The 57,671-nt window shown below is 39.6% G+C and carries 44 protein-coding genes (2 of these 44 running past the window's edge); 21 read left to right on the top strand and 23 right to left on the bottom strand.

The window, feature by feature from the left end; all coding sequences use genetic code 11:
* Together GD597_RS08240 and GD597_RS08235 are read left to right on the top strand one after the other, a co-directional pair.
* A protein-coding gene (locus GD597_RS08240; protein WP_171607358.1) for a M1 family metallopeptidase crosses the window boundary here: on the top strand, positions 1–416 show its 3' portion. It extends 1,252 nt beyond the left edge of the window; only the last 416 of its 1,668 coding nucleotides appear in the window; its start codon lies off the left edge, out of view; it ends in the stop codon at positions 414–416.
* Positions 416–2,059 (top strand): M1 family metallopeptidase, encoded by a 1,644-nt coding sequence (locus tag GD597_RS08235; RefSeq protein ID WP_171607357.1) that lies wholly within the window; start codon positions 416–418, stop codon positions 2,057–2,059. Before GD597_RS08240 ends, GD597_RS08235 begins: the two co-directional genes overlap by 1 nt.
* 161 nt (positions 2,060–2,220) lie before the next feature.
* Here the strand turns inward: GD597_RS08235 and GD597_RS08230 are convergent, their stop codons facing one another.
* From GD597_RS08230 to GD597_RS08220, 3 genes are all read right to left on the bottom strand, one after another.
* The gene (locus GD597_RS08230; RefSeq protein WP_171607356.1) at positions 2,221–2,616 is read right to left on the bottom strand and encodes a hypothetical protein; all 396 of its coding nucleotides are present in this window, start codon (positions 2,614–2,616) and stop codon (positions 2,221–2,223) included.
* Positions 2,617–2,886: 270 nt separating this feature from the next.
* Complete coding sequence (cysS, locus tag GD597_RS08225; protein ID WP_171607355.1) at positions 2,887–4,392, bottom strand: cysteine--tRNA ligase; 1,506 nt, start codon at positions 4,390–4,392, stop codon at positions 2,887–2,889.
* 119 nt (positions 4,393–4,511) lie between these two features.
* Entirely contained in the window at positions 4,512–5,642 is a 1,131-nt protein-coding gene (locus GD597_RS08220; RefSeq protein WP_171607354.1) for an endonuclease/exonuclease/phosphatase family protein, read from the bottom strand.
* Between the two features lie 312 nt (positions 5,643–5,954).
* Here GD597_RS08220 and recA point away from each other — a divergent pair, with 312 nt between their 5' ends.
* The 6 genes from recA (at position 5,955) to GD597_RS08190 (ending at position 12,627) form a co-directional block, all read left to right on the top strand.
* Entirely contained in the window at positions 5,955–6,965 is a 1,011-nt protein-coding gene (recA, locus tag GD597_RS08215) for a recombinase RecA (protein WP_171607353.1), read from the top strand.
* 306 nt (positions 6,966–7,271) lie between these two features.
* The gene (locus GD597_RS08210) at positions 7,272–7,907 is read left to right on the top strand and encodes a murein L,D-transpeptidase catalytic domain-containing protein (protein WP_171607352.1); all 636 of its coding nucleotides are present in this window, start codon (positions 7,272–7,274) and stop codon (positions 7,905–7,907) included.
* Between the two features lie 138 nt (positions 7,908–8,045).
* On the top strand, positions 8,046–9,740 hold the full coding sequence (locus GD597_RS08205) for a DUF4836 family protein (protein WP_171607351.1): 1,695 nt from the start codon (positions 8,046–8,048) through the stop codon (positions 9,738–9,740).
* A gap of 220 nt (positions 9,741–9,960) precedes the next feature.
* Positions 9,961–10,608 (top strand): ATP-binding cassette domain-containing protein, encoded by a 648-nt coding sequence (locus tag GD597_RS08200; protein WP_171607350.1) that lies wholly within the window; start codon positions 9,961–9,963, stop codon positions 10,606–10,608.
* Positions 10,609–10,718: 110 nt separating this feature from the next.
* The gene (locus GD597_RS08195; RefSeq protein ID WP_171607349.1) at positions 10,719–11,903 is read left to right on the top strand and encodes an FtsX-like permease family protein; all 1,185 of its coding nucleotides are present in this window, start codon (positions 10,719–10,721) and stop codon (positions 11,901–11,903) included.
* Positions 11,904–12,048: 145 nt separating this feature from the next.
* Entirely contained in the window at positions 12,049–12,627 is a 579-nt protein-coding gene (locus GD597_RS08190; protein WP_171607348.1) for a YdeI/OmpD-associated family protein, read from the top strand.
* Positions 12,628–12,840: 213 nt separating this feature from the next.
* Here the strand turns inward: GD597_RS08190 and hemL are convergent, their stop codons facing one another.
* From hemL to GD597_RS08150, 8 genes are all read right to left on the bottom strand, one after another.
* Positions 12,841–14,130, bottom strand: coding sequence for a glutamate-1-semialdehyde 2,1-aminomutase (gene hemL / locus GD597_RS08185; protein WP_171607347.1), 1,290 nt, complete (start codon positions 14,128–14,130; stop codon positions 12,841–12,843).
* Positions 14,130–14,429: a YciI family protein gene (locus GD597_RS08180; RefSeq protein WP_171607346.1), complete on the bottom strand. Its 300-nt coding sequence runs from the start codon at positions 14,427–14,429 to the stop codon at positions 14,130–14,132. Before GD597_RS08180 ends, hemL begins: the two co-directional genes overlap by 1 nt.
* A gap of 218 nt (positions 14,430–14,647) precedes the next feature.
* Positions 14,648–15,625 (bottom strand): porphobilinogen synthase, encoded by a 978-nt coding sequence (gene hemB, locus GD597_RS08175; protein WP_171607345.1) that lies wholly within the window; start codon positions 15,623–15,625, stop codon positions 14,648–14,650.
* A 300-nt stretch (positions 15,626–15,925) separates the two neighbouring features.
* Positions 15,926–16,576, bottom strand: a complete 651-nt coding sequence (locus tag GD597_RS08170) for a DUF1361 domain-containing protein (RefSeq protein ID WP_171607344.1) — start codon at positions 16,574–16,576, stop codon at positions 15,926–15,928.
* Positions 16,573–16,938, bottom strand: a complete 366-nt coding sequence (locus GD597_RS08165; protein WP_171607343.1) for a diacylglycerol kinase family protein — start codon at positions 16,936–16,938, stop codon at positions 16,573–16,575. Before GD597_RS08165 ends, GD597_RS08170 begins: the two co-directional genes overlap by 4 nt.
* Before the next feature lie 444 nt (positions 16,939–17,382).
* Entirely contained in the window at positions 17,383–19,200 is a 1,818-nt protein-coding gene (gene creD, locus GD597_RS08160) for a cell envelope integrity protein CreD (RefSeq protein WP_171607342.1), read from the bottom strand.
* Positions 19,201–19,240: 40 nt separating this feature from the next.
* Positions 19,241–19,555 carry a winged helix-turn-helix domain-containing protein gene (locus GD597_RS08155; protein ID WP_235954223.1) on the bottom strand — a complete coding sequence of 105 codons (315 nt, stop codon included), beginning with the start codon at positions 19,553–19,555 and terminating at the stop codon, positions 19,241–19,243.
* Positions 19,556–19,612: 57 nt separating this feature from the next.
* Positions 19,613–20,266 carry a hypothetical protein gene (locus GD597_RS08150; protein ID WP_171607341.1) on the bottom strand — a complete coding sequence of 218 codons (654 nt, stop codon included), beginning with the start codon at positions 20,264–20,266 and terminating at the stop codon, positions 19,613–19,615.
* A gap of 256 nt (positions 20,267–20,522) precedes the next feature.
* On the opposite strand from GD597_RS08150, the gene GD597_RS08145 reads away from it, so the two are divergent.
* From GD597_RS08145 to GD597_RS08130, 4 genes are all read left to right on the top strand, one after another.
* A complete protein-coding gene (locus tag GD597_RS08145; protein ID WP_171607340.1) occupies positions 20,523–21,845 on the top strand; it encodes a DEAD/DEAH box helicase in 1,323 nt (440 codons plus the stop codon).
* 142 nt (positions 21,846–21,987) lie between these two features.
* A complete protein-coding gene (locus tag GD597_RS08140) occupies positions 21,988–23,388 on the top strand; it encodes a DNA recombination protein RmuC (protein WP_171607339.1) in 1,401 nt (466 codons plus the stop codon).
* A gap of 83 nt (positions 23,389–23,471) precedes the next feature.
* Complete coding sequence (locus GD597_RS08135; RefSeq protein ID WP_171607338.1) at positions 23,472–25,772, top strand: aminotransferase class III-fold pyridoxal phosphate-dependent enzyme; 2,301 nt, start codon at positions 23,472–23,474, stop codon at positions 25,770–25,772.
* A gap of 45 nt (positions 25,773–25,817) precedes the next feature.
* Positions 25,818–27,062, top strand: coding sequence for a PQQ-dependent sugar dehydrogenase (locus tag GD597_RS08130; RefSeq protein WP_171607337.1), 1,245 nt, complete (start codon positions 25,818–25,820; stop codon positions 27,060–27,062).
* Between the two features lie 336 nt (positions 27,063–27,398).
* Here GD597_RS08130 and GD597_RS08125 read toward each other — a convergent pair whose 3' ends face one another.
* The 4 genes from GD597_RS08125 to lptB form a co-directional block, all read right to left on the bottom strand.
* Entirely contained in the window at positions 27,399–29,606 is a 2,208-nt protein-coding gene (locus GD597_RS08125; RefSeq protein ID WP_171607336.1) for a TonB-dependent receptor plug domain-containing protein, read from the bottom strand.
* A 336-nt stretch (positions 29,607–29,942) separates the two neighbouring features.
* Positions 29,943–30,461, bottom strand: a complete 519-nt coding sequence (locus GD597_RS08120) for a hypothetical protein (RefSeq protein ID WP_171607335.1) — start codon at positions 30,459–30,461, stop codon at positions 29,943–29,945.
* A 53-nt stretch (positions 30,462–30,514) separates the two neighbouring features.
* The gene (locus GD597_RS08115) at positions 30,515–32,035 is read right to left on the bottom strand and encodes a GH3 auxin-responsive promoter family protein (RefSeq protein WP_171607334.1); all 1,521 of its coding nucleotides are present in this window, start codon (positions 32,033–32,035) and stop codon (positions 30,515–30,517) included.
* Positions 32,036–32,274: 239 nt separating this feature from the next.
* Positions 32,275–33,090 (bottom strand): LPS export ABC transporter ATP-binding protein, encoded by an 816-nt coding sequence (gene lptB, locus GD597_RS08110; RefSeq protein WP_171607333.1) that lies wholly within the window; start codon positions 33,088–33,090, stop codon positions 32,275–32,277.
* A 165-nt stretch (positions 33,091–33,255) separates the two neighbouring features.
* On the opposite strand from lptB, the gene GD597_RS08105 reads away from it, so the two are divergent.
* On the top strand, positions 33,256–34,302 hold the full coding sequence (locus GD597_RS08105; protein WP_235954222.1) for a methylenetetrahydrofolate reductase: 1,047 nt from the start codon (positions 33,256–33,258) through the stop codon (positions 34,300–34,302).
* A gap of 384 nt (positions 34,303–34,686) precedes the next feature.
* Entirely contained in the window at positions 34,687–36,480 is a 1,794-nt protein-coding gene (locus GD597_RS08100) for an acyl-CoA dehydrogenase family protein (RefSeq protein ID WP_171607332.1), read from the top strand.
* 328 nt (positions 36,481–36,808) lie between these two features.
* Here the strand turns inward: GD597_RS08100 and typA are convergent, their stop codons facing one another.
* Positions 36,809–38,620, bottom strand: coding sequence for a translational GTPase TypA (typA, locus tag GD597_RS08095; RefSeq protein WP_216368540.1), 1,812 nt, complete (start codon positions 38,618–38,620; stop codon positions 36,809–36,811).
* 365 nt (positions 38,621–38,985) lie between these two features.
* Between typA and GD597_RS08090 the strand changes: the two genes are divergently transcribed.
* From GD597_RS08090 to GD597_RS08070, 5 genes are all read left to right on the top strand, one after another.
* Positions 38,986–39,822 (top strand): chromate resistance protein ChrB domain-containing protein, encoded by an 837-nt coding sequence (locus GD597_RS08090; protein ID WP_171607331.1) that lies wholly within the window; start codon positions 38,986–38,988, stop codon positions 39,820–39,822.
* Between the two features lie 83 nt (positions 39,823–39,905).
* Complete coding sequence (locus GD597_RS08085; RefSeq protein WP_171607330.1) at positions 39,906–40,205, top strand: rhodanese-like domain-containing protein; 300 nt, start codon at positions 39,906–39,908, stop codon at positions 40,203–40,205.
* Between the two features lie 113 nt (positions 40,206–40,318).
* Complete coding sequence (locus GD597_RS08080; RefSeq protein ID WP_171607329.1) at positions 40,319–41,500, top strand: chromate transporter; 1,182 nt, start codon at positions 40,319–40,321, stop codon at positions 41,498–41,500.
* Positions 41,501–41,804: 304 nt separating this feature from the next.
* Positions 41,805–44,159, top strand: coding sequence for a S9 family peptidase (locus GD597_RS08075; RefSeq protein WP_171607328.1), 2,355 nt, complete (start codon positions 41,805–41,807; stop codon positions 44,157–44,159).
* Positions 44,160–44,361: 202 nt separating this feature from the next.
* Positions 44,362–44,799, top strand: a complete 438-nt coding sequence (locus GD597_RS08070; RefSeq protein WP_171607327.1) for a DUF3592 domain-containing protein — start codon at positions 44,362–44,364, stop codon at positions 44,797–44,799.
* Here the strand turns inward: GD597_RS08070 and GD597_RS08065 are convergent.
* From GD597_RS08065 to GD597_RS08035, 7 genes are all read right to left on the bottom strand, one after another.
* Entirely contained in the window at positions 44,728–45,423 is a 696-nt protein-coding gene (locus GD597_RS08065; protein WP_171607326.1) for a hypothetical protein, read from the bottom strand. The two genes, GD597_RS08070 and GD597_RS08065, sit on opposite strands and share 72 nt — an antisense overlap.
* A 165-nt stretch (positions 45,424–45,588) precedes the next feature.
* Positions 45,589–47,388: a peptidoglycan DD-metalloendopeptidase family protein gene (locus GD597_RS08060; RefSeq protein WP_171607325.1), complete on the bottom strand. Its 1,800-nt coding sequence runs from the start codon at positions 47,386–47,388 to the stop codon at positions 45,589–45,591.
* A gap of 121 nt (positions 47,389–47,509) precedes the next feature.
* Positions 47,510–49,303, bottom strand: a complete 1,794-nt coding sequence (locus tag GD597_RS08055; RefSeq protein ID WP_171607324.1) for a peptidoglycan DD-metalloendopeptidase family protein — start codon at positions 49,301–49,303, stop codon at positions 47,510–47,512.
* 140 nt (positions 49,304–49,443) lie between these two features.
* Positions 49,444–51,093, bottom strand: a complete 1,650-nt coding sequence (locus GD597_RS08050; RefSeq protein WP_171607323.1) for an autotransporter outer membrane beta-barrel domain-containing protein — start codon at positions 51,091–51,093, stop codon at positions 49,444–49,446.
* A 278-nt stretch (positions 51,094–51,371) separates the two neighbouring features.
* Entirely contained in the window at positions 51,372–54,344 is a 2,973-nt protein-coding gene (locus GD597_RS08045; RefSeq protein WP_171607322.1) for a sensor histidine kinase, read from the bottom strand.
* Between the two features lie 267 nt (positions 54,345–54,611).
* Positions 54,612–55,253 carry a response regulator transcription factor gene (locus GD597_RS08040; protein ID WP_171607321.1) on the bottom strand — a complete coding sequence of 214 codons (642 nt, stop codon included), beginning with the start codon at positions 55,251–55,253 and terminating at the stop codon, positions 54,612–54,614.
* A 107-nt stretch (positions 55,254–55,360) separates the two neighbouring features.
* Entirely contained in the window at positions 55,361–56,272 is a 912-nt protein-coding gene (locus GD597_RS08035; RefSeq protein ID WP_171607320.1) for a peptidase associated/transthyretin-like domain-containing protein, read from the bottom strand.
* Between the two features lie 526 nt (positions 56,273–56,798).
* On the opposite strand from GD597_RS08035, the gene GD597_RS08030 reads away from it, so the two are divergent.
* Complete coding sequence (locus tag GD597_RS08030) at positions 56,799–57,353, top strand: RNA polymerase sigma factor (protein WP_171607319.1); 555 nt, start codon at positions 56,799–56,801, stop codon at positions 57,351–57,353.
* On the top strand, positions 57,319–57,671 hold the 5' portion of the coding sequence (locus tag GD597_RS08025; RefSeq protein ID WP_171607318.1) for a hypothetical protein. 367 nt of this gene lie beyond the right edge of the window; the window shows 353 of its 720 coding nt (coding positions 1–353); its start codon is at positions 57,319–57,321; its stop codon lies off the right edge, out of view. The genes GD597_RS08030 and GD597_RS08025 overlap by 35 nt, the downstream gene beginning before the upstream one ends.

The raw sequence follows: 57,671 nt of genomic DNA, 5'->3' as shown, positions 1-57,671 counted from the left end.
ATATTTATGGTAAAGGGTCTTTTTTTATGCATAGTTTACGTTATGTTATTGGTGATGATATCTTTTTTCCCACTTTAAAAAAACTGGCAACAGATCCTAAGTACACCTATGATAATTTTGTTACAACCGATGATGTAGAAAAATTATTCAGTAATGCCTCCGGTAAAAACCTGAAACCATTTTTCGACTTTTATTTAAGAACTACCGATGTAATGGAAGTGAACATAAAGGAACTTGGCTTTCATAAATACCAAATCAAGATCAATAATTTCTTTATGCCTTTGCCATTCAACATTACTGCAAATGATCAAACAAGCAGAGTAATCATTCCTCTCGAAGGCATTACGGTAAATAGCGTATTGCCACCGCAAGTGGATGCTAAAGGGTTTTATTTGAAAAAAGTAACCTTACAATAATGAGCAATATTAAATCCAATTTTTTAGCGGCTGTACTACTATTATTGCCGGTGTTTGTTTGGGCAGACAATTACCCTGTCAATAAAAATATTGACATAAAACATTATTCATTTGAGATAAGTTTATCTGATACTGCAGATGTGATTTATGGTAATGCACAAATCACTGTATTGTTTAAGAAGGCAGGGATGCAGCATTTTCGATTAGATCTTATAAACGCAACTGCAGAGAGGCAAGGTAAAGGAATGGTGATTGATGCGATAAAAGTGGCCAATATGCCCGTTACCTATACACATCAAAATGATGAGGTAATCTTAAGCTTACCTACCCCTTCAGCTGAGAACACAGAAATAATTTTTACCATATCTTATCATGGAATTCCTTTTGATGGATTGGTAATAGGACCCACTAAGTTTGGCGTAAGAAGTTTTTTTAGTGAAAACTGGCCCAATAAAACAAGGCAATGGTTGCCAACACTGGACCATCCATCCGATAAAGCCACCTCAGAATTTATTGTAAAAGCACCATCTCATTATAAGGTTATTTCCAATGGATTATTATTAGAAGAATCAGACTTAGGCAACAATACCAGGTTAACCCATTGGAAACAATCGGTACCTGTATCCTGTTGGTTGTTTGTGTTGGGCGTTGCAGATTTTGCTGTTAAATATGTAGATCAATTTAATGGCAAATCAATTCAGTCCTGGGTATATCCGCAAAACAGGGAAGCAGGTTTTTACGATTTTGACGAACCCACCAAAAAAGTATTGGAATTTTTCAGTAGTTATATTGGTCCCTTTGCTTATGAAAAACTGGCCAATATACAATCGGTAAATTCAGGTGGAGGTATGGAAACTTCCTCTGCTATTTTTTATAGTGAAAAATTAATTAATGGTAAGCGAGACGAACGAACAAGGGATGTAGTCATTCACGAAATTGCGCATCAATGGTTTGGTAATGCCGTTACTGAAACCACCTGGGATGATGCCTGGCTTAGTGAGGGTTTTGCCACTTTTTTCACCCTGTTGTTTATTGAAAACGAATACGGAAAGGAAGCTTATACAAATGGTATTAGTAAAGCCAAAAAATCTGTATTCGACATGGCAGTAAAAATGCCCGACTTTAGTATTGTAAGTCCAAGGTCTGCCGAAAAAGAGCCCGTTACCAGCGGCATTACCTATCAAAAAGGGGCATGGGTATTACATATGCTCAGGAATCTGGTGGGCGATGCAAATTTTCAAAAAGGTATCCGATCATATTATGCAAAGTTCTATAATGCCAATGCCACCACAGATGATTTTAGAATTGCCATGGAAAAAGCGTCTGGTAAAGATTTAAAAATATTTTTTAAGCAATGGTTGTATCAACCAATTAATCCAATCATTAATTGCACCTGGCAATACGATGCCGCAAATAAAAAAATAACCATACAATTAGAACAAACTCAACAGGGAGACATTGTATTTAACCTTCCTGTTGAAATTGGTTTTTATAAGTTGGGCAGCGCCACTCCCACCATTTTAAAAATGAATCTTACTAAAAAGCAACAGGTGCAAACCTTCACTGTTTCCGGTGCACCAGATAAACTGGAATTGGATCCGAATAATATTTTACTCAGTACCAACACCATTTCAAAAAAATAATAAGAAATCAATTTTCAATACTGCAAAGAAGAAAAGGGCCAATACATTTTTGAATCCGGCTGTAGAAAATCTATGAAGCTTCTCTTGCGTCGCACTCTTGTACTGTAGCATTTATTTCAGCTTTAAACAGCCAATACCAATAATGGCAAAAATTCAATCAATCAGTTTTGCGATTCCGGTTTTTCTTTCAGGGTAGCCTGGTAGTAAGGTTGTAGATCCTTGTAAATTTCCCTAGCTTTTTCATCGCCTTTTTCTGCAAGCGCTTTTATATGAAAATAGTAAGACTGGCTTTTTACATCAAGTGAATGATTTAAAACCAAAGACATATCCTGAAATGCGGTTAACAGCGCAGGCATTTGTTTACTAAGTTTTTCCAACATTTCATTTTCTGCTTCGGTTCTATCAGGCTTTGCAAGTAGATTTTTAATCTCCACTTCTAAAAAGGCAAGATTTTCGGTAATCAATTGTTTATCCTCTGCACTTAATTGCCTTATGTTTTGCAACCTATCCGCGTTCTTCTTTTCAAAATTCCGCGCCTCTTCGTTATCGTAATGCATAACTGAAATGGTTTTTATAAAGTTAAAAAAAATTTGCGTCAAAATATCTTCAGATTGATGCTACTGTTGGCGTCCCCGCCAACGGAATCGCTGTGCGGACATCAAGAGCAGGAGGAAGAAACTTCCACGCCCCTGTTGGTCGCTGACCAACAGGCATTAGATTCAATCTACACTCTGAAAATAGCCCAATCTCCAATCCAACCGCACAAGAGTGCGACGCAAGCGGTGCTTAATTATTGGACTGTAGCCGGGTACATAATTGCTATTTTCTTAGGCAAGGGTATAGCTAATGCTGCCGTCTTTTTCGTCTTTTAGTTGTATACCTAACCCGGCTAATTCGTTGCGTATTTTATCGCTGGTTACATAGTCTTTACGTAGCTTGGCTTGCTTGCGGATATCAATCAGCAATTGTATTACACCATCTACCTTATCGTTATTTTGCTGTTGTAGTGGTTGCAGTCCAAACACCTCTTCTACAAAAATTTTCATTTTGGTTTGCAGTAAGGTTAAGGTACTACTGCTAATGGCGTTGGGGGCTATATGCTTGTCTTTAATACCATTAATAATAGTAACCAGCTCAAACATATTGGCCAATACTTTAGCGGTATTAAAATCATCGTTCATAAAAGTGTCAAAGTCTGCTACCAATTGCAGCACATTGGTATTAAGTGCTTCGTCGGTGGCAATATCACTGGTTATAGAAAGATGCTGCAGATTTTCGTAGGCCTCCCATAAACGCCTGAGGCCTTTTTCGGCACCTTTTAAAGCTTCATTACCAAAATCGAGTGTAGAGCGGTAATGCGTTTGCAATATAAAAAAGCGAATTACCATGGGGTGGTAGGCCTGTTCCAGTGCAGGGTGGGTGCCTGTAAACAATTCGCTAAGCTTAATTACATTGTTATAGCTTTTACCCATTTTTTTACCGTTAATGGTGATCATGTTATTGTGTAACCAGTAACGGGCGGGTATTTTATGGTTGCATACGGCACTTTGGGCTATTTCACATTCATGGTGCGGAAACTGAAGATCCATACCGCCGCCATGTATATCAAATTCTTTACCCAGGTATTTGGTGCTCATGGCCGAGCATTCTATATGCCAGCCGGGGAAACCTTCGCCCCAGGGGCTAACCCAACGCATAATATGTTCGGGTGGTGCTTTTTTCCAAAGGGCAAAATCGGCCTTGTTTCTTTTTTCTTCCTGGTTGTCCAGTTCTCTGGTGCTGTCAATTTGTTCGTCAAGCACCCGGCCGCTTAAAATACCATAAGGCATACCCTTTGCAGAAAAATCAGTATTGTATTTTTCCACATCAAAATAAACTGATCCATTGGCCACATAGGCATAACCATCTGCAATAATTTTTTCAATCATTACAATCTGCTCTACAATATGGCCGGTAGCGGTGGGTTCAATACTGGGGTCCAGGTTATTAAAGGCACGCATGGCCCAATGGTATAAATTGGTGTATTTCTGCACCAGCTCCATGGGTTCCAGCTTTTCCAAAATGGCTTTGGTACTTATTTTATCTTCTGCAGCGCGGCCTTCTTCTTCAAAATGACCGGCATCGGTAATATTTCTAACATACCTTACTTTATAGCCCAGGTATTGCAGGTATCGAAATACAATATCAAAAGTGATAAAAGGCCTTGCATGGCCTAAATGGCTTTCGCCACTAACGGTTGGTCCGCAAACATATAAACCAACATGGCCGGGGGTGATAGATGTAAAAACTTCTTTCTTGCGTGTTAACGAGTTATGAACCTTTAATGCAGACATACTATGATTAATTGAGAAATAGACTGTTGTAAAATGAAATGAAAATAGGGCGTACGGCAATTAGCAGCAGCAGCAACAGCAATATGTATTAAAAACTATCATGTGGTGGCGAAGATATTTTATTTTTTTAAACTTACATCAGTTACCAGCATGTGATGGTCGCTAAGGCCTTCATCTACCATATCAAATTGCAGAATATTAAAATGGTTATCGGGTAAAATATAATCAATCCTAAGCGTAGGCGCCAGGGCATCAAAGCTGGTACCAATACCAAAATAGCCTGCTAAAAATGCATCCTGCCGGGGGCCGCGAATGGTAAAATAGGTGTTAGAATTGGGTACATCATTAAAATCGCCGCAAACAATAGAAGGGTAAGGCGATTGTTTAATAGCTGCCTTAACTATGGCGGATTGTTGTGCCCTTTGCTGAAAAGCCAGTTTCATTTTACTGTAAATATTCTCCGAGGCGCTGGACAACACATCTGCATCATTGCTTTTTATTTTCTCAATATCTGCATAATCATTGCTGTTAAATTTATACGATTGCAGGTGCGTGGTAAAGCTTCTGATAGTATCCCGTCCAATGGCAATATCCGCATATAACAAACTTTCAGAACTATTGCCGGGGAATTTTATTTTATCGCTAAACACAATGGGGTGCTTCGAAAAAATGATGGACCCTGCAGCACTTGTTTTAGATGCCGAAACATAATCTTTAGAAAAATAATGGTAGGGAAACACTTCACTAAACAATTGCAGGTTTAAGGCAGTGGGTCTTTTTTGGTTATACGAGGTATTAAATTCCTGCAAACAAACAATATCTGGGTTCAGGTCCCGTATGGTGGCAAAAATCTGTAGCCGGTCACGCTGCTGTTTATAGGGGTTGGTAGAAATGCCATACATACCCCTAACATTCCAGGTAATTAATCTAATGGTGCTATCCGTTTTGGGAGCAGCTGTAAACGTGGCACCTGCATGCCAGGCCACAATTACGGCCAGTTGTTTCCAACCCAGTAACAGGGTTATAAAAGGCAATAAACTAAGTACAGGTTTTACTATCAGCCAAAAAATAATAGAAAACAAAAGCGCCACTACCAGATAGGGGACCAGTAAAGCCAAAAAACCAATTATGGGCCAATTTTCTGGATTAATATAGGGCGAAAGGCAGGCTATTAAAAAAACAAGGCAACCCATACTATTCAGTATTACGAAAAAGCCCTTGGTAAACTTTCTTATAAAACTTATTGCCATGCCGTAAAAATATGCATTAATCAATACCCGATGAGTGCTTTAGTAAATCATTACAGGTTACAGGTAATAATAAATGTAAAATTCAAAGTCAATTTTTTGGGCCAGGCAATGCCAGCTCCTGTCAGCACCGCTTGCGTCGCACTCTTGTACGGCACCAAGTATGGGCAGCTAAAAGCTGGAATAGCTATAAAAATTCATAAAAGAAAAAACATAATACCAAATAGTTTATCAAAAAAATACTAAAATAATTAGTGTGTATAATTAATTTCCCTTACTTTTATTGCCTGATTAATTTTGATAAAAATTTCAATTATGAGTAACGCAGAGAAATTAAAAGCCCTAAAACTTACCATTGATAAGATTGATAAAGACTACGGCAAAGGCAGTGTAATGATGATGGGTGATAAAGTAGAAGCACCAATGGAAGTAATTTCTACCGGCTCAATAGGTTTAGATGCAGCTTTAGGGGTGGGTGGTGTACCAAAAGGCAGGGTAATTGAAATTTATGGTCCGGAATCGAGTGGTAAAACAACCATTGCAACGCATATAATTGCCGAAGCCCAGAAAAAAGGCGGCATTTGTGCATTTATAGATGCAGAACATGCTTTTGATAGTGCCTATGCCCAAAAACTGGGTGTAGATGTAGACAACCTGCTTATTTCTCAGCCAGATTATGGCGAGCAAGCCCTGGAAATTGCTGACAGGCTTATACTTTCAGGCGCATTGGATGTGGTAGTAATAGACTCCGTTGCCGCATTGGTACCTAAAAGCGAACTTGAAGGTGAAATGGGCGATAGCAAAATGGGTTTACAGGCACGTTTAATGAGCCAGGCTTTAAGAAAACTAACTGCTACCATTAATAAAACCAATACAGTTTGTATTTTCATAAACCAGTTAAGGGAAAAAATAGGTGTTATGTTTGGTAACCCCGAAACTACTACTGGTGGTAATGCCCTTAAGTTTTATGCATCTGTTCGTTTAGATATCAGACGAATTGCACAAATAAAAGATGGCGATGAAGCTGTAGGTAATCGTGCCAAGGTTAAAGTGGTAAAAAATAAAGTATCTCCACCCTTCCGCAGTGCAGAGTTTGATATTATTTTTGGCGAAGGCATTAGCAAAGTAGGCGAGATAATTGATATGGGCGTAGAGCTGGGTATAGTGCAAAAAAGCGGTAGCTGGTTTAGTTACGATACCAATAAACTGGGTCAGGGCCGCGATACAGTAAAAGAACTGCTGCGAGATAACCCTGAACTGGCCGCAGAAATTGAAGGAAAAATAAGAGCCAAATTAAAAGAAGCACAAACGGGCGTTTCTGCATAAACATATTTACTGAGGGGTTAGTAAGTAAAGCTATTACACATGGTGTAGTAGCTTTTTTCATGTATACCTGTTTGCATCTGCTACCATACGCCAAGACTGTGTTTTGCTGAACAGAATTACCAAGGTACAAGAGTGCGACGCAAGTAAAGTTGCCAATTGCTTGCTTGTTGGGTACAAAAAAATAAGTAATTGTGTTTGGGCTGTATAGGCTATGCTGTACAACCTGCACAATAGTATTTTTTATTTGCCGTTAAAAACAGGGTGTTGCTTTATGGAACTTAAAACGCTTTGCATCTACATCTAATTATGTATAAACTGCTTAAAAAACTGTTGGGTATTGTGCTGCTTACAGGGGGCATTTTATTATATTACTACAGCAGTGCACTTGCTGCACCAGAAAAATTATATAAGCAACCTACTGAGCCAACCATAGCAGAGCAAAAAAAATTAGCAGCCTGGGGCAAACAGGCATTGGCTTACTGCAAAAAGCATGGCTTAAGTACTACCATTTGCTGTCTTATTGATATGGATATCCCCTCGGGCCGTAACAGGTTTTTTGTTTATAATATGGCGGCAGACTCTATCATGTATGCAGGTTTGGTAGCACATGGTTCTTGTAACGAAAACTTTTTAAGTACTCCTTTATTTTCCAACGCCAGTGGCAGCGGTTGCAGTGCTTTGGGTAAATATAAAATTGGCTATGCCTATACCGGCCGTTTTGGAAAAGCCTTTAAACTATATGGTTTGGATAGCAGTAACAGCCATGCATTTAACCGCAATATTGTATTACACAGTTATTATCTGGTACCCGATAAGGAAGTATATCCATTACCCATTTGCAATAGTTTGGGTTGTGCCATGGTATCAGAAAACTATTTAAACTTATTGGCTAATACCATAAAAGAGGCTAAAAAGCCCCTGCTGCTTTGGATGTTTCAATAGCTGCCTTTTTTCAAATACCTGCCCTTAAAAAACCTTGTATATACCTATATTGCCTGTTATACTTATGTAGCCTTAATTTGCTTTAATTTACCCGGCTTCAACTACATTCGTAATGAAAATAACATTCAATTTATGTATATGAAACGTTTTGCGCAATACCTTACCCTTGGCCTGGTACTGATACTATTCGCCACCTCTTGTAAAAAATCAGTTCCTGAACAAACAAAGTATATTCCCAAAGACGCCATGTTTGTGGTGGATATGGACTGGAAAAGCCTGGCTACCAAAGCTGCTACAGCCAATATAAAATGGGATTCTTTATTCAACGCTTCTGTAAAAAGCAGCGATGACTCTGCCGCTTCAAAAGGCATAAAAATGCTGGAAGATTTTACCAATTCTGGTATTGATCTGGAAAGTAATGTTTTTGTATTTATGAAAATGGGCGGCTCTATGATGAGTGGCCAATCTGTTAGTGGTGGTGCCGTAGCAGCAATGAAAGATGCCGGCAAATTTGAAAGCTATTTAAAACAACAAGGCCTTACTGATATTAAAAAAGGCAGCAACTACTCCTATATTACCATTGAAGATGCGTTAAACATAGGCTGGAACGAGGATGTGGTAATAATGGCCGCTGCAGGTAATACCACCCAGGGCGGGGATGATAAAACCACCACCGGCAATCCGCTGGCTGCTTTATTTGCTCAAAAAGAAGATGAGTCAATTGCCGCCATTCCAGAATTTGTAGACCTGATGGCTGAGAAGGGCGATATGCTTTTCTGGACCAATTCCAGCTCTATGATGAGTTCGGTGCCTTTGCTGGGCATGACCAAATTTGCCGACCTCTTGCAAAACTCCTATGGTGCTGGCGTAATTAATTTTGATAATGGCAAACTTACAGGCAACTTCAAATCGTATAGCGGTAAAGACCTGGCAGCGATATGGGATAAATACAAAGGTCCCGTGGCTAATATGGATATGATTAACCAATATCCGGCCCCGGTAACTGGTTTCGCCTCCTTCTCTTTTAACCCCCAAATATTGGTTGAAATCATCAGGTTTGGCGGCATGGAAGCTACCGCCAACCAATACATGGAAAAACTGGGCTTTACATTAGATGATATTACCAAAGCCTTTAAAGGCGAATTTGCCATTGCTTTTTCCGATATCGCCATTAAAGAAACTGAAATGGAATACGAAGGCGTAAAACTAAAAACCAAAGCACCTACCGGACATATCATCATCAATGCCGCTATTGGAGACAAAGCTGCTTATGATAAAATTGTTGCTAAACTGGCCGAAATGGGCGAAATGGAAATGGTAAATGGCCAATATGTACCAACCGGTATGGGTACCACCTTTTCATGGAATATGAATGGCAAAAACCTTATCATTTCCGGCGATAGCAGTTTTGCACAACAATATATCTCCGGCAAAGGCAATGCAGCCATACCCGCAGATATTGCAGCCAAATGCAAAGACAAATCAATGGCACTGTATTTCGACCTGAGCAAATTAATGGAGTTAATGCCCGCAGATAGTGCCAATGCCACCATTACCAATGCGGCCAAAGCCACTTTTAAAAATATTGTTGCCACCAGCGATAATTTTAATGGTAAATATGTAGCCAGCAATTTTGAACTTAATACAGCCAATGCCAGCGAAAACAGTTTGGCATCGCTGTTAAAATTCTTTGCCGCCAGCGCCAATAAAATAAGGCAGGAACAAAGAAAATTTAACCAGGGAATGATGGGCATGTCGGATTTTGAAATGGAAGATGAACCAGCTGCTGAAGATATAATTGCCCCGCCGGTTATAGAAGAACAAGCTAAATAATAACAGGCTGCGCAGGCAGCCTTTTTTTATGGGGGGGCCGGCAGTAAATCATCTATTTTGCTTTACTTGCCACGCTCGGTTCAGGGTTCCGTTTTCATGGCATCTTTTAAAAAGGCATGGCGGCCTACGATGTATTTGTTTCAGTATTGCAATTACAACGTTCGGGTTACAGCCGGGCAACAATTATACAAGGCAATAAAGTATAAACCATATTAGTATTATGCACATTCAATTGCAACAAATAGTTCCTGTACCACTAAAAGATAAATTCTCAAAAAGGGGTTCTGATGTTTGGAATAATAACCTGCAATTTGCCCCTGGTGAATGGATTAAAATAAAAGCCCCCAGCGGCACAGGTAAAACCACGCTGGTACATATTCTGTATAAACTACGCAGCGATTACGAAGGCACCATTTTATGGAACAATACTCCATTGCAACAAATAACTGGCGATGCTTTGGCCGCCATGCGGCAGCAGCAGGTAAGTATAGTGTTTCAGGATTTGCGTTTGTTTCCCAACCTTACCGCCCGTGAAAACATAGAACTAAACCGTGTTTTACAAGAACCTTATTGCGAAAGCAGCACCATAGATGCAATGGCCGAAGTGTTGGGCATTACCCATATACTGCACCAAAAAGCAGCGCTTTGCAGTTATGGCGAGCAACAACGTATTGCCATTATTAGGGCAATGGTACAACCTTTTTCCTGGTTATTGATGGACGAACCTTTTAGCCATTTAGACCAGCAAAATATTACCAAAGCCGCCGCATTAATTGCAGCAGAATGTACCAAAAGAAATGCAGGTATAATTTTAACCGATTTGGAAGATGATACATTTTTTAAATACCATAAAACACTTTACCTGTAAATATTCAAAGCTCAATTGGGCAATGCTGTACAAGAGTGCGACGCAACGGATGCCCTATTATATAACCAATGCCGGGCTAATAAGCCTTACCAATACAACCAATGTAAAATATGCTTAACCAGCTTTTAAAAAAATTAATAAAAACAGCCAGTGGCCGTGCCAGATTTTTAATGGCCGTGGCGGGTTTATCAGTAGCCTTGCTGTTAATTCTGTCGGCTGTACAAATACAGGCCAATTATAACGAGCTGCTTTATAGCAAAACCAATCAGGATAGTGTGGCCAATTTTTTGGTAATCAATAAATCGGTAACCGAAAAAACTGTTGGTGCCACCAATCTTTCTGATGCAGATATTGCCGATTTAAAAGCACAACCTTTTGTAGACGAACTGGGCGTATTAACACCCAGCCGTTTTAAAGTTGCAGCACAAAGCATCAGCGATCAGATTCCTTTTTACTCAGATATTTTTTTTGAAAGCGTTCCCGATGAATTCTTAGATGTACAAACTGCAGATTGGAAATGGGATGAAAATGTCAACTATATTCCCATGATTGTACCTAACCAGTTTTTGGATATGTATAATTTTGGTTTTGCCACCTCGCAGGATTTACCACAGCTTACCCAGGACCTGGTTAAAAACCTGCCCATGGAAATAAAAATAAAAACCGCCGATGGCAAAGAAAGGTATTACGGCAAAGTAGTAGGTTTTAGCGATCGTATATCCTCGGTACTGGTACCACAAACTTTTATGGATTGGGCCAATGCCCGTTTTGGCACCAGGGAAAACACAAAACCATCCCGTATTGTAATTAGAACCAAAGACCCCGGCAACCCACAATTAACCAGCTATTTAAGTAATCACGGACTAACCACCGATGCGGATAAAACCCGCTTTAGCAAATACCGCCAGGTGGTAGATACCGTGGTAAATATATCGTGGATAACCGGCGCTTTAATGCTGTTATTTGCCGTACTTATTTTTAGTTTATTTATCGAACTTACCGTTGCCAGCTGCAAAGAAGAAATTGGTTTATTAATTACGCTGGGCGCTGCTCCCAAACAGTTACAACGCTTTTTAATGAAACAGTTTTTTCCGCCCAATATTATAATAGCGTTGGTGGTATTGCTTATACTTTCGGTATTGCAATGGCTGTTACAGCAATGGTTGCAAACACAGCATATGTATGTAAGTGCGGTACTTTCTTACACTACTTTAATAGCTGCAGCCGTTATACTGTTGGTATTATGGATGGTAAACCGGTTTAGCATAAACAAGTACATAAAACGCAATGCTTAATTGGTGCAGCCAATTAATGTAAAATATTATTGGCCGGGCTACACCAATACTCATCAGGCTTTACTTGCGTCGCACACTTGTACGGTTGGATACATGGGGCGGCAGGGTATAAAAAAGTTTATTATTAGCATCACAAATACGAACTATGAATCCCAGGGTTGATTTTTATTTTAATAAAGCCAATAACTGGCAGAAAGAAATAATGCAATTAAGGCAAATTGCACTTGACTGCGGACTAACCGAAGAATTGAAATGGGGATGTCCCTGTTATACTTTTGATAAGGCAAATATTGTATTGATACATGTATTTAAAGAATACTGTGCGTTCCTGTTTTTTAAAGGTGCGCTATTAGCAAATGCAGACGGTTTATTGATACAGCAAACAAAAAATGTACAGGCGGCACGCCAGATAAGGTTTACCCCTATTAATCAAATAACAGAACAATCGGCTATTATAAAAGCCCATATTTATGAAGCCATAGAAGTAGAGAAAGCGGGCTTAAAAGTGGAGCTTAAAAAAACAACATCCTATCCTATTCCCGAAGAGTTTCAACAAAAATTGGATACCATGCCGGCGCTTGCAAAAGCTTTTACTGCACTAACACCAGGAAGACAAAGAGCTTACCTGCTTTATTTTGCTGCACCCAAACAAGCTAAAACCCGTGAACAGAGAATAGAAAAATATGAACAGCAAATCCTGAATGGAAAAGGATTAAATGATTAGTTGGATCTGGTTAAAACTTGTTTTCTACCATTGTAATTGGCTGTTGAAAGTTGCATAGCATTACTACAGTACAAGTGTGCGACGCAAGTAAAGTTGAAGGTTTATATCATGTTTGGCTACAAATAAATCTCCTGCAACATTGGCGCTAAAATTAATTACAGCCATAAAAAAAGCGAGGCATTGCCCCGCTTTTCTATTCTCATATCTGCTGACTTATAAAATTTCTTGTAAACTATCGGCGGTGGCCTGAATGGTAAAATCCAAATCGGCATAACTAAGCGCATTGTTTAAAAACCAGCTTTCAAAGGCGGATGGAGGTAAATAAACTCCCTTGTTTAACATGGCATGAAAAAACTGGCTGAACAATTTGTTATTAGCAGCTGCAGCGCTGGCAAAATTTGTTACCGGCTGTGCACTAAAATGCACACTTATCATAGAACCCAGACTATTAATCACATACGGCACCCCGCTGGCGCTAAGTACAGTGTGTAAGCCCTGTTTTAAATAATTGGTTTTTGCATCCAGCTCGGTTAGTAGTTGCGGTTGCTCTTTTAAAATTGACAAAAGTGTATAGCCGGCAATCATAGCAATGGGGTTACCGCTTAAAGTGCCCGCCTGATATACTTTACCCAATGGGGCCACGGCCTCCATAATATGTTGTTTGCCGCCAAATGCACCTACGGGTAATCCGCCGCCAATTACTTTGCCATAGGTTACCAGATCAGCATTAATACCTAGTTTTTGCTGGGCACCACCGGTTGCTAGTCGAAAGCCGGTCATTACTTCATCAAAAATAAATACAATACCCTCTGCATCGCAAATAGCCCTGATGGCTTCCAGAAAACCGTGCTCGGGTAAAATGCAGCCCATATTGCCTGCTACGGGTTCTATAATAATGGCGGCAATTTCACCTTTGTTGTCAGCTACCAATTGTTCCAGGGCAGGTAAATCGTTATAAGCACAGGTAAGTGTATCATTAGCTACGCCTGCGGTTACGCCAGGTACGGCCTGTATATCCAAAGTTGCCAGTCCACTGCCAGCTTTTACCAAAAATGCATCAGCATGGCCATGGTAGCATCCTTCGAATTTGATGAATTTGTTTCGGCCGGTATAACCGCGGGCCACACGCAAAGCACTCATACAGGCTTCTGTACCGCTGCTTACCATGCGTATAAGATCAATATTGGGCGCCATGCTTTTTATCAGCTCGGCCATTTTTATTTCCAGCTCGGTAGGTGCGCCATACGAAGTGGAATTAAGTACCTGTTCCTGGATGGCTTTCACCAGAGGCTCATAGGCATGGCCTAAAATCATGGGTCCCCAGGAAGCAATAAAATCAATATACCTGTTATCATCGGCATCGTACAGATAAGCGCCTTTGGCATTTTTAATAAACAAGGGTGTGCCACCCACACTTTTAAATGCGCGTACCGGTGAATTTACACCACCGGGAATACTTTGCTGCGCTCTATCGAATAGTTGTTTGCTGGTAGTTATATTCATTACAATTGGTCTTCGCCTGCAAAAAAGTTGTAGGCTTTGGTATTTTTTGTGGCTTTAAATTCTATAATGCGGTAAGTGGCTAATCCTTTTTTATTAAAGGGGTCTTCGCTAATAATTTCTTCCATTCGGTTTCTGCTGGAAGCTTTGGCAAAAATCATTCCGCCGTCGCGTGGTTCTTTTCTGCCCGAGGCTAAAAAATGGCCCGAATGATAATACTTATCCAGATAAAACATATGAGCCTCCATATTGGCGTCAATTTCTGCAGCAGGCACGGTATAGGTTAATTCTATAATAAACATATTACAATTGTTTTGTTGTTGGCAAAGGTAACACGCAGGCTAAATGTGCCGGCTGATTAATATCATTTTATACGTATGACGAATCACAGTATAATACAGTAACATTTATATGCCGCCAAAGTTCTTATGTAAACCCCTGATTTTGTATTTGTTGCCTGAAAAGCATTTGCCTTAACGGTATTTTTAGTAAAACATGTACCAGTGTATAATACCGGATTTTATCCCTGTAAAATGCGTACCGCATCTTTTGCAAAATAGGTGGCAATAAGATCGGCACCGGCCCTTTTAATGGAAGTTAGGCTTTCAATAATGGCTTTTTCTTCATTAAGCCAGCCCATTTTGGCGGCTGCTTTTATCATGGCATATTCTCCGCTTACATGATAGGCGCTTACCGGAACGGTTACTGAATTTTTTATTTCGCGGATAATATCCAGATAAGCCATTGCAGGTTTAACCATAACAATATCGGCCCCTTCTTCAATATCCAGTTGCGTTTCTTTAATGGCTTCTATGCGGTTGGCATAATCCATCTGGTAGGTTTTCTTATCCCCAAAGCCGGGTGCAGAATCAAGTGCATCGCGAAACGGGCCATAAAAGCAGGAAGCATATTTGGCACTATAGGCCATTATGCCGGTGCGGGTATAGCCATGTTGTTCAAAAGCGTTTCTTATGGCGCCAATGCGACCATCCATCATATCGCTGGGGGCAACAAAATCGGCGCCGGCCTCTGCATGGCTAAGGCTCATTTTTACCAATGCTTCTACTGTGCCATCATTAATAATTTCAGCGTTTTCTACAATGCCATCGTGTCCATAGGAAGAATAGGGGTCTAAAGCCACATCCGTCATTACCACCATGCCGGGAACGGCGTTTTTAATGGCTTTTACAGCACGTTGCATTAATCCATCCGGGTTCCAGGCTTCTTTGCCGGTATTATCTTTAAGCTCATCTGGGGCTTTTATAAAAATGAGTACAGATTTTATACCCATGGCCCATAATTCTTTTACTTCAGTAATGGTACCATCTATAGAACGGCGGAAATAGCCTTGCATAGAGGGAATTTCAAATGCTACATTTTCACCTTCATCTATAAACAGGGGAGCAATAAAATCTGCCGGCTGTAATACATTTTCTGCTACCATGGCCCTTATGGCCGGGTTGGCTCGCAGTATGCGGTTTCTTCTTTGTAGTATCATACGTTGGCTATAAGTAATGATGTTTAATTTGCATTATTCAATATTGGAGATAAGCACAATGGCAAGGTAAAATGCCATATAGTATCTCAAATATTAATGCGATAACTGCCAGTGCAGCATGCAAATGTAAACGATGTGTTGCTTAACTGCATGCTATGTGAAAGCTTTATTGCATACTTAACAAGCCGTAAACACTAAATAAGGAGTTACTATTCTCATTTGTATTTTGCTGCCACTAGGTAAGAACGTACAAGAGTGCGACGCAAGTAAGGCCAAATTAATAGCTTTTGCCGGATACCACTATACCGTCGTTTTTAAAAGACCGGGTAATTTTTTTATGGTAAAATACATGAGTGATAATAATACAGCAAATGATAGGGTAAATGCCCAGAATTGCTGGTGCTGCCAGGGTTGTATAAAATGACTGATAGTAACATGCATGATACTGATGGGCCGGGTAAATATGTCCCAGCTGTTAAAGCGTAAATACCTGCCCAGATATATGCCATAACTGCATAGTACCAATAAACTAATGATGACTGGTGTTCTAAATTTTGCAGGCAGGTGGCGGGAAAGATAGCGCTCTGTTTGCATCAGCGAAATAAAGCATAGGGCCAGTCCATTCCAGGCACCGCTTGTTACTATAAGCAAATCGCACCAATAGGGCACGGGTGGCCTTTGCTGAAAATGAAACAAATCTGTAACTATATAAGGCGCATTAGGAAAGAAAAGTAACCAGCCACCTAATAAAAGCAAAGAGCCGATGGTGATATGTTTTTGTTTTTTTAATTGTCTGCTAAATAAAGAGGGCACTATGGCCAGCAACAAATTCCAGGGATAAAACAGATATACATTTTCTTTGGTAATGGCATAACGCAGGGTTACCAAAATAAGGGTAAAGGCGGTGGAGAGCAGGATCATTTTTTCCAGCTCACTTAATTTTCTGATCATAGTAGAAGAATAATTTTTGGGATAAATATGATGGATGCAATTACCACGCTAATAATGGCTGCCCATAGTACAGCTGCGGCACTTACATCTTTGGTTATTTTAATAAATGGATGGTACTCTTTGTGTACCAGATCGCATAGTTTTTCTAATGCAGCATTCATCATTTCAAGGGCCATTACTACGGCAATACAAAGTAAAATAAGCGCCCATTCAGTAGCAGATAAACCCATAACAAACGAAATAATAATAACGGCAATGGTTGCAGTTAAATGAATTTTGCCGTTACGGTCGTTAAAGAAAAAATACTGCATTCCTTTAAAGGCGTGGTAAAATGCTTTGAATAATGGCTGTGGCTTGCTCATGATGGTTTTTTATATTGTTGAATTATGGGATGCAATTATTGCCGCAAACAAGATAATATTTTTCCTGTTACTACCATTATTAAGCGTACAATATGCAACATGATTATCATCAGTTATTACAAAGCAGTGCATGTGATGGCCTATAATTATTATATATAACCGTATCGCCCCTTATGCAGATGGCTGGTATTTTAACCTGCCTGTTTTTAGTTAAAGAATGCATGGTATTATTTATTAAATGTTTATTGATACGGGCTTTTGTTATTATGGCAGCCTACTTGCGTCGCAATCCGTTCATCTGCAGAATTGCTATTAGGCTGCAGGGTTAAGGTTACAGTTTGTATTATCAGGCTTTGAGATTCTTTGTTGCATAAAGCGCTATAGTACAAGAGTGCGACGCAAGCAGGCTGCATTAATAAACTGTAGTCGGGCTAATCACTTTTTTTACATTAATCCGGTTTGTGCGGGTTGAAAAGAGGGGTTATACCAGTTTACTTTTCGGCTGGCATACATTACCAAGGCAAGTACGGCAAACAAGCCAATGCTACCTACTAGTAATGCAGTGTCTTCTAAGCGGATTAGTATAAATATAAAGCCATACAATGCCGTTAAAATGCCTGCAAAAATGCCTGCCACTTTCCAGCTGGCAAAATGCCCCTTGGCATAAAGGGTGATGAGTAGTATGGTGGCAACGGCCGCGATTAAATAAGCGGTATCGAACAACAGAAATTCGCTTATTGACAAAAGCAGGGTGTAAAAAATAGTTAGCGCCAAACCTACCAATACATATTGCACCGGGTGAAATGGTTTTTTCTGCATCATTTCTATAATAAAGAACAGGCAAAAAGTTAACCCAATAAACAGGATAGCATATTTTACGCTACGTGTTGTTTTGGCATATTGATCTGCAGGTTGTACCATGGTTACACCAAAGGCAAGATCTTCCTTACCGATATTGAGTGCGCTGATACTGGTGCCGAAAGGAAGGTTGGCATTATTGAATGTCCACTTAGCTGTAAAACCATCTTCGTTAATGGTTCTTTCACCTGGAAGTACCGAGCCATCAAAAGAAGGATTGGCCCAGCTGGATTGTACTATAAAGTCGCTATTACCAGCCAATGGCAAAAAGTGCAATTGCTCGCTGCCTTTAAGGGCAATATCCATGTTGAAGGAAATGTTTTTGCCAATATCAGTTGCAGTTAGCTGAATGGGTGCCGATAAACCTGTGGTTGTGGTATCAATACCGTTTGCCGGTAAACCTGCTGTTAGGTTTACAGCTGTTCCATTAGCAGTGAGCATTAATTTTTGTTCAATGCCTTTAAAATCGTTGATGCCTACGCAAATTCTGGCGGCATTAAATTGTATTTGAGCCGAGTCTAAGGCCTCAGGCAATTGTATATTGAAATTACCTGAAGCTGTGCTATTGCTTTTATACAACAGTACTTTGTAAATGGAGCGTGGCCTTTCCTCGGGGGTAATGGTTGATTTTACGTGCAGGTTTTCCGGTAAAAGCCATAAATGTTCATTGTGTTTTATTAGTTTACCCTCTGCGGTTTTTTCGGTAGTGGTATAGGGCAGGTAAATATACGGCCCGCTAATGGTTTGCCTGGCCGACCATTTGCTGCTTACTTCTGCTACCACCTCTTCCTGTCTTTGTTGCCTTTCGGTTACAAGACCAGATACAAAAAGTGTGGGAATAAGCATTACAAGAATTAGTATGCCGGTAACAATGGCTTTAATCAGGGTTTTATTATTGGCGGCGGGCCCCTGCGGCTCCAGTTGATAATTGTCCATATTTGTGTTGATTTGTTTTGTTGAAAAATTGGATATGTTGAAGTATTGTTTGATAGTTTGTAATTGTACACCATAGGCAATGGCACTTGCTATAAACAGGGCTGCGGTAAAACCGCCGGTGGTATAGTAAAAATCATCCCAGTCCGGCAATTCGTTTCCCTGTATATCTGTAAAAAAGCCAATGATTAAACCATATAAAAGGCAAATGCACAGTAGTAATGATAAAAGCAAGGTTTGCTTTTGGAAAAGGCTAATGCGGCAGGCTTGTATTCGCTCAACAGTAAAAAACAAAATCAATAAAGCGGGTATACTGGCTAATGCAGATAACACTGCACAAATAATCAGCGCAATAATGGCATCTACGGGGTCTTTATAAAGTACATAGGCAAATACACCTATACTAAGGCTTAGCCAGGTGCCTAGCCAAATTGTTATTGCGATATGGGTGCCGGTAATTATCTTATTCATTTGAAAGTGCTTTGAATTACAAAGTAAAAAAATAAAAAAATTATTTAGCAGATCTGATCATTTCCTCCAATGCATCCAGGTGTAATTTGAAGGCTTTTTCACCGGCCTTGGTAGCGGTATAGGTTGTATTGGTTTTACGACCTATAAAACCTTTATGTACTTTAATATAACCATTTTCTTCCAGTGCTTTTAGATGGCTGGCCAGGTTGCCATCAGTAACCTGTATCAATTCTTTCAACTCGTTAAAATTTACTTCTGCATTCACTATCAGGGCACTCATAATACCCAGACGTACACGGCTGTCGAAATTTTTATTTAAATTTTCAATCGGATTTTTCATTTCCTGCTGCTTCATTCAAGAAGCGAATTGTGTGTTGTAATTAAGATAGTGTTTTGCTAAAACCCTTTAAAATCAGCCATTACGCTCATATTTCCACCACATAAGAATGCCATAAACAATATGTAGTACACCAAAGCCAATGGCCCAAAAGTATATACCATATCCTATACACCAAAGGCTTATTATACCCACCAGCATTTCTGCGTAGCCAAGATAGCGGGTTTCGGGTAAGGTGTATTTACTGGCGTTTAATACAGCCAGACCATAAAAAATTAAACTGCCCGGCGCAATTAAACCAAATGCCTGGTTTTCTATTAATTTAAACAGGTAAATACCACCTGCCAGCATGGGAATCATCACATTAATCAGTAACCGGCGGGAAGAGTGGCCCCAAATGGGCGTATTTGTTTTACGGCTTCTTATATAAGTAAAAATAAATGATAGGGTAAATGCTGCTATAAATGTAAGCAAAGCTATTTGTACCAGTTGGTTACCCATCCAGTCGCTAATGCTTATAGAATGTTCGGGTGAAGTGCCAATACTACGAATAGATTTTACCTCTACGCGGCTATTAGCTATAACCCCATAAGCAAACCAGGCACCTACCAATGCACAGCTGCCGGCGGCAATACCACTTAATCCACTAAGGCTAATAAACCGGCTGCTGCGTTCCATTATTTGCTTAATGTCGTGCAGGGTATCTAAATGATGATCTTGCTCAGTCATAAAAGTACTTTGAAATTCAAAGTACAGAAACAAACTGCATTCCGCCAAATTAAATTTTGGCTGCGGCACTCATTTTGCATTTTATTAAGGAACGGATAATTATTGGTTGTTTGTCTAAGCTGCCATATAACCCGAACCCTGAACCGAGCGTGGCAAGTAAAGCTGCTATAGTGATACAGCCGATATCAAAAAAAATAATAAGCTACCTATGGCATAACAATCAGGTAGGGTACACCTAAGCAGTTAACTTTGCCGCATGTTTACCCAAGTACAGCTGGAAGCCATATTACATAGATTAGAAATACCTGCCTTAAACGCCATGCAGCAGGCTGCCCAGGCTACTATTACAGCACAAGCTGGTACCGTGTTGCTTTCCCCAACCGGATCTGGTAAAACGCTGGCTTTTTTATTACCGGTAGCTTCGTTTTTAAGGGCAGATATTAAAACGGTGCAATGTTTAATACTAACTCCTTCCCGTGAACTTGCCCTGCAAATTGAACAGGTATGGAAAAAAATGAGTACTGGTTTTAAAGTAGCCTGTTGTTATGGCGGGCACGATATGCAAACCGAAATACAAAATATGGCAGAACCCCCGACTCTGCTAATTGGTACCCCCGGCCGTATTAAAGACCATATGGAGCGTAATAGCTTTACCTCAAAAGATATAAGCACCATTGTGCTGGACGAATTTGATAAATCGCTGGAACTGGGTTTTGATGAAGAAATGCAATTTATAATGGGTGAATTGCAACAGCTGCAAAAACGCATATTGGTATCTGCCACAAAAGCATTGGTAATACCAGATTTTACTGGACTTGTACAACCCGAAGTACTGGATTATATTACTATACAGGAAGAACCACCTGCATTGGAAATAAAACTGGTAGCATCTGCCGAAAAAGATAAAATAGATGCCCTTTATCAGCTGCTTTGCTTTATACAAACAGGCTCGGTAATTATTTTTTGTAATCACCGCGAAGCCGTAGAGCGTACAACCACTTTGTTGCAGCAAAAAGGTATTGATGCCGGCTGCTTTCATGGCGGCTTGGAGCAAATGCAAAGAGAGCAGGCATTGGTAAAATTACGTAATGGCACCACTCAGTTTTTAGTAGCAACAGATCTTGCTGCCCGCGGACTGGACATACCCGAGGTAAAGCATATAATTCATTATCATTTGCCGCATACCGCTGCAGAGTTTACACACCGTAACGGCCGTACAGCCCGCATGCAGGCTACTGGCACTGCATACCTGCTGATGCACGATACAGAAACCATACCTGCATATGTAGCAGCTATTGCTACCACACTTCAGTTGCCCATAAAAGTAAAACCACCTTTGCCAACCGTATGGACAACACTTTTTATAAATGGAGGTAAAAAGGAAAAACTAAATAAAACTGATATTGTAGGTTTCTTTACCCAAAAGGGCAAGCTGGATAAAGCTGATATTGGCCTGATAGAAGTAAAAGATTTTGTTTGCTTTACGGCAGTAAAAAAACAAAAGGTAAAAGAATTATTACTGCGCATACAAAACGAGAAAATGAAGGGCAAAAAATATATTGTAAAAATTGCCCGGTAAACGCCAGGGTATTTACGAACAAGTATTTTTTGGTATCATCTAATAAAAATATGGCATCGCCGCTTGCCACGCTCGGTTCAGGGTTCCACTTTTATGGCAGCAAAGGCATACAATATTTGTTATATAAAACAGTTACTGTATTATGGATACTACACTTCTGCTTATAATCAGCACCACCGTCATCATCAGTGCAGGTATAACCATACTTATTGTAAAAAATATGGCCGCCGCAAAAGCTGCTATTTTATTGGAAAGGGCTAATCAATTAGACCAAAGGTTGCAAACTTTACTACAGCAACAGGATGTATTACAACAGCAAAAACAACAACTTGCTGAACGATATGCCGCAGCCGCAAACACGGTACAAATGCAGGAGCAACAATTACAGCAATTACCAAAACTGCAAATGGATAACCAGCTGTTAAAAGATCAGCTGGCTATGTTTAAAGCAAAATTTCAATCTGCAGATGAAAAGCTGGCCACACAAAAAGCCGAATTAGAACAAATAGGCGAACGTTTTCGATTCGAATTTAAACACCTGGCCCAATCTATACTCGAAGAAAAAACTGCCAGATTTACACAGGTAAACGAAGAAAAGTTGAAAGCCATTCTCGATCCGTTAAAACTACAGCTCGGCGATTTTAAACAAAAAGTAGAAGACACTTACGATAAGGAATCAAAAGAACGTTTTTCATTGGGTAAAGAAATTGAAAAATTAATACTCATGAGCCAGCAGGTTAGTCAGGAGGCCAATAACCTAACTACCGCATTAAAAGGGAATACCAAAATGCAGGGCAACTGGGGCGAAATGATACTGGAAAGTATTTTAGAATACAGCGGACTTACCAAAGGCAGGGAATATTTGCTGCAGGAATTTATTAAGGACAATGCCGGTAATATTATTAAAGACGAAAATGGAAAGGGGCTGCAACCCGATGTAACCATTTACTACCCCGATTTACGAAAAGTAATTATCGATTCAAAAGTTTCATTAGTTGCCTGGGAGCAATATATTGCCGCCACAGATGCAGTAACACAACAGCAGCAGCTGGCCAATCATATCAAATCTCTAAGGGCGCATATAGATGGTTTAAGTCGTAAAAATTACCCCAAATATGCACAGGCACTCGATTATGTGCTACTCTTTATACCCATTGAACCTGCTTTTTTAGAAGCCGTTAAAACCGATAGCCAATTATGGAAATATGCCCACGACAAAAGAATTTTGTTGGTTAGCCCCACCAATTTACTGGCAGTTTTAAAAATTGTAGCCGATTTATGGCGCATAGAATTACAAAATAAGCATGCCATAGAAATAGCCGAAAAGGCTGGTGCTTTGTACGATAAATTTCATGGCTTTATCGATAATTTTGAACTGGTGGGCAAACGTATTAGCGAAGCAGGCACCGCCTACGATAATGCCTTTAAACAAATAGCCACTGGTCGTGGAAATATCATCAACAAAGTAGAGGAACTTAAAAAAATGGGTGCCAGTGCTGCCAAACAATTGCCTGAAAGATTATTAAATAATGAGCCCGACTAAAGTATTCCAATATAGCTTTACTTGCGTCGCACTCTTCAGCGTCCAATCCAAAAAGGGGCTACCCATTCTATAAAACTTGTTATATGCCATTTACACTCGAACAAATCATTCAGCTGGTACAAACGCATTATCAGCTAACCGTAACGGCAAAAAGCCTAACCGGAGAATATGAATATAATTATTTGGTGCAAACTCCGCAGGGTGAAAAATTCATTTTTAAAATTGCCAGCGATGAGCACAGTTATGATTTTTTTGATGCACAGGTAAAAATTGTACAACATCTTTCACAAAGCCCGGTGGCTGATAAATTTTATACTTTTCTGCCTAATACCCTTGGCAAGGAACTAACCACCATACATTGGCAGGGGAATACCTATTACCTGCGTTTATTATCCTTTCTTACCGGAGATTTTTGGGTACACCTCAACCAACGGTCCGATGAACTGCATATCAATTTTGGCGAGTTTTTGGGTACCATGGATAAATCATTGCAAGATTTTTCCCATCCGGCCATGCACCGATATTATTTGTGGGATATCAGTAATGCGATGGATGCCAACAAAAAACTGCATTGTATAAAAAATCACGAAAGTCGTAGAATTGCCGGCTACTTTTTATTACAATTTCAACTTGAAGTTTTGCCATTTCTTTCAGGCCTTCGTCACGCATATGTTCACCACGATGCCAACGATACAAATGTACTGGTATCTGGTAATCAGGTTACAGGCCTTATTGATTTTAGCGATATGGTCTATACAGCACTCATCAATAATCTGGCGGTGGCCTGCACCTATGCCATGATGAATACTGAAAATCCATTACATGCCGCCGCCTTAATAGTTAAGGGCTATCATATGGCCTATCCATTAACTGAAAAGGAAGTAGAACTGCTTTATTATCTTATTGCTGTAAGGCTTTGTATCAGTGTAACACAATCTGCCTATAATGCTTCCATAGCAACTAATAATGAACATCATTTTATTTCCGAAAAACCAGCCTGGGAATTATTGTTTGCACTTATTGAAATCAATCCGGTTAAAGCACATAACACATTTCGTTTGGCCTGTGGATATGCATCCATCATTCAGCAAAATGATAGCTATAACCAACTGGAACTGGATCGTAAGCACTTTATTGGTCCGAACCTTAGTATCAGTTACCAGCAACATTTAAAAATATTAAAAGGAGCATTACAATATCTGTACGATGATAAAGGACATACGTTTATTGATTGTGTAAACAATGTAAGTCATGTGGGGCACTGCCACCCAACTGTTGTAAAAGCAATGTACCAGCAAATGACTTCGCTTAATACCAATACGAGGTACCTGCACGATAATTTGGTTGATTTTGCCAAAGCACTTACAGCCACCTTGCCACCCCAATTACATGTTTGTTATTTTACCAATAGCGGCAGTGAGGCCAATGATCTTGCTATTCGTATCAGCAGGCATATTACCGGGCAGCAGGATATAATTGTGCTCGATCATGCTTATCATGGTACATCCACAGCGGCAATAGAAATGAGCCCATATAAATTCGATGGTAAAGGCGGATTTGCTCAAAAACCCTATATACACAAAGCCATCAATCCCGATCAGTATCGCGGTGCATATGGGTATGATGATCCTGATGCCGGAGAAAAATATGCTGCTGATGTTGAAAATAGTATTGCACTTATGGCCCGGGAAGGTAAATCGCCGGCTGCTTTTATATGTGAAACTTTATTGGGTGTGGGAGGCCAGATTCCTTTGCCACCCAACTATCTGTCAAATGTATATAAGCATGTAAAAGCTGCTGGTGGAATTTGTATTGCCGACGAAGTACAAGTGGGTTTTGGCAGGGTAGGTAGCAAATTTTGGGGTTTTGAATTACAGGACGTAATACCGGATATTGTTGTGCTGGGTAAGCCGATAGGCAATGGCCACCCATTAGCTGCAGTAGTGGTTACCGCTAAAATTGCAGAGGCTTTTAATACAGGTATGGAATACTTTAACACTTTTGGCGGCAATCCTGTTTCTATGGCTACCGGCAAGGCTGTTTTGGAAACCATACAGCAGGAAGAGCTGCAGCAAAATGCATTAGATACCGGTAACTATTTGCTTGAGGGGCTTAAAAACCTAATGCAAAAGCATACCATTATTGGCGATGTAAGAGGCAATGGCCTTTTTGTAGGTGCTGAATTGGTGCGAAACCGGATTACAAAGGAACCCGCAGTGGCTGAAATTGATAAGGTTGTTGAGCAAATGAAGGAGCAGGGTTTTTTAATAAGCACCGATGGGCCATTGCATAACGTACTTAAAATAAAGCCACCCTTGGTGTTCTCAATCAAAAATGCAGCACAATTAATCGCTGCTTTGGATAGAATATTATCACAATTATAAAGCCTTTACTACACTATCTTCACGCTCTAAAATTTTGTTGTGTACATGAAAAATTTAAAGATATTTCTGCTGTTAACTGCAATGGCTATAGCACCTGCCATTTTTGCAAAAGATGCTGATTCTACCACAAAAACTGTTGTAAACATAAAGGCTGGCGGACTGCAATTACCAGAAGGTTTTAGCGCAGCAGTTATTATGCAGGGAATGGATGGAGCAAGACATTTGGCCATTACACCACAGGGTGGTATTTATGTAAAACTATCCAGGTTAAAAGATGGTAAAGGCATTTACTATTTAAAAGATAATGATGGCGATGGCATTATTGATGAAACAACCGGCTTTGGCGATTATCCGGGTACTGGTATATGCATTAAAAACAATTACTTATATGCATCTTCCAATGATGATGTTTTTAGATATACGCTAAATGCCAAAGGCGAAGTAACCAATCCCAGCCAGCCCGATAAAATTATTACTGGTTTGGTAAACCATAACAGGGATAATTCAAAATCCATTACTGTAGATAATAAAAACAATATCTATGTTAATATTGGTTCTTACAGTAATTCCTGCTTATTAAGTGATACTGCCCGCCAGGCACCAAACCCATGCCCCTTATTAGATTCTGTAGGTGGTATCTGGATGTTTAAAACCAATCAATTAAATCAGGGGTACAAAGAAGGTGTTCATTATGCTACCGGTTTTAAAAATGTGGTGGGACTGGATTGGAACACTACTACCAAATCCTTATTTATTATGCAGCATGGCAGGGATGTATTACATGATTTATACCCCCAATTATTTACTGTTGAGCAAAATAATCTTTTACCTGCAGAAACAATGTATGAACTGCATAAAGGCAGTAGCGGTGGCTGGCCTTATGTATATTATGATCAGCAGCAGCATAAAAAAATACTGGCTCCGGAATATGGCGGCAATGGCACCATTGAAGGTGGCAGCAATGCACAGGATCCGGTAGTAGCTTTTCCGGCGCATTTGGCACCCAATGGCCTGGTGTTTTATACAGGCAAACAGTTTCCGGCAAAATACCAGCAGGGTGCTTTTATAGCATTTCATGGTAAATCGCCAGAATTACAAAAAGGTTATCTGGTAGCATTTGTACCATTTAAAGGCCATACGCCTACCGCCGAATGGGAAATTTTTGCTGATGGTTTTGCAGGCGATAAAGGTCAGCCTAAACCTTGCGGACTGGCACAGGGCCCCGATGGCAGCTTGTATGTAGCTGATGATGCTACGGGTAATATTTATAAAATCACCTATAAAAAATAGTACCAATTTGTTTATTTAAAAGGCTGATGTTGCAAAACATCAGCCTTTTTTTATGGGGTATTTCCTACAAGTATGGGTTGTAACATGTTTTTTAGCCAAACAATACATTTCTATGGCATCACCTCTTGCGTCGCACACTTGTACTGCAGCATATAAGTAAGCTTTTTACAGTCATAGAACCAACTAAAAAATCTAATAAATGGGGAATGAACAAGAAAAAAACAGCAGGGTAACTAAAATGCATACCCTGCTGTTGCCATAAAAGAGGAACGATGAACGTACTGCGACGCAAGCGGCGATGCCATAAAATAGCACTGCTGGTTACATAACTGTTGTTTATAAACCCGTTTTTAGAGATATCACAAAATTTCTGCCCGCAGCTGAAAATCCACTTGCGAAATACCGATAGTTGCGGTCTAATAAATTTTCTGCCAATAATTGCAAGGTGCTGTTTTTGCCAAGGTTTACAGCGCCACGCAGGTTTAAGGTAAACCAGGATGGCATACCATCTGCTGTGGCATATTGTTCATTGTCTTCTCCATTAAGGTTATAGTCTTTAATGCGTTTCCAGCCATTGTAAATACTAAAAAATTCTGCATTCCATTTAGCAGCTGTATGTTTTATGGCAATGCGGCCAAATACGGGTGGTATATGATCTAAAGGCATTGTAGTACCTGCATTTTTATAAGTACCTTTTGTATAGGTAAATGAACCTTCAAAAGCAGTATTTTTTGCAAAAGTGTAAGACATGTTCAGGTTAAAACCAAAAACAGTAGCACTGGCTTTATTTTGATTGGCCATTACCTGGCTTTTTACGCCGTCGAATATAATACTGTCCTGCCCGTTAAACTGAAACTTATCTGCTACCAATGCATTTCTAAACCAGGTATAATAAATAGCGCCGCCAAGGCTAAAATTTTTGGCGTATTTATTAAAATTTAGTTCTGTATTGTAAGTGTATTCTGGTTTAATATCGGGGTTGGGAACTATTATCATTCCGGCAGCACTTTCAAATACTTTAGACAAATCATCTACATTAGGCGATTTAAAACCACTGCTTACCAAAAATGCCAGGCGCAGGTCTTTTGGGGTAGTATACACAAGGCCAATATTTCCTGTTACTGCCGCATTATTTTGTGTGGCTTTATTAAAAGGAAAATGCATTAAAGTTGTATCGGCAAAAACAGCATCCAATTTTACCAGATTAAACCGCAGCCCATCGTTAAGTGTTAGGCGGTTGCTGAATTTATACGTATGCTGTGCATATAAGGCATTAAAAGCCATACTGGTTGGTCCATTGGCATAGCGGGTTGTAATGCGGCTGATGGCATTGGTGGCTATATTTACCCTTTGCGCTGTAGAGCTTACAAAATTGGTATAACTCTCGGCGCCTACATGTAATTCATTTTTACCGCTGTAATGTTTTAAATCTATGGTAGCACCAAATACATCTACCTGCTCCCACCTGAAATCTTTGTTATTGCTTTTAAACCTGCGGCTGATGCGGCTTTCTTCTAAATGCTGGTAATTGGCAGTTATAGAAAGGTCACTAAAAAACCCATTTAGTTTTTGTGCATTAAAATGGTAAGCCACCATATTACGCATTTGTGGCCCATAATACCACTCGGCATAAGATGGTTTGCCATTTGCATTTTCGCTTAACCTGTCGTAGCGTGGAATATTGTTTGTGTTGCTAAACTGGATGTTTAATACATGGCTGGTATTGGCGTTTGGCTGAAAAAGAAACTTTTGTGTAACATCAATTTGTTTGTAGCCAGATGCTACCTGTTTATTGGGATCTGGGTTTGTAAAGGCGCTATCGGTACCATTGATTCTTTGTACAATAAAATTCTTTTTGCCAAAATCGGGGTAGGCGCTTTGTCTTTGTGCACCTTGAACCATATCGCCAAAAGAGCCATAGGTAACAGAAGTTAAAGACGCCCATTGCTTACCGCCAATGTTTACAGTAATATTGCCTCTGGCTTCCTGATTGGCGGTGCCATATCTTACCGTAGCATCTCCGTTAATTTGCGTTTTGCCTGTAGGCGATAATTGTGGTTTACGGGTAAACATACTAACTACACCACCTAAAGCATCGCTGCCATATAGTGTTGAAGATGGGCCATTCAAAATTTCAATTCTGTCCAGCAGCATATTATCTACCGATATAATATTCTGCAGGTGGCCTGCTCTGTAAATGGCATTATTCATGCGTACACCATCAATCATCAGCAATACCCTGCTGGCTTCAAAGCCGCGAATAACGGGGCTGCCTCCGCCCTGCTGACTTTTTTGTACAAATACATTACCCGAGTTAATCAATACATCGGCTGTATTGGGTTGTAAACGAAGGGCAGTTTTATTTTTAATAACCTGTACAAATTGTGCAACTGTTTTGGCACTTTCCGGAAATTTATTGGCATATACAATTACTTCGCTAAGCCTGGCAGGTTCTGTTTGAAGGGTATCTTTTATATTTTCTTCCTGGGCACCAGCAATAAAATATAGAATGGATACTATAATGGATAAAACTATTTTTTTCATACTTGTAGTTTGGTGATTGAACACATGTAGTGAATTATATAAATAGGTAGCCCGGCAGCAGTATAGCTATGATGCTTTACTTGCGTCGCACTCTTTTACTACATATCTCAATGCAGCAAACATTTAGTGCTACCGGTTAATTTATACGCACTAAAAAATTAAATGTAAATGGCAACTGGCATAAATTATACTTATGCCAATAAAGTATATACCTATATGTATATGGCTGCATACAGCTGCTTTATTTGCTACAGTACAAGTGTGCGACGCAAGGAACCTTTAATATATGGTTCAATGTTAGGCTACCAATAGTGCTGCAACTGTTATAGGTATATGCTATATAAGGCTTGCTTTGGGCGGAGGCTTAATGGTTTCTCTATTACATTCCGTAATATCCTGATGGCGTACCTGTGGGAAAGAATTAAGGGTATTTATTACAAAGCCTTCAAAACGATATTGCTGTTGTGGTAATTGAAGTATATTACTGAGGTATTGCTCAAAAATTTTTCTGGTGCTGCTACCGTTGTTATTTTGGGTTTGAGCCACTTCCATGGCAAGCTTATCTTCTGCACTGTCAAACAATCCTTGTACGGTAATGGTACCATCTGTTTCCAGTGTATATTTTTCTACATCAAACATGGCGCCATTTATGCGCATTTCTTTGCCTTTGTGAATCCATTTAATGTTGCCTGGTTGCAGGTGGGTTATGGTAATATTATTTGCTTGTTCCAGTTGCTCCTGCATTTGGTGCCTTATCCATAATTGCTTTAACTGTAGTAAATTACCGGGTAATATTATCAGCAACAGCATACAATACAGAAAAACATATAATATCGTTTTGCTAAGCAATTTCATTGTAATAGTAGGCAACTTAAAATTGTACTAAGCTGCGTAATTAGATGTTATTTTCAGACTTTATCCTCTTTAATAATTTCAAGAATTTCATCAATATACTGCCGGTTATTGCAAAGGCGTGGTACTTTATGCTGGCCCCCTAATTTACCCTTGTATTTTAACCATCGGGCAAACACACCTTTTGTCAGGTTATGCACCAATGGCAAACCCAGTGCTATATCTTTATGTCGCTTGGCTTCATAATCGCTGTTAAGCGATTTTAATGCACAATCTAATTCATATGCAAAACGGGCTAGGTTATCAGGTGGTGTATCAAATTCTATCAGCCATTCATGTGCACCATTGGCAAGTTCGCTAAAATAAACGGGGGCTGCAGTATAATCGTTAACAATGGCACCTGTTTTTTCACTGGCAATGGCAATGGCTTTATCAGAGTTATCTACAATCAACTCCTCTCCAAACGCATTAATAAAATGTTTTAGTCGGCCACTAACTTTTATTCTAAAGGGATACAGCGAAGTAAACTGTACTGTATCTCCCGTTAAATACCGCCATAAACCGCCATTGGTACTTATTACCGGGGCATAATTTTTATCTAATACTACCTTGTTTAAACCAACTGTTTTGGGTTGAGGTTTGCCATATTCCTCTACGGGCATAAACTCATAAAAAATACCGTGTTGTAAAAACAATAACATGCCTTCTTCATTCGGGTTATCCTGCACGGCAAAAAATCCTTCGCTGGCATTATACATGTCCAGGTAAAAAATATCGGAGCCTATTAGCTTTTTAAATTGTTCCCGGTAGGGCGTAAATGAAACACCGCCATGAATATATAATTCCAGGTTTGGCCAAACTTCTTTTAAGGTTGCTTTGCCCGTAATTTCTAAAATTCGTTTTATTAAAACCAGTGTCCAGGTGGGCACTCCTGATATGGAAGTAACATTTTCACTAATAGTAGAAAGGGCCAGACTTTCAATCTTGGTTTCCCATTCATCCATCAGGGCAATAGATAATTCGGGGGTGCGTATCCAATGCCCCCAAAATGGAGTGTTTTGTAAAAGTACGGCACTTAAATCGCCACAATAGGTTTCCTCATTCATGGTACTAACCTGATGGCTGCCACCAATTACCAATCCCTTTCCTGTAAGCAAATCACTATCCGGATTAAAATGATAATAAAGGGAGAGAATATCTTTTGCACCCTGGTAATGGCAATCCTGCAGGCTTTCCTCAGTAATGGGAATAAACTTGCTTTTATCGTTGGTTGTACCGCTGCTTTTGGCAAACCAGGCAACAGGCGTATTCCATAAAAGATTTTGTTCGCCGTTTATCAGTCTTTCTATATAGGGCTTAATATCATCATATTCCTGAATGGGCACTTTCTCTTTAAAACGCCGAATGGCAAAAAGCGTATCAAACCCATATTTTCGGCCTATCTCTGTATTTTGGGCATGGGTAACCAAATCCTGTAATACTTCACGCTGCGCATCAATGGGGTTATTAATCCATTGTTCTATATTGCCGTACCGTAAACGGGCCAAACGCGATATTGCCGGTGATAAGATTTTCATGCCTAATGGCAGCAAAATAAGCAATCATTATCAAATTAGTATAAGCTATTTAAAAGCCCGGCTATTTTATAGTGGATATACCATTTATTTGAGGGTATTTTTTTACTATTCCCAGATTTTGCGTTAGGGATTGAAGCGGAAAGCCCACAGCCAAGCCCCGCCTGGCGAGGACTTGCAGCGTAAAGCCCGGCCCGCAGGGAAACGCCCTGTTAAGAATTAAAATAGATAATGTTGTTGGTTTAAGGCAATTCGCCGGCAGGGGTTTCTATCCCATCTTCTGCTGGCAGGGTAGCATCTTTCATACCCATTTCAATAATCCAGTCTTTGCGTTTTAATTCAAAGTTGGTGCCCAGGTACAGTCGACGTACCTGTTCATCTTCGGCCAACTGCTCGGCAGTGCCATGTTTAAATATTTTACCATCAATCAGCAGGTATGCCCTGTCGCAAATGGAGAGTGTTTCATTTACATTATGATCGGTAATGAGAATACCAATGTTTTTATATTTTAAGCGGGCCACATTGCTTTGAATATCTTCAACTGCAATCGGGTCTACACCGGCAAAAGGTTCATCCAGCAAAATAAATTTAGGGTCTACCGCCAGGGCACGGGCAATTTCTGTTCTGCGTCTTTCGCCACCACTCAGGCTGTCGCCATTATTCTTGCGTACTCTTTGCAGGTTAAATTCGTCTAACAGCGATTCCAGTTTATCCTTACGTTCCTGTTTGTTCATTTTGGTCATTTCCAAAACGGCCATAATATTATCTTCCACGCTTAGTTTGCGAAAAACGCTGGCTTCCTGCGGCAGGTAGCCAATACCCATTTGGGCTCTTTTATACATGGGTAGTTTGGTAATTTCCTCAGTACTTAAAAACACTTGCCCCTCATCTGGTTGTATTAAGCCCACTACCATATAAAAAGTTGTGGTTTTACCGGCACCATTGGGGCCCAGCAAACCAACTATTTCGCCCTGATTAACTTCAATAGATACATTGCTAACCACGGTACGGTTACGGTAGGTTTTTACCAGATTATTTGTTTTAATAACTAAGCTCACGGTGTAAGTATTTAAACAAAAATACAGTAAGCCCAACAATATGCAGCGGGCAACGTTTATCTTAACAACTGTTTCAGAAACGCATGCTGCCAATTTTTTGCTTTATTTTGCGCAACTATTTAACAACAATGTTGTACCGGGCAGTATCGCAAATGGCATCGCCGCTTGCGTCGCACACTTGTACGTTCCGTTTCTATAGCAGCGGTAAACCCATATAGGGTGTATGGTACATCAAAGTATAAACAGCCAACAGTAAACATGAAAGTAACCGACCATATACAACAGGCCAAAGAAACACTGGTATCTTTTGAAGTATTGCCCCCATTAAAGGGCAAGAGTATCACCTCAATATACGATCATCTGGATCCGTTAATGGCATTTAAACCATCCTGGATAAATGTTACCTACCACCGCAGCGAAACCGCATTTAAAAAAAGGGCCGATGGTACATTTGAAAAGGTAGAAGTACGCAAAAGACCCGGTACAGTTGGTATTTGTGCAGCGGTAATGAACCATTATAAAATTGACGCTGTACCCCATATTATTTGTGGCGGTTTTACCATGCGCGAAACAGAAGATGCACTGATAGATTTAAATTTTTTGGGTATAGACAATGTTTTGGTATTAAGAGGCGATGCAGCTAAAAATGAAGCCAGTTTTGAGCCAGAACCCAGCGGCCACCAATATGCCATTGATCTGTTGAAACAGGTTTCAGATTTAAACCATGGGGTATATATTGATGAAGATATACGTAATGGCGGCAAAACAAAATTTTGTATTGGAGTAGCCGGCTACCCTGAAAAGCATTTTGAAGCGCCCAACCCCGAAATAGATCTTAACCGTTTAAAGGAAAAAGTAGCTGCGGGTGCTGAATATATAATGACCCAAATGTTTTTTGATAATCAGAAGTTTTACGATTTTGTAAAAGCCTGTCGCGATAATGGTATTGATGTACCCATTATACCCGGTTTAAAACCCATTACTTCCAAAAAGCAATTATCTGTACTGCCCCGCATATTTCATGTAGATATACCAACTGATTTATCCAACGAGATCATGAAATGCAAATCTGACGAAGATTGCGAAAAAGTAGGCACAGAATGGCTGGTACAACAAAGCAGGGAGTTGAAAGCATTTGGCGTACCAGTATTACATTATTATACATTGGGTAAATCTAAAGTAATTGCCAATGTAGTAAAAGAGATCGTTTAAACAACGCTGCTGCATAAAAGCCAAAAGCCCTGTTTACAGGGCTTTTTTTAGTGGAAACAGGCTCCTTTTTTTTACAGATAATTCCGCCTGGCGTAAATTTTTTCTATAAAAAGGAAACATAAGAAAATGCCCCCGTTATTTCATCCCGTTTTAAAGCCGTTTATCACAAAACAAAATAGCAGTTTGGGCTTTAACATTTGGTTTAGTCCTCTGATTTAATAAAATAGAATGTGCTGTAATGCACGCTCCTGTTGCATTGTAGCGTTATTTTTTTTCGGTTTGTTGGTATAGCTTTTCCATTTGGGCTGCTACGGGCATCATATGCAATAAAACAACATTAAACTTTGGTTTGATATTGGAGTTTAACTTGCAAATGCAGCAACTATGAATACCATGCAAATGAATAAAACTGGCCTTAAAGGCGGTGAATGGCTTATAAAGGAAAGTCTGGCAAATGAAACTTTTATTCCCGAAAATTTTTCTGAGGAGCAAAAGATGGCACTTGCCATGTGCCATCAATTTATGGAAACAGAAGTAGCCCCCAACTATGGCAGAATTGAGAAAATGGAACCTGAGTTTCTTTCTTCCCTTTTACGAATGGCAGGTGAGCAGGGTTTGCTGGGTGTAAGCATACCCGAAAGCTATGGAGGTTTGGGTAAAGATTTTATTACCTCTTCTATTATAAGTGAAGGACTGGGTTATGGTTATTCTTTTTCGGTTTCGGTAATTGCGCATACCGGCATTGGTTCATTGCCCATTTTATATTTTGGTTCAGATTTTCAAAAAAATAAGTACCTGCCTAAATTAGCAACGGGTGAATGGATAGGCGCTTATGGCCTCACAGAGCCCAATAGTGGCAGTGATGCATTGGGTGCTAAAACAACAGCTACCCTTAGTGCAGATGGGAAACATTATTTGTTAAACGGCCAAAAATGCTGGATTACCAATGGTGGTTTTGCAGATGTATATACGGTTTTTGCAAAAGTAGATGGCAAGGATTTTACTGCTTTTATTGTTGAAAGGGATTTTGATGGTTTTACCATTGGACCCGAAGAACAAAAAATGGGTATTAAAGGCTCTTCTACCGTTCAACTATATTTTCAGGATTGCAAAGTGCCGGTAGAAAATGTGCTGGGCGAAATTGGCCGTGGGCATATTATTGCTTTTAATATTTTAAATATTGGCAGGTATAAAATGGGTGCTGCTACATCGGGCGCCATGAAAAAAGTGGTGGGTATTTCTACCAATTATGCCACCAACCGTGAACAATTTAAAACTGCTATTGCCAATTTTGGGGCTATACAACATAAACTGGCCGAAATGGCTATCCGCACCTGGGTGTGCGAATCTGCTACTTACCGTACAGGTAAATATATTAGTGATAAGGAAGAAGCATTGTTGGAACAGGGCGTTGCATTTGACAAAGCATTTTTGGGTGCGGCAGAAGAATATGCCATTGAATGTGCATTGGTAAAAGTATATGGCAGCGAATCTTTGAATTATGTGGTAGATGAAGGTTTACAAATACATGGCGGTAACGGTTTTAGCGATGAATATGAAATAAGCCGTGCTTACCGCGATAGCCGTATTAACCGCATATACGAGGGCACCAATGAAATTAACCGCCTGCTGATGGTTGATATGTTGCTAAAACGCGCCATGAAGGGTAGTATTAACCTGATGGGCCCTGCTTTGGCAGTAAGTAAGGAGTTGATGAGCATACCTTCTTTTGATGACGAAGAAGACGCTGTTTTTGCTAAGGAAAGAAAATATATTGCCAATTTTAAGAAAGCCATTTTAATGGTGGCTGGTGCGGCGGTGCAGAAATTAATGGCCAACCTGCAACAGGAACAGGAATTAATTATGAATATAGCCGATATGCTAATTGAAACTTATAATGCAGAGAGTGCCTTATTAAGGGTAACAAAGCTTACGGACACCTATGGTGCAGCAGCGGCAAGTCTGCAAAACGATATGATGCAAACCTATTTGTATGATGCAGCCGATAGAATTAATAAGGCCGGTAAAGATGCATTAAATGCTTTTGCTGATGGGGATGAGCTGAAAATGATGCATATAGGTTTAAAACGCTTTACTAAAGTAGCACCTTTTAATACTAAGGCTGCCAGAAGAAGAATTGCGGAAAAACTAATTGAAGAACAGGCGTATTGCTTTTAAAGCAGTTGAATGATTATTAAATGGGCTAAGGTGAACGAATAAGACTTTTTTTATAAGATGTTTGGTGGTTTGATTATGATGGCCTGGTTGTTTAACCGGGCCATTTTATTTGCGGGGGTGAGTAAAACAACCTGCATATTTTTAGCAATGCCCTGTAGTTTTTAACTGTTGGCATGAAAGAGGAACCTTGAACCGAGCGTGGCAAGTGTAGCTGCTACATGTACCAAAGCTGACATCAAAAAAATACTTCATTATAACATAAGCACGGTAGAATTGCATAAAAAAAGCCACCGTAATTACGATGGCTTTTGATTATTGTAGATGGTTTTTATACCATTTCAGATTTCATGCTTTTAGATACTTTCTTCCTGTCATCCTCATTCAATATTACTTTACGCATACGAATGTTTTTAGGTGTTACCTCAATACACTCATCCTGTTGAATGTATTCCATACATTCTTCCAGCGTCATTAATGTTTTTGGTGCAATGCGGGAAGCATCATCACTACCGCTTGCACGGTGGTTGGTTAATTTTTTAGGCTCTGTGGCATTTACAATAAGATCGCCTGGCTTAATATGCTCGGCGATAATTTGTCCAACATAAACCTCTTCACCCGGATCAACAAAGAAAGTACCACGATCCTGTAATTTATCAATAGAGTAACCGGTGGTGCGTTCCTGATTTTTAGAAATTAACACCCCATTATTTCTGCCGGGGATGGGTCCTTTCCAGGGTTTATATTCATTAAAGCGGTGTGCCATAACGGCTTCACCAGCAGTATTGGTAAGCATATTGGAACGTAAGCCAATTAAACCTCTTGACGGTATTTCAAATTCAAGGTGCTGCATTTCGCCCTTGCTTTCCATAATATGCATTTCGCCTTTACGCTGAGTTACAAGGTCAATTACCCTGCCACTGAATTCAGATGGAACATCTACCACCAGTATTTCATAAGGCTCACATTTTTTACCATCTATGGTTTTTACCAATACCTGTGGCTGGCCAACGGTTAACTCATAACCTTCGCGGCGCATGGTTTCTATTAAAATACCCAGGTGCAAAATACCACGTCCATACACCAGAAAACTATCTGCTTCATCGGTATCTTCTACACGAAGAGCCAGGTTTTTCTCAGTTTCTTTCATTAACCTGTCTCTTAAGTGACGGCTGGTTACAAACTTGCCATCTTTACCAAAGAAAGGCGAGTTATTGATGCTGAAAAGCATACTCATGGTAGGCTCATCTACACTAATAACGGGTAAAGCCTCAGGGTTTTCCAAATCGGCAATGGTATCGCCAATATTAAATTCGTCTAAACCAACAACGGCACAAAGATCACCACACACAACTTCGGTTACTTTTCTTTTACCCATTCCTTCAAACACATAAAGCTCACGTACTTTCATACGCTTAATGCTGCCATCGGCCTGCATTAAAGCTATATTTTGTCCTTCATTTATTACACCACGGGCAACTTTACCAATGGCAATACGGCCAAGGAAAGAAGAATAATCCAACGATGTAATCTGCATTTGCAAAGCACCTTCGTTAATTGTTGGCGGTGGTACATATTTAATAATACCATCCAAAAGCGGGGTAATATCTTCACATTGGGTTAAAGAATTATTGAACCAGCCATTTTTACCACTACCATAAAAAGTAGGGAAATCCAATTGTTCTTCAGTAGCATCCAGGTTAAAGAATAATTCAAAAACCGCATCATGCACTTCATCCGGGCGGCAATTGGGTTTATCTACTTTATTAATAATTACAATTGGTTTCAGGTTAAGGTGTAATGCTTTTTGCAATACAAAACGGGTTTGGGGCATGGGGCCTTCAAAAGCATCTACCAGCAATAATACACCATCGGCCATTTTAAGTACACGTTCTACTTCACCACCAAAATCACTGTGGCCCGGAGTATCTATAACATTGATTTTTACACCTTTATAAGTTACTGATGCGTTTTTACTAAAAATAGTAATCCCTCTTTCACGTTCCAGGTCATTATTGTCCATGATAAGATCACCAGTATCCTGGTTTTCTCTAAAAACTTTGGTGGTGTGCAAAATTTTATCCACCAGTGTGGTTTTACCATGGTCAACGTGCGCAATAATTGCGATATTTCTTATTTCCATAATTGATGCTTTTAGCTGTAAGCTTTAAGCGAAATGTAATAAATACAATGCTTACAGCCGTTGCTTTAACGAAAGTCTTTTAATTTAAGTGTGCAAAGGTAAGCATTTCAGGCGGAGGAGCAAGGGCAGCCCTGTGAATATTATGTTACCGGCATAACTGCCTGTGGCAGCGCCGCTTGTGTCACTCACTTGTACGTTCCGGGCATTGGGCAGCTGTAAAAAGGCAATTAGTAAAGCATCATTTTACCGAGGTATGCTGTTTTTTGTTGCTACTCTGCCTACACTGCGTTGCTGGTTAAACATCCCGTCAATAGCCAAAATCGTTAATTGCTATGTATATTACGGGGTATTTACTACTATATTTTATGAAATGGATTACCAGAGAACGCCCCAAAATTGACCGTATTGCCTGTCCATGGCTTATAAAAAAAATGGTAGATGCCCAGGCAGAATTTCTGTATGTACCATTTGATCAGGTGTTGCCTGCTGCCCGGGAACTCGATGCCATTCCATTTGATGTACCCGGCGCCCATCTTACCCATTACAATGAATATTGCACTTTTGATGCCATTATTAAAGAATATAATATTAAAGACCCGGCGATTGATATCATCGCAGTTATTGTTCGTGCAGCAGATACCGACAGGCACCAGCTGGCAGCAGAAGCCCCGGGTTTATGGGCTATTTCTGCCGGTTTATCACACAATTATATCAACGATCAGGAGCAATTGCAACAAGGCATGATAATCTATGATGCCCTTTATAGCTGGGCAAAATACCATTATAAAGAAAAACACACCCAGCAACCCTTTGAAAAATTGCTGCTCGAAGTATACCATACTTATCTGGACAAAAAGAGCAAAGGCAAAAAAATACCTGCCTGGGTAAAAGAACTAAAGGAGTTGATGCAAGACCAGATAGATACCAATATAAGCCTAAAGGAAATTTCTAAAGACCTTGAGGTAAATGCTGCCTATCTGTCAAGAGAATTTTCTAAATATTTTGATAACCTATCCTTTGGAGATTATTTGCGCAAACAACGCATCGAAAAAGCCATCGACCTTTTTCAAAACCCTGATTATACCCTTACGGATATTGCCTATCTCACCGGCTTTAGCGATCAAAGCCATTTTACGCGTATTTTTAAAAAGCATACGGGCAAAAACCCTTCAGCTTACCGTAAAGCATTAGTAAAAAAGTAGTATCTGTACAAAAAGTAAATTGTATGCTATTTCTGATGAGGAGATTGTAATTTGTTTGCATATAATAAATAGATGTTTACATTATGCCACAATCAATTGCTAAAGAACAGATAGAAGCACTTAAACAACAAAATATATTACTGCATCTTGTGGATATCCGCTCTTCCGCGGAATTTGAGAAACAACATATACCGGGCGCTATCAATTTGCCTGTAGAAACCATTGAAGCTAATACTCCACAGTTTTCTAAGGATGATATGATTGTATGTGTATGTAATAAGGGCCATGAACGGTCTCAAAATGCTACTGATGTATTTACAAATGCAGGTTTCTTAAAAGTGTATTATCTGGCAGGTGGTACATTGGGATGGCTACAACCATAATATAGATTCGCATTGCCAAATTAATAACCGAACGTACAAGAGTGCGACGCAAATATGCTTAATTGTTGCAGCGTTGCCTGGCTCACAAAAAAATTACTTTAAAACAATGTATTATGGAGTTAAATACAACAACGACTAAGCCTGTTTACTCGCTTAAACAACTGGTACTCTATTTTTTACAACTGGGCTATTCTGGTTTTGGTGGCCCCGTGGCGCTGGTAGGGTATATGCAAAGAGACCTGGTAGAAAAACGTAAGTGGATTAGCGAAGAAGAATATAAGGAAGGCCTGGCATTGGCCCAATTGGCACCCGGCCCTTTGGCAGCGCAATTGGGTATTTATATTGGTTTTGTGCATTATGGTGTATTGGGCGCCACCCTGGTGGGATTGGCTTTTGTAATACCTTCTTTTTTAATGGTGGTGGTATTGGGCATAGTATATAAACTGTATGGTGGCATTAGCTGGATGCAGGCTGTATTTTATGGTGTGGGTGCCGCTGTTATTGGTATAATTGGTATGAGTTCGTATAAACTTACCACAAAATCGGTAAGTAAATTTTCGTGGAAAGCTATACAGGAAAAATGGATACTCTGGCTATTTTATTTGGTAGCACTTGCCATTACCGTAATTACTCAAACAGAGGAAGTGCTTTTATTTGTAGCTGCCGGATTTATATATATGATTATAAAAGCACCACCTGCCTGGCTTAAAAAGCCACAGGCATTACCCTCTTTTTTACTAACTGGTATTGGCTTTTGGGATTATAGCAGCAGCACCCTAATACAAATTGCCTGGTTTTTTACCAAGGCCGGCGCATTTGTTTTTGGTAGCGGACTAGCTATTGTCCCATTTTTACATGGCGGTGTGGTTACAGAATATGGCTGGTTAAACGAACACCAGTTTGTTGATGCTGTTGCAGTAGCCATGATTACACCTGGCCCGGTGGTTATAACGGTGGGCTTTATAGGTTATTTGGTAGCTGGTTTTCCGGGTGCCTGCGTGGCAGCACTGGCTACATTTTTACCTTGTTATTTGTTTACCGTTATACCGGCGCCCTATTTTAAAAAAATTGCCAAAAACGCATCCATCAAAGCTTTTGTAGATGGTATTACCGCAGCCGTAATTGGTGCTTTGGTGGGGGCAGTGGTAGTAATTGCCATGCGTTCTATTGTAGATATACCAACGGCCGCAATAGCTGTTGCAACAGTGTTGGCATTATTGTACATAAAAAAAATTCAGGAGCCGCAAATTATACTGGTGGCAGCCATATTAGGGGTATTACTAAAACTTTTATAAGCCAGGCAGTGGTGGTAATAATGGGCTTTACTTGCGTCGCACACTTGTACGGTGGTAATACTTTGCAGCTTTTATACAGCCAAAACCTAAGTATGTGAAATATTTTTCAAAACAACTACATTAAACATGTATTGGCAGCTGTTATATATGGTTCTTTATTATTAAACCTTTTAAAAGCTGAGCTATTATTTAACCCTACAAGTGTGCGACGCAAGTAAAGCCACATAAATAATCTGCTGCCGGCAACAAAAAAATAAATTGTGTTTGAACTACATGCTATAGATTTATTGACTTAAATATTGTTATGAAAAAATACGCTATCCTTGTTTTTATACTGGCCAGCCAAATAGCCCATGCACAAACACTAACTGTAGAAAAAATTATGCAGGATGCCAAATGGATTGGCACATCGCCCACCAATATTGTATGGCGTTACGATAATTCTGCCATTTATTTTAACTGGAACCCAACCAAATCTGTAAGCGATTCTGCCTATAGTTATTCAATGCAAAATGCCTCCATTAATAAAGAAACATATAACAATGCCCAAATGGTAAAAGCAATTGCCAATGGTGTTTATAACCAGGCCCATACTAAAATAGCATTCGATTTTAAGGCAGATTTGTATTTGATGGATATTGCTACCAGCCACCTAACTCGTATTACACAAACAGCAGAAGCAGAATACAACCCTTATTTTATTTTGAATGATAGTTGTATTGTCTACCAAAGCGGCAACACACTTTTTTCATGGAATATTGCAACCGGTTTTACAAAGCAGCTGGCAGATATACAAAAGGAGCAACCTGCATCAAAAAAACCAGGGGAACAGGACGCCTGGTTACAACAACAACAACTTAGCACCTCTGATATTTTACTTCAGCGTAAGGAGCAAAAAGAGGCACGTACCAATTTTTTAAAAGCGGTTAAGCATGCAGATAGCATCCCCGTAATATACACAGGTAATAGTAATCTGGAAAGTTTACAGGTTAGTCCGGATGGCAGATTTTTTACCTATAATCTGGTTGATGCCCCATCCAATGCAACAATTGCCAATGTGCCGGATTATATAACTGCCTCGGGCTATACCACCAATATTAGTACCCGTGGAAAAGCAGGTGTGCCCCAGGGCAAATATGCCTGCTATGTTTTTGATACATGGCATAATACGGCCATATTAATTAAAACAGATGCTTTACCCGGTATAACCGTGCAACCCGATTATACAAAGGATTATCCGGCAAAATTTAGCGATACCGTACGCAAGCCACGTGATGTATATGTGTATGCTGTTAGCTGGAACCAAACAGGCACTGCCGCAGTGCTGGATATTTTTTCCCAGGATTTTAAAGACCGCTGGCTAATGCAATTAAATGCAGCCACAGGCGAACTGCAATTACTCGATCATCAACGTGATGAAGCCTGGATTGCAGGCCCGGGTATTGCCTGGGTAGGTAGCACCAATACAGGTTGGGTAAATGATCATAGTTTTTATTTTCAAAGCGAATCCAGCGGTTATAGCCATTTGTATGTGGTTGATATAAACACCCAAACCAAAAAGCAAATCACACAGGGCAATTACGAAATTCAGGAAGCCAGGCTAAGCCGCGATAAACAATATTTTTACATCATCAGCAACGAAGAACACCCCGGTAAACAAAGTGTTTATCGCATTAATACCGATGGCAGTAACAAACAAAAAATTACTTCGCTTACCGGTGGTTACGAAATAAGCATATCCCCTGATGAAAAATATATTGCTTACCGCTATTCCTACCAAAACAAACCATGGGAATTATATGTACAGGAAAATGCACCCGGCGCAAAACCACTGCAGGTTACCAACAAAGCCATGAGCGATGAATGGAAAGCCTACCCTTGGCGTGATACAAAAATTATCAGCTTTACCAACAGGGATGGCATGCCCGTATATGCCCGTATTTATGAGCCTGTAAAAGCTACCAAAAATAAAGCCGCTGTAATATTTGTACATGGTGCCGGATACCTGCAAAATGTTACCTATGGCTGGAGTTATTATTATCACGAGTTTATGTTTAATAACCTGCTGGCCGATAAAGGCTATACTGTAATTGATATAGATTACCAGGCCAGTGCAGGCTATGGCCGGAACTGGCGTACAGCCATATATCGTTATATGGGTGGTAAAGACCTTAACGATGAAGTAGACGCTGCCAATTACCTGGTAAAAGCATATGGTATTGATCCAAATCGTATTGGCATGTATGGCGGCAGTTATGGTGGGTTTATGACGTTGATGGCACTTTTTACCCAGCCCAATGTATTTAAAGCCGGGGCAGCTTTAAGACCTGTAACTGATTGGGGGCATTACGATGATGGCTATACATCTGCCATCTTAAATCAACCTTATAACGATAGTATTGCCTACCAGCGTTCCTCTCCCATTAACTTTGCTGCTGGGCTTGAAAATCATTTGCTTATTTGTCATGGTATGGTTGATGTAAATGTGCATTACCAGGATGCTGTTCGCCTGGCGCAGCGCCTTATAGAACTGGGAAAAAATAACTGGGAGCTGGCCTCTTACCCTGTTGAAGACCACAGTTTTATAGAACCCTCCAGTTGGACGGATGAGTACAAACGTATACTGCAACTATTTAATCAAAACCTGTTAAAAAAATAAGGGAAGCTTACATAATGTACCCGGCTGCAATACAGGTAGCAGCAGCACTTGCGTCGCACTCTTGTACTGCCGGTAATGCTATGCAGCCAGTTAACAGGCTTTTTAAATGATAGGTGCTAGCATTGAAAAATTAATTAGTTTCAATAAGCGTTGTTCTCAATTTAAACAAACCATTTAAATATATCTTTTAAAATAAACGCATATGCCCGAAGCATTACTACAGCCTTATACGCCCTATTTATTAATTGCGTTTGGTATCTTAATATTTTTATTCTCAATGTTTTTTAAACCTGCAAAAAATAAATTATTTGAAACAGGCGAAAGTGTAGAAGGTATTGTATTTGAGGGATCGTCAAATATCTCATCGGGTGATAATAGTGCAAACGATACAATAATTATCAGATTTGTAACCCGCCAAAAAGAATGGATTACCGGCCCTATAGAACAGGATTTTCAATTATCTTACCCAGGTCAATATAAAAAGGGCGATACGGTAACTGTATTTTATAATAAAGATAAGCCGACTGAATTTGTAGTGCAAACAAAGCAGCCTCAATGGTTGGGCAGATTAATACCTGCTATTATTGGAATAATAATAACCGGGATTGGCATCTACAAATTTTTTACTGAAATATACTAGCCGGTAAATATGCCAATTAATACAGCAAATCCATAACAAAAAACATGCGAAGCTTATTTTTTGTAATACCGGTAAATAAATAGTTAACCCCTGTGAGTAATACACATAATTGTTAAGCGCTACCAGCAAAAGGTTTACCAGTCCAAAAGCAAAAAGTCCAATCCATTTTACCTGATATAAACCTATAAAAGTGCCAACTGTTGCAATAACCCCAAACAGCGATGCCATATTGGTTACCAGGTCATGGTTAATTTGGGTGAATAGCAAAAATGCAATCACCATAGCCAATGCACCGGAGAGTTGAATAGTTTGCCCCAGTATTGTATGTACACGAATATATTTTGGAAAAAGAAACCAAAAATAGGATAACGTAATACAGAGTATCAACATAGCAGTAATAGCAATCGGTTTTGCTTGATTTGGCTGGCCATTAATGGCAATATCGTTTAATAAATTGCACCAGTAATTATGCAGCCAGCTAAAACCTGCGGCATTTTTATCTACAGCAGAACCTCCCGGATAATACAGCGTTGCCACCACATACAATGCAACAAAAAAAATTGTTCCCACAATTGGGATAAGCACAAAAATACTTCTAGGTTTCTTATCAGGCTGCGCTATCAAAATAATGGTTTTACAAACTTGCAATCAATGGGATATGTAAAGAAAAGCATTGTTGCAGAAAGGTATTATGAGTATATCAAAAAGCTACTTTAAAGTTTGTTAATCTTGCTGGTACAAAAAAATAAACCCTGCCATCAGGTGCAGGGTTTATTTTTTGGCAACGGTTTATTGTATTAATATTTTGGTACTTATTCGCTTTTCGGCACTAATTATTTCTACCAGGTAAATGCCTTTAGGTTTATTGGAAATATTTACTTGCTGCTGTAAATGTTGGGCATATCGCCTGGTTGGAATATTATATACAATTTGCCCCATAATATTTCGAATTTGAATGGCAGCATTAAATTCCCCATCTTGCTTGTACTGTACGGTAAATATACCTGAAGATGGGTTGGGGAAAGCCAATAACTTTGGTGTTTTATTATTATCAACGACTGGTTCATTTGTAATTGCATTGGCTATTTCCGGTTCAGCAAAACTGGCATTCATTGCTGTACTGTTATTACAGCCTTCTGTATTTGCAACAAACCTGCAGCCTGCTGTGGCACGAAAACCAGGATTTAATATCACCTTGGTATCAGCCATATATTTTATATAATTGGCACTTGAACTACTTATGGTTTGCGAAGAGCTAATAGAGTAACTAACCATATACCCTTTTTGCCCTGTTATTGCGCCACTTAATCCGGTAGAAAATATACAATCTTTGGTAAAGTAATGAGAGTAGGTTTTGCCCCCAAAAGTTATTGTATACCGGTAAGTACCCGCAGGGTCTAATGCAGTGAAGGCATAAATAGCATCTGTTGGAATAAAAGCCCGGTTATCATTCGGATTGGTTCTGGTGTAAGTTCGCCACAAAGAGCCGTCTGGTTTATATATATTGAAAGTAGCCGTACTTCCATCTAACCAGTCCCTAAACTTGGTGCGTAAGTATATTTTTTCACCATCTATAAAAGAATTTTTGGGGTATAATAAAAGGGTTTTATCACACCAGTTGCCTTCTGTAAAATCTTCAGGATCTGAACTATGACTTTCCATTGTTAACACTGCCGGATCATTATAAGCTGGCTCGTTAATCCACCAACTGCTGGGTGAAACCGCACATGTACCATTTGCAAAAGGATCTACTACAGTACCTGTATTTTCATAACCAACACCAGCATTAATATATCCAGTGCGTACTTCAAAGTGCAGGTGCGGGCCCGATGAACAACCAGAGCTTCCCGCTACGCCAAGATAATCTCCTGCTTCTACCCTGTCTCCCTCCTGTTTGTTGGTTAAGCTGTTTTGTACCATGTGCATATAAAAGGAAGCTGTACTGCCATCATCGTGAAGAATAACCACATAATTTCCGCGATTACTGGGTTCGCTGCTGCAAGTAGTAGAATCCGGATCACACTGCTCATCAAATTCGCCATCGTGTTTATCAACAATAATGCCTGGTGCCGCTGCTATTACCCAAATGCTTTGTTCTGTTTTTTCTTTCCAGTAATAAGGTTCCAGTACTATATCTATTCCTGTATGGTAATCATAACACCTGTTTCCGCAATTATAATCTGCTACTTCATTTGGGTTCGTGTTTATTCCATCATCAAACGATGCAGGATCAAGATCAAGGAAGTTCATAATGCGCCACGATGCATAATCACGATGCTTTATATCTGCCAGTGGAAACCTGAATGAAACCGGTGTGGCCAATGCCGTACCCGGCTGTACCATTTTTGAAAATGTATTGGGCAACTTTCCCATCGCTTTTAAGGCAGCTATTTTATCACTTACTCTTTTATTTACAAACGATGAATATGCTGATGTAATGCCGCAGATCCCCTTTTCTTTAGGTACCTGTGTTTTTCTTGTTTGTGCAAATGCAATGGTAGTGCTTACCAGCAGCACAATAGTACAAACCCATATCTTTATATTACCCGGGTGCATACTTGCATAAAATGCAACCAATTTCTTTTTCATAATAAATAATTTTAGCACGAATTGCTGTAAATTGTTATGTAACAAACTGTAGCTTTTCATGGGATCAACTGTTGTGTCACTCCCTTGTACGGCATATTTTTATGGCAGCTCAAAACAGCCATTATTGAATCAATACTTTTGAGGTAATTCTTTTATCGCCACTTAATATTTCCACCAGATATATGCCTTTTGGTTTACCTGTAAGATTTACCTGCTGCTGCAATTCATGTTCATATTCCCTTTCAGCAATAGCATATATCACCTGACCTAACATATTGCGTATAGTAACAGCTGCACTAAACTTTTGGTTATTACCGTAACGTATGGTAAATACACCGGTAGAAGGATTAGGAAATACCCTTACACCTGATTGCATTTTATTATCTGCAGTAAGTGCTCCTTTTTCAACCTTGCCAGCTGTTTCAGCAGTGGCGGCTTTATTTATTGCAGCCGTACTATTATTGCAGCCAGCTGTATGGGCAACAAATCGGCAACCTGCTGTGGCCCTGAAACCTGGGCTAAGTGTTACATGCCCGTCTGCCATGTATTTTATATAATTGGTTGAAACACCGCTGATGGTTTGAATAGAAGAGATAAAATCACTTACCATAAATCCTTTATGCCCAGTGGCAGCACCGCTAAGACCAAGAGAGGCTTGGCATCCTACAGTAAAATAATGCGAATATGTTTTGCCGCCAAAATTTACCGTGTACCGGTAGGTACCCGTTGGATCGCTTGGGGTGAAGGTATATTTTGCATCTAAGGGAAAGTACGAACGGGAGCCAGTAATATTAGTTCTGTCATACTTTCTCCATAATGTACCATCCGGTTTATATATGTTGTGGGTAATCGTACTTCCGTCTAACCAATCTCTAAATGCTGAACGTAACCAAATTGATTGACCCGAAACAAATGAATTGTCAAAATCAAGGGGAATAATTTTATCGCAAACATCAGAATATTCACCGGGTGCTGTGCCATGTGTTTCTAATGTTAACACAGCTGGATCATTATACGGAAGCTGGTTAATCCAGGATGTTGCCGCAGATTCTGAGCAGGTAGTTCCTACAAAAGGATCAATGCGTGCACCTGTTTCATCATTTCCGTTGGCACTGTCTACATAACCTGTATTTACCTGAAAATGTAAATGTGGTTCAGACGAACGACCTGCACTGGCTACTGTACCAATATAATCACCTGCATAAATAAAGTCACCCTCTTCTTTTGAGGTAAGCGAACCATCTTTCATATGCATATAAAAGCTGGCTGTGGTGCCATCCTGGTGAAGAATTACCAGATTATTTCCCCTGCCGGTGCTGCCCTGCCAAACATCCAGACTTCCGCAATTTTCATCAAACTCGCCCTGGTGTTTAAAAACAATTATGCCATCTGCTGCTGCAACCACTTTTATAAAGCCATTGTTCTTAAGTTCCCACCTGTAAGGGTCAATACAAATGTCAATGCCGCCATGCCCATCATAAGTCCTGTCTCCACAATTGTAATCGCCTATTTCATTTGGGTTGCGGTCTGTTCCATCATTAAAAGAATCCGGATCCAGGTCAACAAAATTGGTAATATGCCAGGATGCAAAATCGCGGTAGGCAGCTGTAGTCATTGGCCAGCGAAACAGTATATTGGTGGCGGCTGCCGCTGCAATTGTATTATTCACCTCATTTACAGCCCTGTATTTTTTAAAATCCAGCTTACCGGCAGCCTTTAATTTTTTAATATTATTGCTAACCTGCTGTTCAACTTCCTTCATTTCACCTTTTGTAACATCGCAAACGGTATTTACTTTTTTAGTTTGCTGCCCCATAGAAAGTTGAGCAATGGCAAGTAATAAGCATATACTTATTGCGTACTTTATTCTTTTAGTGTAATAACTTTTATACACTGCATTCAATTTCTTAATCATATCAAATAATTTTGGTGTGAACAATTGTTCATGCGGTGTAATAAAAGCTGCGTTAAGTACCTGCTGTACAAGAGTGCGACGCAAGAAAAGCATCATACTTATTCTGTAGCCTGGCTAACACAACTTTTATAACACTTTAATTATTTGTGCTGATTTTTTAATTCCTGAATTTCTTCGTTCAGCTGAATAACATAGAGTGTAAGTTCTTCTACTTTCTGCATCAGCATTTTGTTCATCTTACCTATTTCAATACCATCTTTCATTTCTTCGGCAGCGGGCACATCGGGCAGGTGATTGTTTTCTAATACATATTTTTTCAAGGTTTGCAACGGCAGCAGTTTATAATCTTTTGCAAAAACATAATCGGGCCAGGTGCCATTTAATTCTACGCGTACTTCTTCGGCCATTACTTTACCAACCACGCTTAACATATATCCTGTGGCCACTTTGCCATTGCTGCCAATAGATACATTGCCGCTTGCATCAACCCATAGGCGGCCAACGCCATTGGTACGTAATACTACTTTGCCACTTGCATTTCCTGAATTGGTAGCAAGTAATAAATCGCTGCCACTTGCACGCATGTAAGCATTTTCTGTAGTGCCGTCTTTAAACTGTATATATGGGTTGGTGCCTGATATAGTGAGGGCTTCATTATCTCCACCAATATACGTGTGGCCAGAGAAGAAACCAGCATAGTTGGTGCCGGTGCCTGATGCAGAACCAAACACGGCATAGCCAAATTGCCCAGTTGCTGTGGTTACTTTGCCATACAAACCATAGTTGCCAACAGCCCCCTCAGTTTCACCGTATACACCATAGTTTAATGCACTGGTTGCGGCAGTTGTTTTTCCATATACACCATAGTTGCTTCCTGAAAGCGAGGTAGAGGTGCCAAATATGCCATAGTTGGTAGTTGCTCCGCCGCGGTTCCATCCATACAAGCCTGCGCCAATATTTACATTACTGTTTTTTACACCCATTACACCAATATCATCAATTGATGTGCTGGGGAAACTTAGCACCCCATATAAACTAGTAGGATCATTTACCCCCAGGTAACCAACTGCACTTATGGTTGAGGAGATGCCATTATTGCTTTCTCCGCGGATAGCAGAATAAATGTTGGTAGAAATACCACTTGTTGCCTGGCGTAATACAGATAAACGATGTTCAATATCCGGCGCTTTGTTAATACCAATTTTACTGCCATTATCCTGTATTAAACCTGTTACCAATGATGATCCATTCCAGCGGGGTATAAAGCTGTTTGTGATTGTGCCAACCTCAGGATCTGTTTCGGTAAGGGCGCCGCCAAGTGTTATCCACGCTGTGCCATTATAGCCTTCGAAATTTGTACCATTCCATCTTAAAGTACCTGCAATTGTGCTGGTGCTGTTGCCAATTTGCAGGCCTGCGCTAAATACACCTGCGCCATCATTTGCACCCACATAAAAAACCGGAATTGCACTACCATTCCTGAATTCATACCGCACATTGGTAGAATTAAAATATAAACCATAATTAGGATTTCCTGCATATTGAAATGCATATTTATTGCCTGCAACTTTATAGGCAGCGGTACCTGTAAAACTCAGGTTGCCCGAAGCATCAATGCCTGCATAATTGGTAGTAGACCCAAAACGGGAGGCGCCAATAACCTGCAGGGGTGTGGCCGGGGTTAAAGTACCAATACCAGTATTGCCCGTGGTAGGGAATGTATTTGTTTGAGCGCTAATATTTGCTGTAACAACAGCAGTAATAAATAGGGATAAAATAATTTTTTTCATAACATGTTGTTTTGTGATGTCAAAATTGCTTTTTTATGCAGGGGCGAACAATACCACAAATGAGGTAGTAGATTTTTAGGAGCCAGACTGTTGCATATAAATGAAACACCGCTTGCGTCGCACTCTTGTACGAAAGAATAAAGGGCAGCTGCTAACTACCATTATGATTTACCTGTGATAGTGTAATTATGTTGCCACTGGTTATGCAGCACAAGTGTGCGACGCAAGTAGTGCTGGATAGCATTACTACAGTCGGGTTCAATAAGAATAGTCAGCTATTAAAGAGGAAATGTAATTACAATTTCGGTGCCTTCTCCGGTAGCAGAAACTATATTGAATGATCCGTTATGGGCTTCCGCTCTTTTACGCATATTGTCTAAACCATTTCCATTTTTAATATGCCATGCATCAAAGCCCTCGCCATCATCGCTAATATTTATTTGCAGTAATTTATTTTTTTGCGTTATGGAAGCTGAAATGCTATGGCAGTGGGCATATTTTACTGCATTGTTTACGGATTCTTTAAAAATAAGGTATATATCGCGGCGCTGCTCCATAGAAATTTTTAGGGCATCGGTGGATGCATCTATATTAAAGTTAAAGGCAATGCCTGCAGGAGTACAAAGTTCATTGGCAAAATTTAGCATTCGGTTTTCTATACTTTTAAAATCATCATTGCCTGGTTTTATCATCCATACAATATCGCTCATGTTCTCAATCATTTCTTTACTATTACTGCTGATTTTGTTTAATAACTCTGCACTTTGCGGATGGCTTTCTTTTACCTGGTTATTTACAATGCTGCTATACATGCGGATACTGCTGAGTGTGCTGCCAACATCATCGTGCAGGTCGCTGGCAATTTTATTTCTTACTTCCTGTAATTTTAAGAGCTGGGATAACCTGTATTTGTAAAATGCATAAATACCAGATATGAAAACAATAATAATGAAAGTAATAAACCACCAGGTTTGCCAGAATGGCGGAATTACGGTGATTGGTATACTTAACATGGCAGCATTATTATTAAAGCCATTAGTGCCTTCTATGATAAAAGTATAGGTGCCGGGCTCCAAATGCGAATACAGTGCTTTGAAATTTTTTTGATCGTCAATAATCCAGTCCTTGTCCCAGCCTGCTAACCTGTAACGCACTTTATTATTTTCGGGACTTAAATAATCTATTAATTCATAGGAGATAATTAATGGAAATTCATCGTATTTAATGCTGAGGGGCTGTTGCGCATTTATGTTTGTTGGATTAATTGTATGCTGTCCGCTTTGTATTTGTACAATACTTAATTGCGGCTTTGCATTATAAGTTGCGAAAGCATTTTTATTAATTTTTATAAATGCATTTTCCATGCCTGTGTAAAAATTGCCTTCCGAATCAAAATATTGAGTGCCGGAAATAGATTGTAATTCTGGTATTGGATAAGTAGTGAATGAATTTGATTTTTCATTGTACTGTACAATACTTTGCGGTCCCACTATAAAGTGCTGGTTATTATTATTTGTAAAAAGTGAAAAGCAATTGTTTTGTGGCAAGCCGTCTTTTTCAGTAAAATGTTTTAACTCATTTTGTATAAGGTTGTAAATAAAAAAGCCTTCATCAGATGCCATATAAATAACACTTTTTTCAATGGCAATCACATCTTCCTGAAAGGTTACCGGCGGCAGGTCATTTCCTTTTTTATCCTGATAAATATGCCGCAGCTTTTTATCAAACACATTGTAATGATATAATTGCGAAGAAGCAATTATCCATAGATTGTTATTATTATCGGGTTCAGGAATAACAACGGGGTAATCCAGTTTTATTTTTTCTGATGTAAAGAGTGTATCAATGGTTTTTGCAATATAATTACAACGAAAAAATTCACCTTTTGCCGTGCTCATGTAGAAATTGCCTGATTTGTCAACATAGCTTAACCAATCAAAAACCAAATCCTTTCCTCCAATGTTTTTTCCTGGTGGTTGCAGGTGCTCAAATTTCAAAGTGCGGGTATTAAAAACACATACACCGTCATCATACGCTAAAAAAGCAAAATACTCATTGGTAAGCGGTTCTAAATATTGCAGGTATTTTGAAGGGTAACCCTGTTTTTCAGGATTATACTGAACAAATTTTTTATCTGCTGTATATTTTAGCAAGCCTTCTGATGTGGCCAGCCAGGTATCAATACCCTTTACTTCTACATCAGTAACGGTTACAATGGTTTTTTCTGCACTAAGCGAAGGAATTACAGTGTATTCGTATCTGTTGAACCATGTATTTAGTTTCGATAAGCCGCCATCTTCACTGGCAACCCAGAAAACACCGTTTGCACCTTCGGTTATATCGTTTATATTATTATCGGGTAAACTATTATTCCATTGGGAGATATACTTATAATTGATAAATCTTTCTTTTTGGGATTCATAGTAAAACAAACCTTCTCCCATGGTGGCTATGTGGAAATTCTTGTTTTCATCTTTAATTATTTTTCTCACTTCCGGTGTAACACGTTTGCCTTCATCATTGTATAAATACAATTCTTTCCAAATGCCTGTTGAGGTATTGATAGCAAATAAACCACTTTTGGTACCTACCCAAATGGTTTCTTCGTCTGCAGCAATAGCACTAATAATATTTGGTTGTGGAAATGGAATATAATCTTTAAAATATTCTTTTACCGGCGAAAGACTGCCGCCATCTGTATTGTAAATAAGCCATCCATCCTGTGCTGTGCCTACCCATATTTTACCATTTTTATCGCCGCAAATGCCATATGTATAGGTACTTTTTATATTATCAGAAAATGGCACTTTGGTAATTTGTTCAGAAGCAAGGTCAAGGATGGAAATGCTGCGGTAGGTACCAAGAAATAATTTTTTATCAATTTGTTTGATGCGCTGTACTACCGGGCGTATACCGGCCTGCACTTCTTTGGCATCGGGTTTAAAATATTTGAATTTGCCTGTTGCAATATGTAGTTTAGCCAGGCCTTCCACACCACCTATCCAGATACTTTTTCCATCAAAATGCAGACTGCGAATATTATGTATGGGGCAGGAGAGAGAATCTGGCCCGGTAACAGGATATTTTACAAACTGATATCCGTTAAACCTGTATAACCCATCATTCGTACCAACATAAACATAACCGCTTGAATCTGTTACTACAGCTCTTGTTATGGGGGTAAGCAGCCCCGGTGCTTTTACGGGTTCAAAATAAAAATTACGTTGGGCGCATACAGGTGGTATGCACATCAGAACAATTAAAAGGCAGAAGTATATGTGGCGCAGCAAGGCTAAATGGTTTATGCTTGTATAAATTTTGAATTTAACAGTATTGCCAGTATTATTCCTATTCAAAACTGTTGTTTCCAAAGGCTATTGTAAAATGTAGCTTTACATTCTACTTTTTGAATGATTTGAATAAGGCTTAATGGTTATTTTGCCGCATATTGTTATTTTGTACAAGTGTGCGACGAAACGAAAGTTTAACCCTTATTCTAAAGCCGGTTACATAACAATTTAAACAATTTTTTCGTGCAATACTTTTGATACGGCTTCGGTATTGCTGTTTACATGCAGCTTGGCATAAATATTTTTCATGTGTGTACGCACGGTTTCGTACGTGGAGCCGATGGCATCGGCAATCATTTTAAAACTCTTGCCTTTTACCAGTTGCTGTAAGATTTCTTTCTCTTTTGGTGTAAGCTGGTAATCTGTACTGGCAGCAGGCGAAATATTTCGCTGAAATAATTCCAGCACCCGGCGTGCAATAGAGCCTGTCATGGGGCTGCCACCATTGTAAACATCTTTAATGGCTTCCACATAACCAGCCGGTGAAGTGGTTTTTAAAATATAGCCAGACGCACCTGCACAAATGGCATTGAAAATATTATTATCGTCGTGAAAAACAGTTTGCATAAGTACCTGTATGGCAGGAAAATGCTGTTTGATCAACTTAACGGCTTCTATGCCATTTATGCCGGGCATTTCAATATCCATTAATACCACATTGGGCAATGATTTTTTTAATTGGAATAGCAGGTCGTTACAATCGGGGTAAGCGCCGGCACAGGTAAAACCTTCTGTACCGTTAATAAGATAAAACAGGCTTTCACGCAGGTGTTTATTATCCTCAAATATGGTGACTTTTACCTGATTCATATTTAAATTTACTGTAAAAATCTACATATTGCTGCAAGTGATATATACCACAATCGGGTGAGGTTTTTTTAAGCTAGCAGTAATTGTAGGGTATTTTTTACGAAATGCTATTCTTTACACACTTCTATGGTAAATTTTATGGCTGGGCGAATAAAATATTTATCATACTTTTTTTGATAACGCAATACCCTTCCATTATTCAGCATATAAAAGCCGGTTTCGTTTTCGTCTTTTACATATTGCATTGAGAGCGACCAACGGTTTTCCATATCGTTAAGCCATTGCAGTTTTTCGGTATTGGTTTGCAGGGCATTAAACTGGCGCTGAAAATCGGGGGTATAAATAAACTCCAGGCCAAATACCAAATAATCCTTAGCGCATTTTATGGTTTTAGAAGGTATTTCAAAGTCGTTCCAGCCTTTTGTTCGTGGATAAACCAGCAGGTTGGTATCGGTTAATTCTTTGCCCGGCATTTGAGTGTCGTTATTCCACTCATACCAACGCAGGCGTATAGGCACCTGCATATTGGGTGCTTTTTCATCAATTAAAATATTCACATGGGTAATATACCCTGTACGGCCCGAATTATTGGAGTAGCGGGACATGATTACCAATTTGGTTTCGGGGCCGGGACCAATATATTGGCGTATACGGCCAATGTTTTTGTTTAGTGTAAAGGTTTCTGTTTTTCTGCAATTACTAACAATTACTGGATCCAGTGCCTGCACATCGGGCAATAATTTTATCAGCAAGCCATTGGCCATATCTTTTAGTGCTATGCTAAATTTTTTAAAGCCCAGGTATTGTATAAATATAGAGTCGGCAGCAGGAATAGAATCTGCAGCAATAGTAAAATAGCCATTATAATCTGTGTACATTATTTTTTGCTGCTGGCTATAAACTACAATGGCAAATGATAAGGGTTTGCTATTGGTAGCATCAATTACCCGGGCCGTAATATTTTGGGTTTTGCCGGTAAAACAACAAAACAATAAAACAAAAGGCAGCAGATTTTTCATACTTCGAAGGTATAAAGGGCAGCTTAATATTGCACAGATATTTTAGCACAAGCACGATTGACAGGTTTAACGGCTGGCTATGCGTTGGTTTGGTAAAATACCCGGATGGCGAAACCCGCCTAAGGTTAAGTTTATCTGAATTATCAAAGGGTTAAAATTCTATCTATTAGCATTGCCGAAACCGTTGTTTCCGCAAAATTCGCAGTCAGCTGTCCACTTTTAGCGAAGCTGAATTGGCAATTTTAATTGGCCGGTTATAAAGCATAATTTTAAATTAGCTGGAACCCGGCTATAACAACTTATAGCAACTTTACTTGCGTCGCACACTTGTACTGTATCATTTTTTGCATCTTTTAAACAACAGAAAGCCGATATTTATTTTTTTGTACAAGAGTGCGACGCAACGGATGATGCTGGCTGTACCACAGCCCGGCTAACAATTTGCATTATTATTTTATAGTTCGGGCAACCATTTGTTTATAAACTGCATTTAGCTAATAGTAACCAATAACGGCATTTAGTTTTTATGGATGTACACGCACTGATTAAAGAAGCAAGGCAGGGAAGCGCAGCGGCACAAAAATGCCTCTTTGATCTATTGGGCGACAGGATGATGCTTGTTTGCCGGCGCTATGTAAAAAGTCCAGAAGATGCTGAGGAGGTTTTACTGGATGGCTTTTATAATTTTTTTACTACACTGGCACATTTTGATTATAAGGGCGAAGCGGCTTTATATAGTTGGCTAAAACGGATTATGGTAAATGAATGCCTGATGCTGTTGCGTAAGAAAAATGTATTTACCATTGTTACCGAAACAGCCGCCGAAGAAATTGCACTGGAAGAAGATGCGCTGAATAATTTAAGTGCCAAAGAAATATTTGAATTAATTATTCAGTTGCCGGTTGGGTACCGCACCGTATTTAACCTGTATGTAATGGAAGGGGTAGGGCATAAAGAAATAGCCGCATTGATGGGTATTTCAGAAGGTACTTCCAAATCGCAGTTAAGCAAGGCAAAATCATTATTACAAAAAAATTTATTGCAATATGGAATTGAATATGCAAAACGAAAATCGCAATAATTTTCACTGGAAAAATAAGCTGGATGATATCGACAGCTTACCAGGTGAAGGCATTGCAGATAAAAACGCCGCATGGGAAAAATTACATGCAAGGCTTGGCGGGCAGCCACGGCGTAAAATAGCTATATGGTATTGGGCTGCAGCCAGTATATTATTATTGGTGCTTATTGCTGTATTATTGCCCAAGCCTGCCACAACTGAACTGGCAACCAATAACAGCCAATTAATTACTCCCCATAAACCAGCTAATCAAAAGCCGGCAAATGCCGTAACCGAAACAGCAAATGTGGTAAGTACTGTTCCAAAAACTACTATTCC

Source organism: Limnovirga soli (assembly GCF_013106755.1).
Taxonomy (GTDB): domain Bacteria; phylum Bacteroidota; class Bacteroidia; order Chitinophagales; family Chitinophagaceae; genus Limnovirga; species Limnovirga soli.
Note: the sequence above shows the minus strand (reverse complement) of the source record. Positions and strands in the feature narration are given on the sequence as shown.

Excerpts from the sequence above, each read along its gene's own strand:
- GD597_RS08080 (WP_171607329.1), top strand. The coding sequence starts at position 40,319 with ATGGAGTTAAATACAACAACGACTAAGCCTGTTTACTCGCTTAAACAA.
- GD597_RS08145 (WP_171607340.1), top strand. The coding sequence starts at position 20,523 with ATGTTTACCCAAGTACAGCTGGAAGCCATATTACATAGATTAGAAATA.
- GD597_RS08205 (WP_171607351.1), top strand. The coding sequence starts at position 8,046 with ATGAAACGTTTTGCGCAATACCTTACCCTTGGCCTGGTACTGATACTA.
- hemL (WP_171607347.1), bottom strand. The coding sequence starts at position 14,130 with ATGAATATAACTACCAGCAAACAACTATTCGATAGAGCGCAGCAAAGT.
- GD597_RS08125 (WP_171607336.1), bottom strand. The coding sequence starts at position 29,606 with ATGAAAAAAATAGTTTTATCCATTATAGTATCCATTCTATATTTTATT.
- GD597_RS08200 (WP_171607350.1), top strand. The coding sequence starts at position 9,961 with ATGCACATTCAATTGCAACAAATAGTTCCTGTACCACTAAAAGATAAA.
- GD597_RS08100 (WP_171607332.1), top strand. The coding sequence starts at position 34,687 with ATGAATACCATGCAAATGAATAAAACTGGCCTTAAAGGCGGTGAATGG.
- GD597_RS08220 (WP_171607354.1), bottom strand. The coding sequence starts at position 5,642 with ATGGCAATAAGTTTTATAAGAAAGTTTACCAAGGGCTTTTTCGTAATA.
- GD597_RS08155 (WP_235954223.1), bottom strand. The coding sequence starts at position 19,555 with ATGAAGCAGCAGGAAATGAAAAATCCGATTGAAAATTTAAATAAAAAT.
- GD597_RS08190 (WP_171607348.1), top strand. The coding sequence starts at position 12,049 with ATGAATCCCAGGGTTGATTTTTATTTTAATAAAGCCAATAACTGGCAG.
- GD597_RS08075 (WP_171607328.1), top strand. The coding sequence starts at position 41,805 with ATGAAAAAATACGCTATCCTTGTTTTTATACTGGCCAGCCAAATAGCC.
- GD597_RS08150 (WP_171607341.1), bottom strand. The coding sequence starts at position 20,266 with ATGACTGAGCAAGATCATCATTTAGATACCCTGCACGACATTAAGCAA.
- recA (WP_171607353.1), top strand. The coding sequence starts at position 5,955 with ATGAGTAACGCAGAGAAATTAAAAGCCCTAAAACTTACCATTGATAAG.
- GD597_RS08055 (WP_171607324.1), bottom strand. The coding sequence starts at position 49,303 with ATGATTAAGAAATTGAATGCAGTGTATAAAAGTTATTACACTAAAAGA.
- hemB (WP_171607345.1), bottom strand. The coding sequence starts at position 15,625 with ATGATACTACAAAGAAGAAACCGCATACTGCGAGCCAACCCGGCCATA.
- GD597_RS08140 (WP_171607339.1), top strand. The coding sequence starts at position 21,988 with ATGGATACTACACTTCTGCTTATAATCAGCACCACCGTCATCATCAGT.
- GD597_RS08045 (WP_171607322.1), bottom strand. The coding sequence starts at position 54,344 with ATGTGCATACCACCTGTATGCGCCCAACGTAATTTTTATTTTGAACCC.
- GD597_RS08035 (WP_171607320.1), bottom strand. The coding sequence starts at position 56,272 with ATGAAAAATCTGCTGCCTTTTGTTTTATTGTTTTGTTGTTTTACCGGC.
- GD597_RS08050 (WP_171607323.1), bottom strand. The coding sequence starts at position 51,093 with ATGAAAAAAATTATTTTATCCCTATTTATTACTGCTGTTGTTACAGCA.
- creD (WP_171607342.1), bottom strand. The coding sequence starts at position 19,200 with ATGAATAAGATAATTACCGGCACCCATATCGCAATAACAATTTGGCTA.
- GD597_RS08230 (WP_171607356.1), bottom strand. The coding sequence starts at position 2,616 with ATGCATTACGATAACGAAGAGGCGCGGAATTTTGAAAAGAAGAACGCG.
- GD597_RS08195 (WP_171607349.1), top strand. The coding sequence starts at position 10,719 with ATGCTTAACCAGCTTTTAAAAAAATTAATAAAAACAGCCAGTGGCCGT.
- GD597_RS08070 (WP_171607327.1), top strand. The coding sequence starts at position 44,362 with ATGCCCGAAGCATTACTACAGCCTTATACGCCCTATTTATTAATTGCG.
- GD597_RS08120 (WP_171607335.1), bottom strand. The coding sequence starts at position 30,461 with ATGAAATTGCTTAGCAAAACGATATTATATGTTTTTCTGTATTGTATG.
- GD597_RS08090 (WP_171607331.1), top strand. The coding sequence starts at position 38,986 with ATGAAATGGATTACCAGAGAACGCCCCAAAATTGACCGTATTGCCTGT.
- typA (WP_216368540.1), bottom strand. The coding sequence starts at position 38,620 with ATGGAAATAAGAAATATCGCAATTATTGCGCACGTTGACCATGGTAAA.
- GD597_RS08170 (WP_171607344.1), bottom strand. The coding sequence starts at position 16,576 with ATGATCAGAAAATTAAGTGAGCTGGAAAAAATGATCCTGCTCTCCACC.
- GD597_RS08115 (WP_171607334.1), bottom strand. The coding sequence starts at position 32,035 with ATGAAAATCTTATCACCGGCAATATCGCGTTTGGCCCGTTTACGGTAC.
- GD597_RS08085 (WP_171607330.1), top strand. The coding sequence starts at position 39,906 with ATGCCACAATCAATTGCTAAAGAACAGATAGAAGCACTTAAACAACAA.
- GD597_RS08235 (WP_171607357.1), top strand. The coding sequence starts at position 416 with ATGAGCAATATTAAATCCAATTTTTTAGCGGCTGTACTACTATTATTG.
- GD597_RS08060 (WP_171607325.1), bottom strand. The coding sequence starts at position 47,388 with ATGAAAAAGAAATTGGTTGCATTTTATGCAAGTATGCACCCGGGTAAT.
- GD597_RS08040 (WP_171607321.1), bottom strand. The coding sequence starts at position 55,253 with ATGAATCAGGTAAAAGTCACCATATTTGAGGATAATAAACACCTGCGT.
- GD597_RS08165 (WP_171607343.1), bottom strand. The coding sequence starts at position 16,938 with ATGAGCAAGCCACAGCCATTATTCAAAGCATTTTACCACGCCTTTAAA.
- GD597_RS08135 (WP_171607338.1), top strand. The coding sequence starts at position 23,472 with ATGCCATTTACACTCGAACAAATCATTCAGCTGGTACAAACGCATTAT.
- GD597_RS08130 (WP_171607337.1), top strand. The coding sequence starts at position 25,818 with ATGAAAAATTTAAAGATATTTCTGCTGTTAACTGCAATGGCTATAGCA.
- GD597_RS08030 (WP_171607319.1), top strand. The coding sequence starts at position 56,799 with ATGGATGTACACGCACTGATTAAAGAAGCAAGGCAGGGAAGCGCAGCG.
- GD597_RS08210 (WP_171607352.1), top strand. The coding sequence starts at position 7,272 with ATGTATAAACTGCTTAAAAAACTGTTGGGTATTGTGCTGCTTACAGGG.
- GD597_RS08180 (WP_171607346.1), bottom strand. The coding sequence starts at position 14,429 with ATGTTTATTATAGAATTAACCTATACCGTGCCTGCTGCAGAAATTGAC.
- cysS (WP_171607355.1), bottom strand. The coding sequence starts at position 4,392 with ATGTCTGCATTAAAGGTTCATAACTCGTTAACACGCAAGAAAGAAGTT.